Consider the following 55,306-nt stretch of genomic DNA (forward strand, 5'->3'; position numbering starts at 1 on the left):
CCGTCGACGCGGCGGACGGGCTGGCCGGGCTGGCGCGGCCGCTGACGTCGCCGCGGCCGGTCGAGGAGCCGCTGCCGGCCCCGGGACCCGACCCGCTGCCGCACCGGCTGGTCCCGCCGGCCGCGCAGCTCGAGGCGGTGCACGCGCTCGCCCGCCGGTTCGGGCTGACGCCGGAGGACCCGCTGGCCTACACCGCCGCCTTCCCCACCAACCCGGTCCCGGGCACCGCGTGGGCGGTGCTGCGCGGGGCGCTGCCCGGCCTCCCGCCGACGACCCGGCTGGCGCTGCACACCGAGGCGCCGGTGCGGGAGGTGAACACCGGCCGCACCGCGCTGGTGCTGCCCGCCGGCGACGCCGCGCCCACGCCGCGCGGTGGGGTGCGCATCGACTCACCGGGAGCCCCGCTGCGCCTGGCGGTGTACGACGGGCTGTGGACGTTCTCGGTGCTGCGGCACCGGCCGCTGGACCTCGGCGACGTCGACCTGCTGCTGTCGGCGGGCGCGGACCTGGCGCGGCGGACCGGCGCGCTGCCCGCCTGAGCGGGCGCCCCTGCAGGGACCTCCGACCCTCTTCCGGGCCCCGCGCCGGTCCTAGCGTCGGGTCCGGACGCCGGCGCGTCGGCGTCCGGACGCCGGTCTCCGTGGCCGGTCGCTCCGGGGAGTCCCCATGAGCACACCCGTCGACCACCCCACCCCCTCGTCCGAGGGACCGGAGCCGGCCGCCGGCCGGACCGCCCAGCACACCGACGAGGACGACTACGCGAACAAGCGCGGCATCGAGGACCGCAGGTGGCTGCTGGCCATCGTGGTCATCGGCTTCATCGTGCTGGCCTTCGTCGGCATGTTCGTGCTGACCGCCCTGGGCGGCGGCACCGACTACGTGCCCTGGAACGAGTGAGGCCCCTGCCGGCGCGGGCGCGCGCCGGCAGGTACCCGTCACGCAGGCCCGAACCCGATCCGGACGCCCTCGTCACGTCGCCATGACGCGAGGGAGGGCCGGATCCCACGCTTGCCACGCGCGCGCACGCGCGAGGAGGTCACGTCATCGCATCGTCGTCCTGGCGTCTTCAGGAGGAGCCCAGTGACAGGGCTCACACCTGTTCGCTTGGACCAAGGAGAAGACGATGCGCATCCGAACCCTCACTGCTGCAACCGCTCTGGCCGCGGGAGCGACCGTCGGCCTGGCGGCCCCGGCTGCCGCGCAGCCGCCGGACCAGTCGGGCCTGGTCAACGTCAACATCTCCGATCTGGATGTACAGATCCCGATCGGGATCGCCGCGAACATCTGCGACGTCGACGTCGCCGTCCTCGTGCAGGACCTGCTCGACGATGCCGCCCAGTGCGACGCCGTGGCCACTCCCAACGCCGTCATCACGAGGCCGGCGGACGACGGCGCCCCCGGCACCCAGGAGGGGCTCGTGAACGTCAACGTGTCGAACATCGCCATCCAGGCCCCCATCGGCGTCGTCGCCAACGTCTGCGACGTGAACGTCGCCGTGCTGGTCAGCGGACTGGTCGACGACTCAGCGCCCTGCACGGGCAGCGCCGACCCGGACTCGACGATCACCCTGGTCTGACGGGTTCCACCTCCCGGCGGCGACCCCGCCGGGAGGTGGCCCGGTCACTGCTGGGCGGCGAACCGCTCGTCGAGCAGGCGGTTGACGCAGCCCTCGGCCTCGGTGACGGCGGAGGCGTTCTCCCCACTCGGGCACCGGTCGAACGAGCTGCGGGCGACGCCCAGTGCGATGTAGGCGACGGAGATGTCGTAGTCGAGCTGGTCGAAGCTGCTGACGGTCGGGCTCATGACGACCTCCTGGCGTTCGGTGCCTGTGAGCTGCACGTTAAGACGCAGGTGTGACGGTTTTGATGCGCCGATGTCATCGGCAGATGGCGATCCGTTCCGTCCGGCCCTCCCTCCCCCTAGCGTCGGCGCCGACCCACCGGAGGACGACGGAAGGCGGACCCATGACCGGTACGACGACCCTCACGCGCGAGCGGGCCGACCTCGTCGAGTCGCTGCGGAGGCACCGGGCCTTCCTGCGGTTCACCGTCCGCGACCTGACCGACGAGCAGGCGCAGCGGCGGCCGACCGCGAGCGCGCTCAACCTGGCCGGGCTGGTCAAGCACGTGGCGGCCACGGAGGCCGGCTGGGTGCGCTTCGCCGAGGGCGGCGCGGAGGCGATGCACCGCAACTGGGGCCCCGACGCCGCGACCCGGCACTGGCACCTCGCGCCTGGGGAGACGCTGGAGGACGTGCTGACGGAGTACGAGGCGGTCGCCCGGCACACCGACGAGCTCGTCGCCACGCTGCCCGACCTCGACGCCGAGCACGCGCTGCCCGACGCCCCCTGGTTCGAGGCGGGCGCCCGCTGGTCGGTCCGCCGGGTGTTCCTGCACGTCATCGCGGAGACCGCGCAGCACGCCGGCCACGCCGACATCCTGCGCGAGTCGATCGACGGCCAGAAGACGATGGGCTGACCGGCCGTCCTCAGCGGTCGACGTCGCGGTCGGTCCCGACAACGGGTCATCACAGGCAGTGCAGCGCTTGCAGCGCTAAAGTGCATGCATGGCGACCATCCAGATCCGGGACGTGCCCGAGGACATCCACCGGACCTACCGCCGACGCGCCGCGGACGCCGGCAAGAGCCTGCAGGAGTTCCTCCTGGCCGAGCTCATCGCGGGTGCGCGTGCGCAGACCCCGGCCGAGGTGGTGGCGGAGGTCCGGGAGCACCTGGAGCGGAGCGCCGGTGCGGGCTTCAGCCCCATGTCCTCGGCCGACCTCGTCCGCGCCGACCGCGACAGCCGGTGAGGGTCCTCGACGCGTCCGTGGTCATCGACGCCATGGCCGTCGCCGGACCTGCCGGGGACAGCGCCCGGCGCCTCGTCTCGGAGGAGTCATGGCTGCACCTGCCGTCGATGGCCGGTGCGGAGATCACCTCGGCGCTGCGGAGCATGGTCCTCCGCGGCGTGCTGAGCGCCGGTGACGCCCGCGTGGCCGCGGTCCGCGCGTCACGACTCCGAGCTCGGCGCTATCCGTTCGAGCCCTTCCTCGCGAGGGTGTGGGACCTGCGCGACAACGTGACCGTCTACGACGCCTGGTACGTCGCGCTGGCCGAGTCCCTCGATGCACCCCTGGTCACCGCGGACGACCGGCTACGCCGCGCCGACGGTCCACGCTGCGAGGTCCTCAGCCCCGAAGAGGCCCTCGTCGGCAGGTGATCGTGGCAGCACAGTGAGCTGTGAGCCGGCTCAGCGGTCGACGTAGCGGTCGATCTCGACGACGAACTGCCCGGTGGCGGTGTTGGCGTCGACGAACTCCGGCAGCAGCGGGATCCGCACCGTCACGGTGGCGCAGACGGAGAACTCCTCCCCGGGCGCCAGCGTCGGCGCGTACCCGCCCGCCCCGTCGTCGCACGCGACGCCGGCCGGTACGAAGGACAGCCGCACGTCGGTGGCGTCCACCGACTGGTCGGCCACGGCCAGCTGCGCCGCCCGCTCGGCCCGCGCCAGCCCGGAGCCGGCGTCGGGCGCGGTGGCCAGCGCCCGCCCGGCCTCCCGCGCGGCCGCCGTCGCCGCGAACACCCCGCGCTGCACCGCCGAGAACCCGGCGACGACGTAGACCAGCGGCACGAACACCACCAGCGCGACGAACACGAACTCGACGATCGCCGACCCGCGCTCGCCGCCGCGCAGACGCGCCCGCAGCCACCTCACGCGGCCTCCTCCACCGCGCGGCCGGTGACGTCGAGCGGCAGCAGGTCGCCCAGCCCCGCCAGCAGCGTCGGCACCGCGCCGGTGCAGCGCACGCTCACCAGCACCAGGCCGGTGCCGTCGACCCCCTCCGCCGCGGTGCACACCAGTCCCACGGCGGTGCCGGCCGACGTCGCCCGCGCCACCGTGGCCAGCGTCCGCCCGGTGGCGGCGCCGGTGGGCACGTCGGCGTTGGCCGCGTACCGGGCGCCCTCCTGCGCGCTGGCCGTCACCACGTTGCGGACGTGCACGTAGACGGCCACCTGCAGCACCGCCAGCAGCAGCACGACGACGAGCACCGAGACCAGCACGAAGTCGACGACCGCGCTGCCCCGCTCGCGGTCGTCGACCTCAGCCACCGGCCGTGACGGAGGCCAGCGCGTTCTGCACCGCCGACACGATCGCCTCGCGGAACGGCACGAGGATGGCCAGCACGAGCGCCGCCGTCATCACGGTGATCATCACCCAGCCGGGGACGTCGCCCCGCTCGGGATCGTCGTCCCGCAGCCGCGCGGCCACCCCCCTCGTCAGCGTCGCCGTCAGTGTGAGCAGCCAGGCCCAGGCCCGCATGCGTCGTCCTCCTCCGTTGTGCGCCGGCGCTCAGCGCGCCAGCGAGACGATGCTGATCAGCCCCGGGAACAGGGCGAACAGGACGGTGACCGGCAGCACCAGGAAGACGACCGGCACCATCATCTGGATCTCCTTGCGGCCGCCGGCCTCGAGCAGCCGGCGCTTGCCGGCCTCGCGGACGTCGGCGGCCTGCGCGCGCAGCACCTCGGCCAGCGGGGTGCCGCGCTCGATGGCCACGAGCAGGCCGTCGACGAAGCGGGCGAGCGCGTCGACCGACGTCCGGTCGGCCACCTGCTGCAGGGCCGTGACCAGGGGGACGCCGGCCCGCGCGCGGCCGAGCGCGCCGCCGAGCTCGCGGGCCAGCTCGCCCCCCGACAGCCGCGTCACCCGGGCGATCGCCGCCGCAGGCCCCTCCCCCGCGGTCACCGCGAGCGCCAGCAGCTCGGCGACGACCGGGAACTCTGCGAGCAGCAGGTCCTCGCGCCGGCGCACCTGCTGGGTGAGCCACCAGTCGCGGCCGAGGACGCCGCCGAGCAGCCCGGCCAGGCACAGCAGCGCCACCGACAGCACGTTGACGCCGCCGGCCAGCAGCGAGCCGACCGCGGCCACCAGCGCGGCGCCGAGCAGGCCGAGCCCGCCCCACACGACCTGCTCGACGCGGAGGTCCTCGACGGTCTGCTCGGCGCCCAGGGCGTCCAGGCGGCGCCGGACGGCGGCGCGCCCGCCGAGCACGCGGTCGACGAACCGGGCGCCGTCGGCGACCACCGGGCCGAACACGCGGCGCGCGGCGGTGAGCAGGCCCGGCTCGGTCGCCGTCCCGAGCAGCCGCGACGGCGGCGGAGTGTCGTGCACGTAGGGCGCGAGCCGGTCGACCAGCCGCACCGCGCGGAACGGCGGCGCGAAGGAGACGACCAGCAGCACTCCAACTGCGGCGACTCCGCCGAGCAGCATCCCGAAGAGCGTCACTGGAGCACCCGCACGTCCTGCGGCAGCCGCCCGATGCGCATCATCAGCCGGTACGCGACGAGGCAGACGGCGCCGCCGCCGACCAGCAGCGCGGTGCCGAGCGGGGTGTCGTAGGCGGCCAGCGTCGTCGACTGGGTCGCGAGCAGCAGGAGCACCACCCACGGCGCGCCGACGGCGAGCCGCGCGGCCTGCACCACCCAGCCCTGCCGGGTCTCCAGCTCGGCGCGGGCGCGGGCGTCCTCGCGGAGGAAGCCGGCCAGCGTCCGCAGCACCCGGCCGAGATCGGAGCCGCCGACCTCCCGGGCCACCCGCAGCGTCTCGACGATGCGGTCGCCCACCGGGTCGGCGAGGTCGGCCTTGAGCCGGTCGAGGCCCTCGCCGAAGCGCCCGCTGGAGCGGTGGTCGGCGGCGAAGCGGGCGAACGGCGGGCGCAGCACCTCGGGGCCGCGGGTGGCCAGCGCCGCCAGCGACTCGGGCAGCGACAGCCCGGCGCGCACGGCCGAGGCCAGGTTGTCGACCACCTCGGGCCACACCTCGCGCAGGTCGGCCCGCCGGCGCGCGGCCAGCCGCCGCACCTGCGCGTGCGGCAGCGCGGCGGCGAAGACGCCGAAGGCGAGGCTGACGGTGACCGTGCCGGTGGTGAGCAGGACGACGACGAGCGCCAGCACCCCGAGCGCGACCTGCAGCGCGACCAGCTGGGCGGGGTTGATGCCGGTCAGCCCGGCCTCGGCCAGCAGCCGCGCCCGGCGTCCCGGCCCCCGCGGGGTCGTGCTGCGCCGCGGCGCGCGGGGCCCACTGCGCCAGACGAGCAGCAGACCCACGCCGAGCAGAAGCCCGAGCAACGCGCCGGTCAGCTCCACGACGACGTCCCGAGCAGCGCGGCGAGGTCGAACCCGGCGGCGGCGAACCGCTCGGGGTGGGGCGGGAAGCCGTCGGCGCGGACCAGCCGGCCCTCCCGGGTGGTGAAGACGTCGGCCAGCTCGATCACGCCGTCCTCGGCCCGCCCGGGCACCGCCACGACCTCGCGCACCCGGCGCTGCCCCGAGGCCTCCGTGGCCACGTGCACGACCAGGTCGACGCTGGCCGCGACCGTGGGGACGACGAAGGCGTGGCCGATGTTGTCGCCGGCCAGCAGCGGCAGCGTGCACATCTTCACCACGGCCTCGCGGGCACTGTTGGCGTGCAGCGTGCACATTCCCGGCAGCCCGCTGTTGAGCGCGATCAGCAGGTCCAGGCACTCCTCCTGCCGCACCTCGCCGACGACGATCCGCGAGGGCCGCATCCGCAGCGCCTCCTTGACCAGCCGCCGCAGCGGGATCTCGCCGGCACCCTCGAGGTTGGGCTGGCGGGTCTGCATCGCGACGACGTCGGGCAGCGGCACCCGCAGCTCGAAGACCTCCTCGCAGGTGATCACCCGTTCGCGGGCCGGGATCGCCGAGCAGAGGCAGTTGAGCAGCGTCGTCTTGCCCGCCTGGGTGCCGCCGGAGACGAGCACGTTGAGGCCGGCGGCGACGGCGGCCTCGAGGAAGCGCGCCGCCTGAGGGGTCAGCGTGCCGGTGGCGACCAGCTCGTCGAGGCCGTGCGCGCGCAGCACGAACTTGCGGATGTTGACGGCCATGTGCCGACGGGTGATGTCGGGGATGACCACGTGCAGCCGAGAGCCGTCGGGCAGCATCGCGTCGACGAAGGGCTGGCTCATGTCGATGCGCCGCCCCGAGCTGCGCAGCATGCGCTCGACCAGGTCGGCCAGCTCGCCGGCGCCGAGGATCGTCGTCGTCAGCTCGCTGCGGCCGCGGCGGGCCACGAACACCCGGCCCGGCTCGTTGACCCAGATCTCCTCGACCTCGGGGGCGTCGAGGTGGCGCTGCAGGGGCCCGAAGCCGGCCACCCGGTCGAGCACGTCGCGCACCACCGACTCGGCGTCGCCGATGGGCGGCAGCGCCGAGGTCAGCGACCGCTCGGAGTAGTCGGCGACGACGTCGCGCACCAGCACGCGGACCGGCGCGGGATCGCTGAACGGGTCGAGCCCGCGGCGCCGGATGAGCTCGCGCACCTCGCCGTCGACGACCTCGAGAGCGCTCGTCGCAGTCGGCACCGCACCCCCGTCTCGCCTGCCCGACCCCGTTCGGGACGACGGGACGATAGGGAGACGCGGCCGTTCCGCGGGAGGCTCGTCAGCCGATCTGTGGACAGCGCGTGCGCGGCCGGGGACCGGCGCCACCCGGTCGGGTGTCCCCCGTCAGCGGAGCAGGGCGAGTACGCGGCCGGCGGACTGGTTGGCCTGCGCCAGCATGGCGGTGCCGGCCTGCGCGAGGACCTGGCCGCGGGTGAGCGCGGTGACCTCCTCGGCCACGTCGACGTCGCGGATCCGCGACTCCGCCGCCGTCGCGTTCTCGATCGAGACGTTCAGGCGCTGCACCCCCGAGGTGAACCGGTTGTCCATCGCGCCGATCTCGGCCCGCAGGTCCGACACCCAGCCGATCGCCCGATCGAGCGCGCGCAGCGTGCCGGCGGTCCCGGCGTCCCCGGTGTAGTACGGCGTCATCGCGTGCGCGTCGGCGGCCGTCGACGTCGGGCCGGGCGTCGGCGCGGTGAAGACCAGCCCGGTCGCGGTCGCGACGAAGGGGCTGAAGGTCGTGCCGAGGGCGGCGATCGCCGCGGCGTCGAGCCGGTCGATGCGGTCCTGCACCGAGACGGCGCCGGTGTAGTCCACCGAGCTGAGGTCGAAGGTGCGCCCGCCGTAGGTAAGCGTGCCGACGAGCGCGTCGTAGCTGGTGGCGTACGCGTCGGCGGAGACGTAGTCGCCGGCCAGGAGGAGCCGCCCGGCCGACGGGGTGTTGCGGGCGGCGGGGACGGCGGCGTCCACCGTGGCGGCGGTCCCGCCGGTGTAGTGCGGGGTGAGGGCGGCGGCGTCGGCAGGGAGCGACGTCGGGCCGGGCGTCGCGCCGGTGAGCACCAGGCCCGAGCCCGACGCGGTGAAGGAGCCGGCGCCCAGCGCGGCGCCGAGCCGGTCGAGGTGGTCCTGCGCCGTGACGGCGCCCGTCCAGTCGACCGTCCCGAGGTCGAGGGTCCGGCCGTCGTACGTGACCGTCCCGGTCAGCGCGCGGAAGGCGGCGCCGGACGTGTAGTCGCCGGCCAGCGTAAGCCGGCCGGGTGCCGGGGTGCTCGGCTCCACGGCGACGGCCCGGCTCAGCGTGTGCTGCAGGCCGAGCCCGCCGGTCAGGTCGACGTCGGAGAGCCCGAGCCCGGCGACGTCGACCGCCCGGCCGGAGACGGCGAGGACGACGCGCACGGTGTCGCCGGCGTCGGCGCCGGCCTGGACCAGCCGGTCGTAGGTGCCGTCGAGCAGGGCGATGCCGTTGAACGACGTGCGGCCGGCGACGTCGTCGATCTCGGCCTTGAGCTGCTCGAACTCCGCGCGGACGGCGGCCGTCGCCTGCGCGTCGAGGAGCCCGGCGTTGCCGCCCTGCACGGCGAGGTCGCGCATCCGCCGCAGCATCGACTGGACGCCGTCGAGGGCGGCGTCGGCGGTCCGCAGCAGGCCGATGCCGTCCTGGGTGTTGCGCACGGCCTGGGTCATCCCGCGGACCTGGGCGCGCAGGCCCTCGGAGACGCCGAGCCCCGTCGCGTCGTCGGCAGCGGTGGCGATCCGCAGCCCGGAGGCCAGCCGCCGCAGCGACGTCGCCACGGACTGGTCCGTCCGCCCCAGCGCGCGGGAGGTCCCGAGCGCCGCCACGTGCGTGGCGATACCCAGACCCATCCCCCGCGCCTCCGTGCTCTCGGGGCCCGCCGCGTCCGTGCGGCAGGGACCTCCTGTCACAACGGCACCACGCGACCCGTCCTCGACCCGAACCGGTCAGTCCACTGCGCGGACGCTCGTGCTCTGCCCCCGGACAGTGGGCAGAGCACGAGCGAGCGCGGGGTCCGTCAGGCGGGGCGGGTCAGCGCGCGGGGCGCCGAGCGCAGCGGCACGATCGCCGGCATCGCGCCGCGGGCCGCGGCCTCCTCGAGCAGCAGCGCCTCGGCGTCGCACGCCTCGAGGGGGCGGGCGAACAGGTAGCCCTGCGCGCTGTCGCACCGGCCCTCAGCCAGCAGCCGCGCCTGGTGCTCGTGCTCCACACCCTCGGCGAGCACCTCCAGGCCCAGCGTGCGGCCCAGGTCGATGGTGCCGCGCACGATCGCCGGCAGCGGCTCGCCCTCGGCCATCGCGCTGACGAACGACCGGTCGATCTTGAGCACGTCCACGGTGAACTGCCGCAGGTGCGCCAGCGAGGAGTAGCCGGTGCCGAAGTCGTCCAGCGCCAGCCGCACGCCGAGCGCCCGCAGGGCCGCCAGGCACGCGGCCGCCCGCTCGGGGTCGCCCACCAGCGCCGTCTCGGTCACCTCGAGCACCAGCGCACCGGCCGGCAGCCCGCTCTCGGCCAGCGCGGCGGCGATGGAGCCGACGAGGTCCGGCGAGGTCAGCTGGGTGGCCGACACGTTCACCGCCATCGAGAACCGCCCGGCACCCGGGTGGCGGTGCCGCCAGGCCGCCGCGGTGGCGCACGCCTCGCGCAGCACCCACGCGCCGATCTCGTCCATCAGACCCGCGGCCTCGGCCACCGGCACGAACCGGTCGGGGGTCACCGGGCCCAGCCGCGGGCTGTCCCAGCGCAGCAGCGCCTCGAAGCCGGTCACCCGGCGGTCGGCCAGGCCGATCACCGGCTGGTAGGCCAGCCGGAACTCGCCGCGGGCTCCCGCGCCGCGCAGCTCCTGCTCCAGCTCGCGGGCGGCCAGCGCCGCCGCGCGCATGCCGGGCTCGAAGCGCTGCACCCGGGCGCGGCCGCCGAGCTTGGCCGCGTACAGCGCGAGGTCGGCGTCGCCGATCAGCGACGCGCCGGCGACGTCCCCGCGGCCGACGGCCACGCCGACACTGGCCGACACGGTCACCGGACCGCCGGACAGCGCCACCGGGCGGGCCAGCACCTCCAGCACGCGGGCGGCGGTGAGCAGCGCCTCGTCGTCGCCGTCGCCGGCCTGCTCGACCAGCACGGCGAACTCGTCGCCGCCCAGGCGGGCCACCGTGTCGTCGGCGCGGACCGCGGCGCGCAGCCGGGTCGCCACCTCGCGCAGCAGCGCGTCGCCGGCGGCGTGGCCGAGGGAGTCGTTGACGGCCTTGAAGCCGTCGAGGTCGAGGGAGAGCACGGCCACCGAGCCGCCGCCGCGCACCGTCCGGCGCAGCGCCTGCCCGACGCGGTCGGTGAACAGCGCGCGGTTGGCCAGCCCGGTGAGCCCGTCGTGCAGCACCGAGTGCGCGAGCGCCTCCTCGGCGCGGCGGCGGCCGGTCACGTCGGTCACGTGGACGACGACGCCGCCGACGTCGGGGTCACCGCTCAGGTCGACCAGGCGCGCGCCGATCCAGCGGTCCTCGCCGCGGTGGCGGGCGGGCAGCTCGGCGTCGACGACCCGGCCGCCGGCCTCGAGTGCGCGGGTGAACAGCGCGGTGGCCATCGCGGGGTCCACCCCGGAGAGCGCGACGGCATCCGCGGTGGTGGCGACGTCGGCCGGCGGGACGCCGAGCAGCGCGGACAGCGGCGCGGGGTCGCTGAGCAGCCGGCCGTCGCGGGCGACGACCACGACCGCGTCGGAGGAGTGCGCGGAGAGCTTGGCGGCGAACCGCTCCCGCGAGCGCACCAGCGCCCGGGCGGCCGCCTCGCCGCGCACCAGCAGCGCCGCGCGGACGAACACCAGGACGGTCAGCGTGACCATCGCGGTGAACACCGCGCCCGAGGCGTCCTCGCCGCCGGTCAGGTCGATGACCAGCTCCGTCGTCGGGGGGACCAGCAGCGCGCCCAGGCAGACGGCCAGGCGGGCCAGGCCCGACACCGGGTGCCGGAGATCGCTCGCGGGCGAGGTACGGGAGGTGCCGGGCCAGGCGGCGACGGCGAGCAGCACGCTGCCGAGCAGCCAGCCGGCGTCGAGCAGCGAGCCGAGGTCGTCGGCGTCGACGTCGAGCAGGTAGACGACGTCGGAGAAGAGCCAGCAGGCGCAGGCGACCGCCACGGCCAGCGAGGCCCGCTCCCCGTGCCGGCGGGTGGCCAGCAGCCGCACGACCAGGCCGATGAGGGCCGCGTCGAGGGCCGGGTACAGGGAGAGGACGACGCGGTCGAGGCCCCCGAGCGTCGGGTCCTGGACGGTGGCCGCGATGGACAGCTCCCAGACCACGAGCAGCGCGGCGACGAACACGACGAGGGCGTCGATCCAGCCCGACGCCCGCTGGTCACGGTCGGCCTGGCGGGTGCGGGCCATGAGCGCCAGCGCGGTGACCAGGGCGACGTAGCTGCCCAGGTACGCGACGTCGGCGATCCCGACGTCCGCGCCGGACCCGGTCAAGGACGTCTGGACCTGCCAGATCACGTCACCGGCGCAGGTCAGGGTGACGCCGAGGGCGACGAGGACGGCGGGGAGCCGGCGTCCCCCGCGGGACACGCCCGCCCAGGCGGTGACGACGGCCAGCCCGAGGACCGCGAAGTACAGCGTCGTGCCGGTGACCGTCCCGTACGTCACCCCCTCGGCGACGAGCAGCGCGGCGACGAGGGCGATGACCAGCGCGGGCGCACGCCGCAGGGCCAGCCGGCTCCTGCCGGCCGTCCAGCTGGGTCCATCGAGGGTCCACGACACGCGACGGGAATCGGCCCGGAACGGATCGGTCTGGAACGGATCCGGCCGGTGTTCCCCCGAGGGGGTGAGGAGGAGTTTCAGCCGGCCGGTCGCAGCACCGCCTGCACCAGGTGCGGACCGGGCTCGCGCAGCGCGGTGCCCAGCTGCTCGGCCAATTCCTCGGCGGTCTCCGCGCGGGTGGCGGGCACCCCCATGCCGGTGGCCAGCGCGACGAAGTCCAGCGCGGGGCCGCCCAGGTCGAGCAGCTGCCCGGCCCGCTCCCCGCCGCCGGCGGCGCCCACCCGGGACAGCTCGCCCTGCAGGATCGCGTAGGACGCGTTGTCGTACAGCAGGACGGTGACGTCGAGCTGCTCGCGGGCCATCGTCCACAGCGCCTGCAGCGTGTACATCGCGCTGCCGTCGGCCTGCAGGACGAGCACCGGCCGGTCGGGGCAGGCCACCGCCGCGCCGACCGCCATGGGCAGGCCGTCGCCGATCGCCCCGCCGGTGAGGGACAGCCAGTCGTGCCGTGGCGCGCCCGAGGTCAGCTCCACGATCCCGACGCCGGAGGTGATCGCCTCGTCCACCACGATCGCCCGCTCGGGCAGCAGGGCGCCGACCACGGCCGACACCCCGCGCGGCGTGAGGCGCCCGCTCGGCAGCTCCGGGCGGGAGGCCTCCAGCGGCTGCGGCGTCGCGCCGGGGGCGGCCATCTCCCCGAGCGCGCGCAGCGCGGCGACGCCGTCCTCCCCGGGCTCGGACAGGACGTGCACGGTGCAGTCCTCGGGCACCGGCGTGCCCGGCACGCCCGGGTAGGCGAAGAAGTGCACCGGCGACAGCGCCCCGGCCAGCACCACGTGCCGCGTGCCGGCCAGCGCCTTGATCGCCACCTCCGGCGGATACGGCAGCTTCCCGATGTCGGGCAGCCCCGCGCCGCGCACCATCCGCGCCGGGAAGGTCTCGGCGAGCAGCCGGGCACCGGTGGCGCCGGCGATCGCGGACGCCACGAGCTGCCCGTCCTCGCTGGCCAGGACGTCACCGCCGAGCAGGACGACGGTCGGCTCCCCCGACTGCAGCACGGAGGCGACCTCGCCCAGCCGGGCCTCGGTCGGCCCCGGCGGGGTCCAGGGCGGCGGCGGGTCGGCCACGGCGGCGCCCTCGGACCAGGAGACGTCGGCGGGCAGCACCAGCGTGGCGATCTGCCCGCGTGCCGCCGCGGCGACGGCGTCCGCGGCGTCGGCGGCGACGTCCTCCGGGGCCAGCGACCGGCGCACCCAGCCCGACACGGTGCCGGCCACGGCGTCGATGTCGGACTCCAGCGGCGCGTCCAGCCGCTTGTGCGAGCGGCCGTGGTCGCCGACGACGTTGACCATCGGCGTGCGGCCGCGCCGGGCGTTGTGCAGGTTGGCCAGCCCGTTGCCCATGCCCGGGCCGAGGTGCAGCAGCGTGGCGGCGGGCCGGCCGGTCATGCGCGCCCAGCCGTCGGCGGCGCCGGTGGCCACCCCCTCGAACAGGGTGAGGACGCCGCGCATCTCCGGGACGTCGTCGAGCGCGGCGACGAAGTGCATCTCCGACGTGCCGGGGTTGGCGAAGCAGACGTCGACGCCGGCGTCGACGAGCGTGCGGATGAGGGCCTGGGCGCCGTTCACCGGGAGACGTGCACCTCGTTCACCTCGTAGTGCGTCATGACCGCGCCCCCGCTGGCGAACTTCGGCACGTCCCGCGCCGTCGCCTTGCCCTCGTCGGAGGCGAACGCGGCGCCCATCGCCTCCTCGGAGTCGAAGTCGAGCTGCGCGACCAGGTAGGGGGCGGGGTGCGAGGGGTCCATCGACTGCGGCTTCCCCGTGGTCAGCCGGACCAGCCCGGGCATCTGCACGGCGAGCGGGGTGTGCGTGTCGCGGTAGTACGCGTCGAACGCCGCCGGGTCGTCGGGCTGTCCGTAGCTGACCACCAGCCTGTGCACCATCTACCGCACCTCCGCGCTCGCGCCCGGGCACCGCTGCCCGGGGTCTCCCCCACCCTGGCAGGGACCCGCCGGTCCCCGCGACCTCAGAAGGTGATCACCAGGCGGCCGCGCACCCCGCCGGCGGCCAGCACGCGGTGGGCCTCGGGCGCGTCCTCCGGCGTGAAGGTGCGGGCCACCCGCACCGTCAACGCGCCGGAGTCCACCTGGTCGCGCAGCCGGTCGAGCGCGGCGGCGTTCTCGGCGTAGCGGCGCACCAGCGTCGGCAGCACCTCGACCCGGCCGGACCCGTCGCCGCGGTAGCCGCGGACGGTGGTCACCTTCCCGCCGTCGCGGACCGCGGGCAGCACCAGCGCGTCCTGCACCGACCCGTCGGACAGCCCGTCGACGCCGTCGGGGAACTCCGCGCGGATCCGGTCGGCCACGTCGTCGCCGCGCCGCACCACGACGTCGGCGCCGAGGTCGCGGACCAGCTGCTCGTCGGCCTCGGAGGCGTCGGCGACGACGGTGTGCCCGTCGGCCTTGGCCAGCTGGACGACGTAGCCGCCGAAGGCACCCGCCGCGCCGGTCACCGCGACCACCGACCCGGCCGGCAGCGCCATCTGGTCGAGCGCCAGGCGGGCGGTGAGCGCGTTCATGGGCAGCGTGCAGGCGGCGACGGCGTCGGCACCGGCGGGCACGCGGGCCACCGAGCCGGCCGGCAGCACGAGGTCCTCGCGGTAGCCGCCGTGCGCGCCGGTGGGGACGACGATCCCCATGACCGCGTCGCCGACGGCCACCCGGTCGACGTCGCCGGCCACCTCGACCACCTCACCGGCGGCGTCCATCCCGGGCACCCACGGCGGTGTCTTCACCGTGTCGCGCCCCGCGTAGGCACCGCTGCGCAGGTGGGTGTCGGTCGGGCTGACCGCCGCGGCCCGCACCCGCAACCGCACCTGCCCGGGCCCGAGCGGCTCGTCGGGCACGTCGACGACGGTGAGGGCCTCGGGCCCGCCGAACTCGGTCACTCCCACGGCTCGCACGCCCCGACCCTAGGGCGGCCGCTCAGCCGGGGCGGCGGGTGGTCGTCCGCTCCACGACCCGCCACGCGTCCCGTCCCGGCACGTCGCCGGGGCGGCCGAGCGCGACGAGGGCGCAGGCGGCGCCCTGCGCGCGCAGCGACTGCGCCACGGTGGTCAGGCCGGCCGGCTCCGCGGCGTCGCTGTCGTCCCAGCCGGTGACGGCCACGGCGCCGGGGACGGCGAGGCCGGCGTCCGCCACGGCCCGCAGGGCGCCGAGGGCGAGCTCGTCGCTCATCGCGGCGATCGCGTCGGGCCGGTCCGCGCCGGCGAGCAGCTCGGCGGTGAGCGCCTCGCCCTGGTCGGCGTCGTTGACCGGGCAGACGGCGAGCCGCAGCTCCGCCGCCGGTCGGCCGGCACCCGTCCAGGCGTCCCGGAGGCCCTCCCAGCGGTGCCGGGTCACCGGGAACCGGACCGGTCCCACGGCGTCGCCGTCGAGCAGCTGCCGGTCGCGCGCCCGGTCGAGCGGGAAGCCGAGCACGACCGGCCGCCGCGCGCCGGTGAACGCCACCCGGCCGACCGCCTCGGCGGCGGCGCGGTCGTCGATGCCGACCACCGGCAGGCCCCGGTGGTGCGGACCGGCGTGGACGACGGCGGGCAGGCCGGTGTCGGCCACGGCGTCGAGCACCGGGTCGTCGTCGCTGGTGGTCCAGACGACGAGGCCGTCCACGACCGCCCGGGCCACGCGCTCGACGTCGCTCGGGGCACCGGTGATCGGCACGAGGGTCAGCCCGACGCCCTCGGCGGCGCAGACGTCCGCGACCCCGGCCAGGAACCGCGCGGCCTGCGGGTCGTCGAAGGCGTAGCCGAGCCGCTCGCCGAGGACGACGCCGAGCGTGCCGACCCGCCCCTGCCGCAGCGAGCGGGCGGCCGGGTGCGGCCCGGGGTAGCCGAGCTCGTGCGCGGCCGCGCGCACCCGCGCGGCCGCCTCGTCCGAGACCCGCCCGGGCTGCGAGTAGACGTAGGACACCGTCATCGCCGAGACGCCGGCGGTGCGGGCGACGTCGCGCATCGTCGGACGGCGCGACGGGTGGTCGCCGGGACTGGCCACTCGTAGAGTCTAGGTGTGTATCGATACACAAGGACACGGGCCGACGCCGCCGACGTCCCCCTGTCGAGCGGTCCACGGCCGGACGGGTTCACCCGGGACGCGCCCACCGTGCTCGCCTACGCGACCCTCGGGTGCTTCACGTTCTGGCTGTACGCGTTCGGCCCGGCGCTGGCGCTGCTGCGGGCGGAGCTGCACTTCTCCTACACGTTGCTGGGCGTCTACTCCGTCCTGTGGTCGGGTGGCGCCGCCCTCGCCGGTGCCGGGTTCGCGCCGGTGTCCCGCCGCCTGTCGCGCTCGGTGCTGCTGTGGTCCTCGGCCGCCGCCACGGCCGCCGGCGCCGGGCTGTTCGCCCTCGACTCCGGGCTCGTCCCGACCCTGCTCGGGGCCGGCGTGCTCGGGGTGGCCGGCACGACGCTGCTCACGGCGACCCAGGCGGTCCTCTCCGACCGGCACGGCGCGCGGCGGGACCGGGCGCTGACGGAGGCCAACGTGGTCGCCGGGGCGTGCGCGGTGGTCGCTCCCCTGGTGCTCGGCGCGCTCGCCGTCGGCGCGGCCGGCTGGCGGATCGCCTTCGCGGTCCCGGCCGTCGTCCTCGCCGTCCTGTTCCTGCGGTACCGCGGCCGGCCGCTGCCGCCGCCGGCCGGGCGTCCGGCCGCCGGCCGGTCCGGGCGGCTGCCACTGGCCTGCTGGCTGTTCGCCGCCCTGACCGCGGTCGCCACCGCCATCGAGTTCTGCCTCGTCTACTTCGGCACCGAGGTGCTCGTGGGCACCGGGCTGTCCACCGCCACGGCCGCCACGGCCCTGGGCAGCAACTACCTCGGCCTCCTGGTCGGCCGGATCGGCGGCGCGGCGCTCACCCGCCGCCCCGGGCGGTCGGTCCCGCTGCTGTACGCCTCACTGGCGGTCACGGCCGCCGGGTTCGCGCTGTTCTGGCTCACCGCCGGCCCCGCGGTCGCCGTCCTCGGCCTGTTCGTCTGCGGAACCGGAATCGCCAACCTGTACCCGCTGGCCCTGGCGCTGGCCCTCGGCGCCGCCGGCGGGCAGGAGGACCGGGCCAACGCCCGCACCCAGCTGCTCGGCGGCCTGGTCACCGCGACCGCACCCTTCCTGCTCGGCCGCCTGGCCGACGGCCACGGGCTGACCGCCGCCTTCGCGCTCGAGCCCGTCCTCATAGGCACCGCACTCCTCCTCCTGCTCGGCGGACTGCGGGCCCGCAACGCGTGACACCACGAGGGGTTGCGTGTGACGCCACAGTGGTGTCATGGTGACGTCATGGACCTCGCGCCGTTCGTCGACCAGCTCCGCCGGGACCTCCTCGCCGCCGCCGCACCCGGCGGCGAGGAGGCCCGCGAGCTGGCCGAGCGCCTCACCGCACCGCTGGAAGCGTCGGTGCGCCTGGCCCTGCTCAGCGCGCTGTCGGCCGCGGCCGAGGAGCTGACCAGCCAGCTCGCCCCGGGCGCCGTCGACGTGCGGCTGCGCGGCAGCGACATCGGGTTCGTCGTCACCCCGCCCCCGGCGGCAGCCGAGGCGCACGAGGCCCCGGCGCCCGAGCCGGGAGTCGCCGACGCCGACGACGGCACCACCATCCGCATCACCCTGCGGCTGCCCGAGCAGCTGAAGGTCCGCGTCGAGGAGGCCGCCGCCCGCCTCGGCTCGTCGGTCAACACCTGGCTGGTCCGGGCCGTCACCGACGCGGTGGCCCGCACCGAGCGGCCGCCGACGGTGACCGACGGCCGCCGCTCCCGCTGGTCGGGCGGCTCCCAGTACACGGGCTGGGCGCGCTAGCGCGTCCCGCCCGCACCGGAACACGCACCGCGCCTGAACACGCACCGCGACCCCGGCCGACCGGCCCGGGGGCGATCTCCCCTGCCCCGAGGAGGGCGCAGCCATGCCCACGTTCGACACCCCGCAACCCGTCTCCGCGCGCATCGAGGTCGCCGCCGGCAGCGTCCGGGTCCGCGCCTCCGACCGGCGCGACACGGTGGTCACCGTCCGGCCGCGCAACGAGCGCAGCGCCGCCGACGTCACCGCCGCCGAGGGCACCGTCGTCGAGCACACCGACGGCGAGCTGCTGGTCCGCTCGGCCGGCCGCCCCCGGCTGCTGTTCCTGGGCTCGGGCGGCCAGGTCGACGTCGACGTCGCCCTCCCCGAGGGGTCCTCGGTGGAGGTGCACACCTCGGCCGGCGACGTCTCCTGCTCCGGCCGGCTGGGCACCGCCGTGCTCGACAGCCGGTACGGCGACATCCGGCTCGACTCGGCCGAGCGGCTCCGGGCGAGCACCAGCAGCGGCGGCATCACCGCCGGCGCCGTCGACGGGGACACCGTCATGCGGACCTCCTACGGCGACGTGCGGCTCGGCCGCACCGACGGCGACGCGCGGCTGGAGACCGCGTGCGGCGACGTCACCGTCGACCGGTCACGCGGGTCGCTGCGGGGCAGCACGAAGTACGGGAAGGTGCGGGTCGGCGAGGCGGTGCGCGGGTCGCTGGTGCTCGAGACCGCCTACGGCGAGGTCGAGGCCGGCATCGCGGCCGGCACCGCGGCGTGGCTGGACCTGCAGTCGGGGTCGGGCAGCGTCCGCAGCGAGCTCACCGCCGCCGAGGGGCCCGAGGACGCCGGCGAGACCGTCGAGCTGCAGGCCCGCACCGCCTACGGCGACATCCTCGTGCGGAGGGCCTGAGCATGGGCACGTCGAGGGACACCGCCGTCTCCGTCACCGGCCTGTGCAAGGCCTTCGGGTCCACCGTCGTCCTCGACGGCCTGGACCTCGCCGTCGCCGAGGGCTCGGTCTACGCGCTCCTGGGGCCCAACGGCGCCGGGAAGACGACCACCGTCGACATCCTGTCCACGCTCACCCCGGCCGACGCCGGACAGGTGAGCGTGGCCGGGCACGACCTCGCCCGCGACCCCGCCGGGGTCCGCTCCGCCATCGCGGTGACCGGGCAGTTCTCCGCCGTCGACGACCTGCTCACCGGCCGGGAGAACCTCCGGCTGATGGCCGACCTGAACCACCTCGGCCGCCGGGAGGGCCGTCGCCGCGCCACCGACCTGCTCGAGCGCTTCGACCTCGTCGAGGCCGCCGACCGCCGGCCGGCCACGTACTCCGGCGGCATGCGTCGCCGGCTGGACCTGGCGATGGGGCTGCTCGGCGACCCGCGCGTGGTCTTCCTCGACGAGCCCACCACCGGCCTGGACCCGCGCAGCCGCCGGGCGATGTGGGACGTCGTCCGCGGGCTGGTCGCCGAGGGCGTCACGATCCTGCTCACCACGCAGTACCTCGAGGAGGCCGACCGGCTCGCCGAACGCATCGGCCTGCTCGACGGCGGCCGGCTGGTCGCCGAGGGGACGTCCGACGAGCTCAAGCGGCTGGTCCCCGGCGGCGCGGTGCGGCTGACCTTCGCCGACGCCGACGCGCTCGAGACGGCCGGACGGGTGCTCGGCGTCCCGCCCGGCGACCCCGCCGCGCTGGTGCTCGAGGTGCCCTCCGACGGCAGCGTCCACGCGCTGCGGTCCCTGCTCGCCCGCCTCGACGACTCCCGCGTCGACGTCGCCGGGCTCACCGTCACCACGCCCGGCCTCGACGACGTCTTCCTGGCGCTGACCGGCCGCCCGACCTCCGAGGAGGTGCCCGCGTGAGCACGACCCACGCGCTGACCGACAGCCGGACGATGCTGCGCCGGAACCTGCAGCACGCCGTCCGCTACCCGTCGCTGACCCTGATCGTGGCGGCCGTCCCGATCGTCTTCCTGCTGCTGTTCGTCTACGTCCTCGGCGGCACGCTCGGCGCCGGTCTGGGCGGGCCGGGCGGCGGGCGCACCGAGTACGTCACCTATGTGGTGCCCGGCGTGCTCATGCTGGCCGTGGCCGGCGCTCCGCAGGGGACGGCGATCGCGGTGGCCATGGACATGACCGAGGGCATCATCGCCCGGTTCCGGACCATGTCGATCGCCCGCGTCTCGGTGCTGACCGGCCACGTCGTCGGCTCGGTGATCCAGACGCTGCTGGGCCTGGCCGTCGTCCTCGCCGTCGCGCTGCTGGTCGGCTTCCGGCCCGACGCGGACGCGCTGGAGTGGCTGGCCGCGACCGGCCTGCTGGCCCTGGTGGCCTTCGCCCTGGCCTGGCTGGCGGTCGCGATGGGCCTGGCCTCCCCCACCGTGGAGGCGGCGAGCAACCTGCCGATGCCGCTGTCGCTGCTGCCCTTCCTCTCCAGCGGGTTCGTGCCGGTGGAGTCGATGCCGGCCGGGCTGCGGTGGTTCGCCGAGCACCAGCCGTTCACGCCGATGATCGAGACACTGCGCGGGCTGCTGACCGGCACCGCGATCGGGTCCAGCGCCTGGGTCTCGCTGGCGTGGTGCGCGGTCATCGCGCTGGCCGGGTACCTCTGGGCACGGCGGGGCTACGAGCGCCGTCCGGCCCGCTGAGACGACGAGCGGCCCGGGACCTGGGGGTCCCGGGCCGCTCGTCGTCGCTCAGCGCTTGAGGCCGTACTCCTTGAGCAGGCCGCGGCTGATGATCGTCTTCTGGATCTCGCTGGTGCCCTCGCCGATGAGCAGGAACGGCGCCTCGCGCATGAGCCGCTCGATCTCGTACTCCTTGGAGTAGCCGTAGCCGCCGTGGATGCGGAAGGACTGCGTGGTCACCTCGGCGCAGTACTCGCTGGCGATGAGCTTGGCCATGCCGGCCTCGACGTCGTTGCGCTTGCCGGCGTCCTTGAGGCGGGCGGCGTTGACCATCATCAGGTGGGCGGCCTCGACCTTGGTGGCCATCTCGGCGAGCTGGAAGGCGATCGCCTGGTGCTGGACGATCGGCTTGCCGAAGGTCTCCCGCTGCTGGGCGTACTCGACGGCCAGCTCGAAGGCGCGGATGGAGATGCCGCAGGCCCGGGCGGCGACGTTCACGCGGCCCACCTCGACGCCGTCCATCATCTGCGCGAAGCCGCGGCCGGGCTCTCCGCCGAGGATCGTGTCCGCGCCGATGCGGTAGCCGTCGAACACCAGCTCGGTGGTGTCGACGCCCTTGTAGCCCATCTTGTCGATCTTGCCGGGGATGGTCAGGCCCGGGGCGACGGTGCCGAAGCCGGCCGGCTTCTCCACCAGGAACGTCGTCAGGTTCTGGTGGGCCTTGTCCGCGCCGAGGTCGGTGCGCACCAGCGTGGCCACGAGCGTCGAGGACCCGCCGTTGGTCAGCCACATCTTCTGGCCGTCGATGACGTAGTCGTCGCCGTCCTTCACGGCCTTGGTGCGGATGCCGGCGACGTCGGACCCCAGGCCCGGCTCGGACATCGAGAACGCGCCGCGGACCTCGCCGGTGGCCATGCGCGGGAGGAAGTGCTCCTTCTGCTCCTGCGTGCCGTGCTGGCGGATCATGTAGGCGACGATGAAGTGGGTGTTGATGACACCCGAGACGCTCATCCAGCCGCGGGCGATCTCCTCGACCACCAGCGCGTAGGTCAGCAGCGACTCCCCGAGGCCGCCGTACTCCTCGGGGATCATCAGCCCGAAGATGCCGAGCTCCTTGAGCCCCTCGACGATCTCGGTCGGGTACTCGTCGGCGTGCTCGAGGGCCTGCGCGTGCGGGATGATCTCCTTGTCCACGAAGCTCCTGACCGTCGACAGGATCTCCTGCTGGATGTCGGTCAGGTCGGCGGTCTGCGCCAGTCGGGCCACGCTCACTCCTCGGGACTCCGGTGTCCGGTTGCTACCGGCGAGTATGGGCGAGGCGCTCCGGCCCGTCGCCGTGTCCCCGGTCACGACTCCCGCAGACGACGACGGCCCGCCCGGGGGGTCTCCCGGGCGTGCCGTCCCGGGTCGGCGCGGCTCAGCTCTCCGGCGGGGTGAACGTCGAGGTGCGGCTCATGCCGGCCGCGCGGCCCTTGCCCGCGATGACCAGCGCCATCTTGCGGCTGGCCTCGTCGATCATCTCGTCGCCGAGCATCGCCGAGCCCTTCTTGCCGCCGGCCTCCGACGTGTACCAGTCGTAGGCGTCGAGGATCAGCTCGGCGTGGTCGTAGTCCTCCTGCGACGGCGCGTAGATCTCGTTGGCGGCGTCGATCTGGCCCGGGTGCAGCACCCACTTGCCGTCGAAGCCGAGGACCGCCGAGCGCTTGGCGACCTCGCGGAAGGCGTCGACGTCGCGCACCTGCAGGAACGGCCCGTCGATGGCCTGCACGCCGCGGGCGCGGGCGGCCATGAGGATCTGCATGAGGATGTAGTGGAACGGGTCGCCCGGGTAGTCCGGGTGTAGCGCGCCCACGACCAGCGACTTCATGTTGATGCTGGCCATGAAGTCGGCCGGGCCGAAGATGATCGTCTCGATCCGCGGGCTGGCGAAGGCGATGTCGTTGACGTTGATCAGGCCCTGCGCGGTCTCGATCTGCGCCTCGATGCCGATCCGCCCGACCTCCAGGCCGTTGGCCTTCTCGATCTGGCTGAGCAGGAAGTCCAGCGCCGCCACCTGATGGGCGTCGACGACCTTCGGCAGCATGATGCAGTCGAGGTTGGCACCGGCGCCCTCGACCACCTCGATGACGTCGCGGTAGGTCCACTCCGTCGTCCAGTCGTTGACCCGGACCGTGCGGATCTTCTCGCCCCAGCCGCCCTCGTTGAGCGCCGCGACGATGTTCTTGCGCGCGCCCGGCTTGGCCAGCGGCGCGCACGCGTCCTCCAGGTCGAGGAACACCTGGTCGGCGGGCAGGCCCTTGGCCTTCTCGAGGAAGCGCGGGTTGCTGCCCGGCACGGCGAGGTTGGAACGACGGGATCGGAGCTCGGCCACGGTGCCTCCGCTGGTGTGTCGATGATCGGCCACCGGAGGGTAGCCAGGCGGCAGTGATGGCCATTTCTGCCGGGTCAGGTGACCGGCTCGACCGGCGTCGGTGGGCGGCTCGCCCGCACGACCAGTGCCACCCCGGCCACGACGGCGACCATCCCCGGCAGCGCGAGCAGCGGCGGGGTCTGCCCGAGCAGCACGAGCGCCACGAGCAGCGCGCCGGGCACCTCCAGCAGCACCGCGAGCCCCACCACGGTCGGCCCGACGCTGGACAGCACCAGGTTGAGCAGCGTGTGCCCGAGGATCTGCGCGCACACGGTGATCGCCGCGATCAGCCACCAGTCGCGGGCGCTGAACCCGGCGAGCGGGGTGGTGGTCACCAGCGCCGCGACGGCGAGCACGACCGCGCAGGTGGAGTAGCAGACGACGGAGTACGCCGACGTCGCCAGCCGCGTGCGGGCGCGCGCCCCGGCGAGCATGTAGCCGCCCGCGCAGATGGCGCCGAGCAGCGCCAGCCCGTCACCGGCCAGCGCCTCCAGGCTCACCGCGACGTCCACCCCGGCGATCAGGGCGGCCCCGACGACGGCGAGCCCGAGCCCGGCCCACACCTGCCCGGGCAGCCGCACGCCGGAGACGCGCGCGGCCAGCGCCGTCCAGATCGGGGTGGTGGTGACCAGCGCCGTCGACGCCGCGACGGTCGTCATCGACAGGCTGGGCAGCCACGCGGCGAAGTGCGCCGCGAGGAACAGCCCGGCGACCACGGAGCTGCCCAGGTCCCGGGCCCGCAGCCCGGTCAGCGTCGAGCGCTCGCGGCCGAACAGCACGGGGAGCAGCAGCGCCGCGCCGGCCGCGTTGCGCCAGAAGGCGATGGCGAGGAAGGAGGTGGTCACCAGCGCGGTCAGCGGGCCGGAGAACGACACCCCGACGACGGCGACCGCCATCAGCCCGACCTCGCGGGCGCCCGGGCGGTGGACCGCCCACGGGGACGGCGCGGTCGTCGTCTGGCTCATGGACGGCGGATGCGGCCGGCGGCCACCGGCACCACCGCGCCGGCCACCGTGGCCGCCGTCGCGCGGCCGGCCTCGGCGGTGACGGTGCAGGACAGCACCGACGGCCGCCCCATCGCCTCGCCCTGCCGCACGGTGTAGGACGACGTCCCCTCCGGCGCCACCAGCCCGGAGGCGACCAGCCACACGCCGGTGCCCAGCGCCGCGGAGCCGGTGGCCGGGTCCTCGCCCCAGTGCAGGTCGTTCGCGAAGACGCGCGCGTACGCGGTCGAGCCGTCCCAGGAGAGCACCGAGACGCCCTCCCCCACCCCGAAGGCGGCCAGCGCGGCGGGGTCCGGGGTCGCGCGGTCGACGACGCCCGGGTGCACGGCGAGGACGGCGAAGGGCAGGCCGCAGCCGGCGACGGACGCGGGCAGCCCGACGACGTCGGCCGCCGACAGTCCGAGCGCCCGGGCGAGGGCCGCCGGGTCGGGGCCGTCCTCGAGCGTCGGACGCCCGCCGGTCAGGGTGGCGCCGTCCTCGGTGACCTCGATCGGCAGCACGCCGGCGCCGCACTCCTGGTGCAGCGTCCCGGCGGGCAGCCGGCCGGTGCGCACCAGCGTGTGCGCGGCGCCGACGCTCGGGTGCCCGGCGAAGGGCAGCTCGGCGTAGGGCGTGAAGATCCGCACCCGGTAGGAGGCGCCGGGCTCGGTGGGCGCGCAGAGGAACGACGTCTCCGACAGCGCGAACTCGTTGGCCAGCGCCTGGCACTGCGCGGTGGTCAGGGAGTCGGCGTCGAAGACGACGGCCAGCGGGTTGCCGGCGAAGGCCCGCGACGCGAACACGTCGACGACCTCGTACTCCACGGACTCGAACTGGCCGGACCCCGGGTTCGCCACGGCCCCGACGGTAGCCTCGCGACCGTGAGCACGGTGACCAGGGCATACGTCTCCCGGCTCGCCGGACTCCCCGTCTTCGACCCCAACGGGGACCGCGTCGGGCGGCTGCGCGACGTCGTCGTGGCGCTGCGGGTGGGCACCGCCTGCCCGCGGGCGCTGGGCCTGGTCGTGGAGGTCGTGGCCCGCCGCCGGATCTTCGTGCCGATGGGCCGGGTGACCAGCATCGACCCGGGCGCGGTGGTGCTCGGCTCGGGCACGCTGAACCTCAAGCGCTTCGAGCAGCGGCGCGGCGAGACGCTGGTGCTCGGCGAGCTGCTCGACCGCTCGGTGACCATCCGCGAGTCGGGCCGGCCGGCCACCGTCGTCGACGCGGGGCTCGAGCAGCTGCGCACCGGCGACTGGGAGATCACCCGCCTCGCCGTCCAGGAGCCCGGCCGCATCGGCCGCCGCGGGCAGCTGCACCAGCTGACCTGGGCCGAGGTGTCGGGCCTCGCGCTGCCGGAGACCGGCCAGGGCACCGAGACGCTGCTGGCCACCTACCGCGAGCTCAACGCCGCCGACCTCGCGCACGCGCTGCAGGACCTGCCGATCAAGCGGCGGCACGAGGTGGCCGAGGCGCTCAGCGACCAGCGGCTGGCCGACGTGCTCGGCGAGCTGCCGGAGACCGAGCAGATCACCATCCTCGGGACCCTCGAGGAGGCCCGCGCCGCCGACGTCCTCGAGGAGATGGACCCCGACGACGCCGCCGACCTGCTCGCCGAGCTGTCCAACGTCGACCGCAACCGGCTGCTCGAGCTCATGGAGCCCGGCGAGGCCGAGCCGGTGCGCCAGCTGCTCAAGTACTCCGAGGACACCGCCGGCGGGATCATGACCAGCGAGCCGGTGATCCTCACGCCCGACGCGACGATCGCCGAGGCGCTGGCCCGCGTCCGGGAGCCCGAGCTGACCCCGGCGCTGGCCAGCCAGGTCTACGTGTGCCGGCCGCCGTCGGCCACCCCCACCGGGCGCTACCTCGGGCTGGCGCACATCCAGCGGCTGCTGCGCGAGCCGCCCTCGACGCTGGTCAGCGGTGTGCTCGACGACCTCGAGCCGCTGCGGCCGGAGGCGCCTCTGACCGAGGTCACCCGCTACTTCGCCACCTACAACCTGGTGGCCGCGCCGGTCGTCGACGAGCAGGGCCGGCTGGTGGGCGCGGTCAGCGTCGACGACGTCCTCGACCACCTGCTGCCCGAGGACTGGCGCGAGCGGGCCCGACGTGGCTGAGGGCCGGCGGCTCGACGTCCCCCGCGGCTCGGCGCGCAGCCTCACCAGCTATCTGCGGCTCGATCCCGACGCGGTCGGCCGCTTCGCCGAGGGCATCGCGCGCTTCCTCGGCACCGGCCGCTTCCTCGCCGTCCAGACGTTCATCGTGATCGTCTGGATCGCCCTGAACGTGTTCGCCGTGCGGCTGCGCTGGGACCCCTATCCCTTCATCCTGCTCAACCTGGCCTTCTCCACCCAGGCCGCCTACGCCGCGCCGCTGATCCTGCTGGCACAGAACCGGCAGGCCGACCGCGACCGCGTGCAGGCCGAGGAGGACCGGGCCCGGGCCGCGCAGACCCGCGCCGACACCGAGTACCTGGCCCGCGAGCTGGCCGCGCTGCGGGTCGCCATCGGCGAGCTGGCCACCCGCGACTTCATCCGCGGCGAGCTGACCCGGCTGGCCCCCGAGGCCTCCGACGAGGCCGACCGGCGGGAGCGCAAGGCGCGCAAGAAGGCCGAGCGGGAGCGGCACGAGTCGCTCGGCTGAGGCTCAGCCGAGCAGCGCCTGCAGCAGGTCGAGGCCGCGGGCGGCCAGCCAGGTGGCCGGCGCGAGGAACGCGAGCGCCCACAGCCGGGTGCGGGCCCGCCGCGGCAGGACGGCGACGAGCACCGCGGCGACGAGCACGTCGGCGCCCGCCTGGACCGGGTGGGCGGCGGCGTCGCCGAGCACCGCTCCCCCGCCCAGCACGATGCCCGCGGCGCCCGCCAGCAGCGCGCCGGGCAGCGGCCCGTCCCGCCGGGTGGCCCGGTGCACCGCGACGGCGACGGCCGGGACGGCGGTGAGCGAGAGCACCAGCCAGGCGCCGAGCAGCCGGCTCCAGCCGAAGCCGAGGACGAGGGCCGCCCACGCGTAGTAGGCCACGCTCATGACCGCGAAGAAGACAGCCGACCGGGTCGCCGCCGCCCGCGCCGACGGCGCCGCCCGGCCGAGCACGGCGACGGCGAGGACCCACAGCGCCGGGTAGCTGCCGAGGTCCGCGGCCCACGCCAGGCCCGACTCGTCGGCCGCCTTGGCCGCGACCCCGGCCAGCAGCCCGGCCAGTGCGGCGGCGAGCAGACGGGGCGGCTCAGCCGGAGAGGTCCTTGGCGAGGTGGACGAGCTCGAGGCCGGCGCTGACCCGTTCACGGCGTTCCTCCCGGTAGCCCGCCCGCCGGTACAGGCGGAGGTCGTCGGCGCCGGTGGAGAGCACCGCCCGGCGGGCGCCCGGCGTCCGCTCCACGGCGGCGAGCAGCGCGCTGCCGACGCCCCGGCCCCGGTGGTCGGGCGCCACGACCAGGTGGCCCACGGTGAGCACCCCGCCGTCGAGCGCGCCGCGCACCGCGCCCACCACCCGCGGTCCCACCGTGGCGGTCAGGACGGTACCGGCGGCGACGGCCGCGGCAACCTCCTCGAGCGTCTCGGCGAGGGGCCGGGTCTGCAGCTGCGCCTCCGAGCCGTGAGCGGCGAGCTGCAGGGTCAGCACCTCCCCCGCGCTGCCCGGCGCGGCCGGCCCGACGACGACGCCGTCGGACACCGCCGCGGTCGCGAGCTCGAGGTCGACGAAGGCGCCGATCATCGCCCGGTACACCCGCTCGACCACCTGCGGGCTGGCGCCGTGGGAGACCGCCCGCTCCCGCGCGCGGGCGACCACCTGCTCGACCCGGCCGGGCGCCCGCACGGCGGCGCCGTCCGCCTTCAGCCGGCCGGCCGCGCGCACCAGCTCCTCGCGGCGGGCCAGCAGCGCGACGACGTCGTCGTCGAGGCGGTCGATGGCGGCGCGGACGGCGGCGAGGTCCCCCGGCTCGGCCACGTCAGCCCCAGACCACGTGCACGAGGGCCCCGGTGGCGCCGGCCAGCACCAGGACGACGATGAACGGCGCGCGCAGCGCCAGCGCCACCGCCGCGACCGCGAGCCCGGCCAGGCGCCCGTCGACGACGAGGTCCTGCCCCGAGGCCACCGCCTGCACCGCCACCAGCGCGGCCAGCAGCGCGGCCGGCACGAAGGTGATCAGCCGGGTGATCCACGGCCGCTCCACCCACGCCGCCGGCACCGAGAGCCCCGCGAGCTTGAGCAGGTAGCAGCCCACCGACCCGACGAGCACCACCGTCCAGAGCGTGCCGCTGCTCACGCCGCCTCCCGTGGCCGCCCGGCGAGCGCCACCGCGACGACGGCGGTCACCACCTGCACGCCCGCGGGCACGAACGGCGTGAGCGCCAGCGCCACCACCGCCCCGCCGAGCGCCACCCGCCGGGCGACGGCCGGCTCCTCGGCGCCGGCGCGCAGCCGCGGCCACAGCAGGGCGAGGAAGGCCGCGGGGACGACGGCGTCCAGCGCCGCCTGCGCGGTCTCCCCCAGCGCGCCGGCCCCGAGCGCGCCGACCAGCGTGGTGGCGTTCCACACCGCGTAGATGGTGGCGCCGCCGGCGAGGAAGCCCAGACGGGCCAGACCGCGGTCGGGCGCGGCCACGGCCAGTGCCGTCGTCTCGTCGATGACCCAGTGCGCCAGCCCGAGCCGGCGCAGCAGCCCGCGCGGCGCGAGCAGGGGCGCCAGGCGGACGCCGTAGACGGTGTTGCGGGTGCCCAGCAGCAGGGCGCTGCCGATGGCCGCCGCCCCGCCGCCGCCGGCGCCCAGGACACCGACCAGCGCGAACTGCGAGGCGCCGGTGAACATCAGCAGCGACATGGCCAGCGCCTGCCAGGGGTCCAGGCCCGCGGCGTCGGCGGCCGCGCCGAAGGCGACGCCGTAGAGGCCGACGGCCACGCCCAGCCCGATCGCGTCGCGCAGGACGGCGGTCCGGGCGGGGGCGGGCACGGGTCCCGAGGCTAGTGACCCGCCCGGCGCCGGGAAGGGAGGCACCCGCCGGGGCGTTGACCTGCGAGGTGGTCGCGCCGGGTGCGCAGCACATCACCACCGCACCGGGGCGGCACCCGGTGCCCGCCGCCGTACAGTGGCAGGTGGCCCGGAGTGCAGGACGCCGCCGTGCGCGGCGAGTCGCGAGCCCGGGTCCCCCCGTCGAAGGAGACACATCCCCCCATGTCCGACACGCTGACCGGCTCGCCGGCGCTCGACGCCGTCAATGCCGCTCTGGCCACCGTCCAGGACCCGGAGATCAACCGTCCGCTGACCGACCTCGGGATGGTCAAGGACGTGCAGATCGGCGTCGGCGGCGACCCGGGCGCCGTGCGCGTCGAGGTCTACCTCACCGTGGCCGGCTGCCCCATGCGCGAGACCATCACCAACCGGGTGACCACCGCCGTGTCCGCCGTCCCCGGCGTGACGTCGGTGCAGGTCGGCCTGGACGTCATGAGCGACGAGCAGCGCGCCGAGCTGCGGAGGACCGTCCGCGGCAGCGACACGGCCGAGCCGGTCATCCCCTTCGCCCAGCCGGGCTCGCTGACCCGCGTCTACGCCGTCGCCTCCGGCAAGGGCGGCGTCGGCAAGTCCAGCGTCACGGTCAACCTGGCCGCCTCGCTGGCCAAGCGGGGCCTGTCGGTCGGCGTCGTGGACGCCGACATCTACGGCCACTCGGTGCCGCGCATGCTCGGCGTCGAGGACAAGCCGACCCAGGTCGACAACATGATCATGCCGCCGCAGTCGATGGGCGTGAAGGTCATCTCGATCGGCATGTTCACCCCGGGCAACACCCCGGTCGTGTGGCGTGGCCCGATGCTGCACCGCGCGCTGCAGCAGTTCCTCGCCGACGTGTGGTGGGGCGACCTCGACGTCCTGCTGCTCGACCTGCCCCCCGGCACCGGCGACGTCGCGATCTCCATCGCCCAACTGCTGCCCAACGCCGAGATCCTCGTGGTGACCACGCCGCAGCAGGCCGCCGCCGAGGTGGCCGAGCGGGCCGGCGCGATCGCCACGCAGACCCACCAGCAGGTGGTCGGCGTCATCGAGAACATGTCGTGGCTCGAGCTGCCCGACGGCACCCGCATGGAGGTCTTCGGCTCCGGCGGTGGCCAGGCGGTCTCCGACGCGCTGACCCGCACCCTCGGTGCCCGGGTCCCGCTGCTCGGCCAGATCCCGCTCGACACCCGGCTGCGGGAGGCCGGCGACGCCGGTGCGCCGATCGTGCTCGCCGACCCCGACACCCCCGCCGCGCAGGCGCTGACGAAGGTCGCCGACTCCCTCGCCGTCCGCCAGCGCGGGTTGTCCGGCATGTCGCTGGGGCTCACCCCCGTCCGCCGCTGACGCGCTGAACGAGAACGGCCCGGCTCCTCAGGGAGCCGGGCCGTTCCGCGTCTAAGGGGCTTTCTGCGGGTGTTGCTCGCGCTCCAGGGGTCCTACAGCACCCATAGAGCGCGAGGAACACCCCCAGAGCCGACAGATCACGTCGCGTCGACGTCGAAGGGCGGCGGGGCGCTCCGGTCGCGGTCGACGACGGCCGGCCGGGTCGCGGGCTTGACCAGGCTCGCCGCGGTCGCGCCCGCCGCCCGGGCCGGCGTCCCGGCGTCACCGCGGCGCACCGGCGGGGCCTCGTCGTCGTCGAACAGCTGCGCACGGATGAACGTCTTCGGGTGGTACTTGCGCAGGTCGAGGTCGCGCAGGCCGGCGAGGTCGTCACCGAGGGACTCGTCCACCTGCGCGCGCACCCCGGTGATCGCCTCGCGCACCTTCTTCAGCCCGGCAGCGGCGTCCCGCGCCAGGTGGGGCAACCGCTCGGGCCCGAAGATGAACAACGCGGCCAGCGCCAGGACGACGATCTCGCCCCAGCCGATCGAGTCGAACACGCGTCGCTCCCTCCTCCGCCGGTCCCAGGGTATTCGGCGCGCGATGACGGTCAGGCCTGGGCGAGGGTCGCCTCGACCGTCGTGGACGAGCCGCCGCGCACCAGCTCCACGGTCACCACGTCCCCGGGGGCGTGCGCGTCGACGGCCACGGCGAGCTCCTCGGAGCTGCCCACGGGCTGGTCGTCGACGCCGATGACGACGTCCTGCTCCTGGATGCCGGCGTCGGCCGCGGGGCTGCCCGGCTCCACGTTGAGGACCAGCGCGCCGTCGCGGGTGCCGTCGGTCACCGACCGGGTGTTGACCCCGAGGGTGGCGTGCACCGCGCTGCCGGTGGCGATGAGCTGCTCGGCGATGGTGCGGGCGGTGTCGATCGGGATGGCGAAGCCCAGGCCCACGCTGCCGCCGCCGAGCGAGGCGATCGCGGTGTTGATGCCGATGACCGCGCCGGTGGCGTCGACCAGCGCGCCGCCGGAGTTGCCCGGGTTGATCGGGGCGTCGGTCTGCACCGCGCTGATGACGGCGTTGGTGTCGCTGCCCTCACCCGCCAGCCGCACCGGCCGGTCGAGGGCGCTGACGATGCCGCTGGTCACCGTGCCGGCGAGGCCCAGCGGCGAGCCGATGGCCACCACCGGGTCGCCGACGACGACGTCGTCGGAGTCGCCGAGCGAGGCGGTGACCAGGCCGGGCTTCTCCACCTTGACGACGGCGATGTCGCTGGCCGGGTCGCGGCCGACGATGCGCGCCGCCGAACCGCTGCCGTCACTGAACACCGCCCGGATCTCCGCGCCCTCGACGCCGTCGGCGCCGGAGATGACGTGGTTGTTGGTGACGATGTAGCCGTTCTCGCCGTCGACGACGACGCCGGAGCCGGTGGCGCCGGCGTCGCCGATGCGCACCTCGATGGACACGACGGCCGGCGTCACGGTCTCGGCGATGTCGGACACCGAGCCCGGCTCGCGGGTGATGCCGTCGTCGGTCTCGGTCAGCGTGGTGCCCGGCGCCAGCAGCGGCGTCTCGCTCGCCTCGCGGGTGAGCAGGTAGCCCACGCCGCCGCCGAGCGCGCCGGCGAGCAGGACGGCCAGCACGACGAGCACGGCCACGCGCACCGACAGGTCGCGCAGCCGCAGCTTCCTGCGGCCCTTCCGGTCGACGACGACCGGGCCCTCCTGCTCGGACTCCTCCTCGAACACCGCGGGGCCGGTGAGACCGGCCGGGGCGTGCGGGTCGCGCCAGGGGTCGCTCTTCGCGTCGGGCTTCCACCACGGACCGGCCGACGTGCGGCGGCGTCCGGGACGGCCGCCGGGCGGCTCCTGCAGCCCGGCCTGTCCGGCCGGCGCGCGGAAGGCGCGCAGCACGGCCTCCGGCGGCGGCGGGGGTACCGGCCGCGGCGGCAGGCCGGGGCGGTCGCCGGAGAAGCTGCCGGGCACCGCGGCCGGGCGGCCGAAGGCGGCGGCCTGCGCGGGGCTGGGCTGCTGCTGCGCCGGCGCCGTCGCGGGCCGCGGCTGCTCCGGCGGGTCGAACGGGCCGGTGGCCCCGGCGGGCCGGGCGAAGACCGCGTCCTGGGCACGCTCGCTCTCGCGGGCGGCGACCGGCGGGCGGACGACGGCCTCGACGGTGCGGTCGCCGTCGCGGGGCTCGGAGGGACCGGTCTCGCGGGCGTCGTCGGGTGCGGTCACGGGTACAGGGTCCTCCCCGGACCTGTCAGCGGACGGGACTGGCGGTGCAGCGCGACGGTACCCGCCGGCGGACCGCGGATCCCCGGATCGCCGACCGCGGGCTCAGGGAGTGGCGCCGCCGGCGGGCGGCTGCCCGGCCAGGGTGCGCACGACCGGCGGCACGACCTCGGTGCGCTCGTCGGGCGCGGAGGGCCCCGCCACCGACGGCGGGGTCCCGGTCCGGTCCTCGGCGGGGTCGGGCAGGTTCACCGCGAGGACCGCGACGCCGAGGCCCAGCCCGGCGAGGGTGCCGGCGACGCTGCGGCGCAGCCAGCGCGCCTGGTGCGGTGAGGAGGGCCGCGTCGGCGGGTCGTCGAGCGAGACGGTCCAGCGTCCGGAGGACCCGGAGACGGTGAGCTGGCCGGGGCCGGCGGTCACCGTGCCGAGCCCGCCGCCGCCGGGGACGTCGGCGGTGAAGGGGATGGCGCACAACCGCGACAGCAGGTCACCGGGGACGGTGACGTCGGAGGCGGCGTGCAGCGCGTCCTTGGCCTCGCGCTGCGCCTGCACGAGCATCCGGCACTCCAGGCAGCCGGCCAGGTGCCGGGCGGCGCGGGCGGCCGGGCCGCTGGCCAGCTCGCCGTCGACCAGCGCGGCGATGGCCTCCTGGGCCAGGTGGCTCTCCGGCAGGCTCATGCGGGAGCTCCCGGTGCCGCCATCCCGCGCGGCGCGAGGTGGGCCAGGGCGGCGCGCAACTGCACCCGGCCGCGGTGGATGCGGCTGCGGACGGTGCCGAGCTTGATGCCGAGGGTCGCCGCGATCTCCTCGTAGGTGAGGCCCTCGATGTCGCAGAGGACCACGGCCACGCGGAACTCCGGCGACAGCGCGTCGAGCGCCGCCTGGATCTGCGGGTCGAGGTGGGTGTCGGCGTAGACCTGCTCGGGGCTGGGCGAGGTGCCCGGGAGCCGCTCGGTGTCCTCCGGCAGCGCGTCGAAGCGGATCCGCTGACGGCGCCGGACCATGTCGAGGAACAGGTTCGTGGTGATGCGGTGCAGCCAGCCCTCGAAGGTGCCGGGCGAGAAGTCGGCGAGGGAGCGGAAGACCCGGACGAACGTCTCCTGCGTGAGGTCCTCGGCGTCCTGGGCGTTGCCCGAGAGCCGGTACGCGAGGCGGTACACCCGCGCCGAGTGGTCCCGCACGACCTGCTCCCAGGTCGGGGCCACCCACACCTCGCCGGCGCCGGACGCGGCCGACTGCTGGTCGGCGGCAGGGGGGACGGCGGCCTCGGTCACGTCCTCAGTATCGCGGACGCGCACGCTGCCGACCTCCCCCGTGGGATGGACGGGGACGGCGGCACGCTCGGGTGTCACGTCGGCATCAACGGGCGGCGCCGTGTTCCGTGTTCCCGCCTGCCGGTCTTGCCAGGTTCCTCACAGGTTCGCCTCCCCGGCCACACCCCGTGGTCGCACTACCCTCGCCCGGTGATGAGCGCCCGGGGACCGTCGCACGCCGGCGGGACCGGGGGCGCCGCCTGGGCCGACCGCTACGCCGCGGAGGACCCCGTGCTCGCCGCGGCGCGCACCCGGGCCGCGGCCCTCGGCGGACCGCCCCCGCCCGAGCCGTCGGCGGGCGCCACCCTCGCCGTCCTGGCCGCCGGGGCCGGCGCCCGGGCGGTCGTGTCCGTGGGCAGCGGTGGCGGCGTCGTCGGCCTGTGGCTGCTGCGCGGCATGCGTCCCGACGGCGTCCTCACCGCCCTCGACGGCGACCCCGAGCAGCTGCGCGGCGCACGGCGGGCCTTCACCGAGGCCGGCGTCCCCGCGGGCCGGACCCGGCTGATCTTCGGCACCCCCGCCGAGGTGCTGCCCCGGCTGTCCCCGGGCGCCTACGACCTCGTCGTCTGCGCCGGTCCGCCCACCGAGTACGCCGCGCACCTCGCGGCGCTGCTCGGGCTGCTGCGCACCGGCGGGACGCTGGCCTGCCACGGCCTGCTCGCCGGGGACCGCATCGGTGAGCGCGCGGCCCGCGACCCCGAGACCGTCACCTGGCGCGACCTGGCCCGCAGCGTCCGCGAGGACGAGCAGCTGACCTCCGCCGTCCTGCCCATCGGGGCCGGCCTGCTGGTGGCCACCCGGCGCGCCTAGCCGGCGAACGGGTGCTCGGCGAGCGGCTCCCACGGGCCGCCGAGGTAGCGCCACAGCCCCAGCCCGCGGGCGGGGACCTCGGCGGGGACGAACTCCGCGGCCAGCCGGTCGCGCAGCGCCCGGGCCACCGCCGGCTCCACCTTGTTCTGCACGGTCACGTGCGCCGACAGCCGCTGGCGGTCCTGCGGGGTCAGCCACGGGTCGAACTCCGCCGACAGCCCTGCGTGCAGGGCCGAGAGCTCCGGCGCGGCCAGCCGGTAGGCCACCCCGCGGCCGAGCAGCTGCACGCCGGTCACGGCGACGGCGAACGGCGGCCGGGTGGCCACCCCGGCGAGCGAGGCGTCGACGGCGGCGCGCTGCTCGCCGGGCAGGGCGTGGAAGAGCGTCACGTGCGCCGCCAGGTGGTTGCGCCCGGCCGGGAAGTGCTCGGCCCGCAGCCGGTCGAACCGCGCCTGCGCCTCCGCCTCCAGCAGGAGAGTGACTATCAGAGGTGACGTGCTGGAACGGCCCTCGTGCAGGGGCCCGCTCCGAGCGGAGCGAGGGGTGGGGGGCACGGGGGTCCTTCGTCAGACGTGGGCCCGGGCTCCCTTGCCGAGGACGGTCACGCCGCCCGCACTGACGTGGTAGTGGGCGCGGTCGCCCTCGGTGTCGACGCCGATGCGCGCCCACGGCGGCACGACGACGTTCTTGTCGAGGATCGCCCGCCGGACGTAGGCGCCCTCGCCGATCTGGACGCCGTCCATGAGCACGCTGTCCTCGACCCGGGCGCCGCGGTCGACGCGCACGCCGGGCGAGACCACGGAGTTGTGCACCGACCCGCCGCCGATGATCGCGCCGGCGCTGACCATCGACTCCTCGGCCCGCCCGCCCAGCACGAACTTCGCCGGCGGCTGCTGCGGCGGCAGGGTGAGGATCGGCCAGCGGTCGTTGTAGAGGTTGAACACCGGCGTCACCGACACCAGGTCCATGTGCGCGTCGAAGTAGGAGTCGATCGTCCCGACGTCGCGCCAGTAGCCGTGGTCGCGGTCGCTGGCGCCCGGGACGATGTTGGTGGAGAAGTCGTAGACGTAGGCCTCACCGGCGTCGGCCAGCATCGGCATGATCGAGCCGCCCATGTCGTGCGCGGAGTCGGCGTCCTCGGCGTCGGCGCGCAGGGCCTCCAGCAGCGCGTCGGTGGTGAAGACGTAGTTGCCCATGGAGGCGAAGGACTCCTCCGGGCTGTCCGGCAGTCCCGGCGGGTCGGCCGGCTTCTCGAGGAAGCCGCGGACCCTGCCGTCGGCGGCCGCGTCGATGACGCCGAACTCGGTGGCCTCGTGCCGCGGCACCCGCAGCCCGGCGATGGTCACGCCCGCCCCGGTCTGCACGTGCTGGTCGATCATCTGACCCGGGTCCATCCGGTAGACGTGGTCGGCGCCGAAGACGACGACGATGTCGGGCCGCGCGTCGTAGATGAGGTTCAGGCTCTGCAGGATCGCGTCGGCGCTGCCGGTGTACCAGCGCGGGCCGAGCCGCTGCTGCGCCGGCACCGGGGTGATGAAGTTGCCCAGCAGGTTCGACATCCGCCACGTGGTGGTGATGTGCCGGTCGAGGCTGTGGCTCTTGTACTGCGTGAGGACGGCGATCTGCCGGATCTCGGCGTTGACCAGGTTGGACAGCACGAAGTCGATGAGCCGGTAGTTGCCGCCGAAGGGCACCGCCGGCTTGGCGCGGTCCTGGGTCAGGGGCGCCAGGCGCTTGCCCTCACCACCGGCCAGGACGATGCCGAGCACTCGAGGACCGCCACGCATGTCAGGAACGTAGCCGCTGGGCGGGGTCCGCGTCCCCCCACCTCCACCCGCCCTGCCCCCTAGGGTGACCGGCGTGCGCATCGGCATCGTCACCCGCGAGTGGCCACCGGACGTCTACGGCGGTGCCGGCGTGCACGTCGAGCACCTCGTCGCTGCCCTCCGCTCGCTGCCGGCGGGGCCCGACCTGGAGGTGCACGCCTTCGGCGGTCCGCGCACCGACGCCCGCGGCTGGGCCGTCCCGCCAGGCCTCGCCGAGGCCAACGGCGCGCTGCAGGCGCTCGGCACCGACGTCGAGATCGCCGCGGCGCTCGGCGGGGTCGACCTCGTGCACAGCCACACCTGGTACGCCAACGGCGCGGGCCTGCTGGCCGCCCTCGTGCACGGCGTTCCGCACGTGGTGACCGCGCACTCGCTGGAGCCGCGCCGGCCCTGGAAGGCCGACCAGCTCGGCGGCGGCTACCGGCTCTCCTCCTGGGTGGAGCGCACGGCCTACCTCGCCGCCGACGCGGTGGTCGCGGTCAGCAACGGCATGCGTGCCGACGTCCTCGACGCCTATCCCGACCTCGACCCGGCCCGCGTGCACGTCGTCGGCAACGGGGTCGACGCCGAGGCCTACCGGCCCACGCCGGCGCCCGACGTCGTCCGCTCGCTCGGGGTGGACCCCGACCGGCCGTACGCGCTGTTCGTCGGCCGGATCACGCGGCAGAAGGGCGTCGTCCACCTGCTCCGGGCCGCCGAGCAGCTGCCGCCCGACGCCGGGCTGGTGCTGTGCGCCGGCGCCGCCGACACCCCGGCCGAGCGCCAGCAGGTCGCCGACGCGGTGGCCGAGCTGCAGGCCCGCCGGCCGGGCGTCGTCTGGATCGAGGCGATGCTGCCGCGCGAGCAGCTCGTGCCGCTGATCACCGGCGCGACGGTGTTCGTCGTCCCGTCGGTCTACGAGCCGCTGGGCATCGTCAACCTCGAGGCCGCCGCCTGCGGCACCGCGGTGGTCGCGAGCGCCGTCGGCGGGATCCCGGAGGTCGTCGCCGACGGCGAGACCGGCCTGCTGGTCCCCTACGACCCCGACGACGTCGCCGCGTTCGAGGCCGGTCTCGCCGCGCGCGTCACCGAGCTGCTGCACGACCCCGCGCGCGCCGCGCGGATGGGCGCCGCCGGCCGCGAGCGGGTGCTGTCGGAGTTCGGCTGGCCGGCGATCGCCCAGCAGACCGTGCAGGTGTACTCGGCCGTGCTGGAGGCCCGCGGCTGAACCCGCCGGGCGCCGGATGGGAAGCTGTCCCGTCGTGACCGCCGCCCGACCGTCGCCCGCCGGACCGTCTTCCGCCGGAGCGGACGCCGCACCGGCCGACGTCGTCGTCGGGCTCGTGGCCGCGCCCGGCGCCCCGGCCGAGCTGGCCGGCGAGCTGGCCGCCGACCTGACCGGCGCGCTGCGCGAGCGCCACCCCGACGTCGCGTGGGACCTGCGGGTGGTCGAGGACGGCCTGGTCCGGCCCCCGGCCGACGACGCGGAGATCGTCGGCGCCGCTCGCGACCGGCTGCTGGCCGAGGAGTGGGACCTCGCCGTCGTCGTCACCGACCTGCCGCTGTCGGTGGACCGGCGGACGGTCGTGGCCCACGCCAGCCCGGTGCACGGCGTCGCAGTGCTGTCACTGCCGGCCCTGGGTGCGGTGGGCCGGCGCCGGCGCGCGCTGCAGACGACGCTCGGGCTGGTCCGCACCCTGCTCGGTGACGACGCCGACGGCGAGGGCGACCCGGCCGCGCTGCGCCGCCGGGTGCGCGAACTGGCCGCCGACCCCGCCGACACCGCCGAGGGCGTGCGGTTCACCGCCCGGGTCCTCACGGGCAACCTGCGGCTGCTCGTCGGCATGGTGCGCGCCAACCGGCCGTGGCGGCTGACCATCCAGCTGTCCCGCGCGCTGACGGCGGCGGTCGCGGCCGGCGTGTTCGCCCTGGTGACCGCCGACATCTGGCGGCTGGCCGACCGGTTCGGCCTGCTGCGCCTGTCGGCGGTCGGGCTCGGCTCGGTGGTGGCGATCTGCGCGACCCTCGTGGTCGGCGCGGAGCTGTGGGAGCGGACCCGCTCGCGGCGGGTGCGCAAGCAGGTGGCGCTGTTCAACCTGGCCACCACCGCGACCGTGGTCATCGGGGTGCTGACGTTCTACGCCGCGCTGTTCGCCCTCGCTCTGGCCGGGTCCCTGCTGCTGGTGCCCGCGGGCCTGTTCGCCGAGGGCCTGGGGCACCCGGCGCGGATCGGCGACTACCTGGAGCTGGCCTGGCTGACCAGCTCGCTGGCGACCGTCGGCGGCGCGCTGGGCGCGGGCCTGGAGTCCGACGAGGCGGTCCGCGGGGCCGCCTACACGCACCGGCCCGACGCGGCAGGGTGACCGACGTGGTCCGGGGGGCCGACACGGGCGAGGATGACGTGTGACCATCGCCACACGGTTCGCCGCCGCGCTCGACGCGGAGACCTCCCGTGGCCCCGGACCGTCCGAGCTGCTCCCCGTCCGGCTGGCCCGGGCGTGCGTCACCACGCTGGGCGTCGACGGCGCGGGACTGTCGGTGGTCGACGCCTCCGGCACCCGCATCCCGCTCGGGTCGAGCACCACCCACGCCGCGTGCGCCGAACGGCTGCAGTTCACCGTCGGCGCGGGGCCGTGCTGGGAGGCCTCGGCGACCCGGCAGCCGGTCTTCGCCCTGCACGAGGACCTGCGGCGCCGCTGGGCGGCCTTCGCCGACCTGCTCACCACCGAGACGCCGTTCCGCGCGATCGTGGCCCTCCCGCTGCGCGAGGACCTCGCCGGGGCCGGGGCGCTGGACCTCTACTTCACCGACGACGCGCGGGTGCCCGGCCTCGACGTCTTCGCGGCCATGGCCGTCGGCGAGCTCGTCACCGCCGCCCTGAGCGAGGCCGCCGTCTGGTCGGAGTGGCCGGCCGACCGCGGACCCGACTGGCTGCACGGTCCCGATGCCCGCCGCCGGGCCGCCGTGCTGCGGGCCGCCGGCCGGGCGGCGATGGCGCTGGAGACCGACCCGGCCACCGCGCTGGACCTCCTGCGCGCCGCCGCCTACGCCGAGGGGCGCAGCCTCGAGGACGTCGCCGAGGACCTCGAGCACGGCCGGCTCGACGTCGCCCGGCTCGCGCCCGGCCGCGGCCCCTGACGCCGGCCGTGTGACCGTTCCCGCAGGTCAGCCGCGGAATCCGGGCCTCCGGGCGGGTGCTGTACCTGCCGTGACCGCCGCGCCCTCGACGTCTCCCGTGTCCGCGCCCCCGCCGCCGGCCCCGGCCCCCGTCCCCTCCCCCACGCGCCTGCTCGACGTCCGCACCGTCTACGCCGAGCCGGCCGCGATCGACTCCGCCCGCGGCCGCGAGGTGCTCGCCCGCTTCCCCGGTGCCGAGGTCGTCGAGGTGCCCTCGCACTGGCAGATCCCCGAGCTCCACGGCAACGAGGGCAACGTCGAGCGGTGGGTGCGGGTCAAGACCGAGACGCTGGTGCTCGGGGTGAAGAAGTCCCTGTCGGCCCGGCCCAACAGCCGCTCGTCGAACTGGATCGCCCCCTCGACGGCGAACGGTTGCGCCATGGCCTGCGCATACTGCTACGTCCCGCGGCGCAAGGGCTTCGCCAACCCCATCACGGTGTTCACCAACATCGAGCAGATCACCGGCTACCTGCGCCGGCACGTCGCGCGGCAGGGCCCCAAGACCGAGCCCGACCAGTGCGACCCGGTCAGCTGGGTCTACGACATCGGCGAGAACAGCGACTGCTCGGTCGACGCGCTGGTGAGCGACAACGTCGCCGACCTGGTGGCCACCTTCCGCGGGCTGCCGACCGCCAAGGCCTCCTTCGCCACCAAGTACGTCAACCGCGAGCTGCTCGACCTGGACCCGCAGGGCCGCACCCGCATCCGGTTCTCCCTCATGCCCGACGCCGACTCCCGGGTGATCGACGTGCGCACCAGCCGCATCGCCGAGCGCGTCGCCGCCGTCGACGACTTCGTCGAGGCCGGCTACGAGGTGCACCTCAACCTCTCGCCGGTGGTGCTGCGCGACGGGTGGGAGGCCGACTGGGCGCAGCTGCTGCGGCAGCTCGACGACACCCTCTCCCCCGCGGCCAAGGCCCAGGCGGCGGCCGAGGTGATCATGCTGACCCACAACCGGGACCTGCACGAGGTCAACCTCGGCTGGCACCCGAAGGCCGAGGACCTGCTGTGGCGGCCGGACCTGCAGCAGCCCAAGCGCAGCCAGAACGGGCAGTGGAACGTGCGCTACCGCAACGACGTCAAGCGGGCCGGTGTCGAGCGGCTGCAGGAGCTCGTCGCCCACCACGCGCCCTGGCTGCGCATCCGCTACGCGTTCTGATGCGCCTCTCGCTGCTCGACCGTTCCCGCACCCGCGCCGGTGAGCCGGACGCGGCGGCGCTGCGCGGCACCGTCGAGCGGACCGTGTCCGCGGAGCGGCTGGGCTACCGGCGGTTCTGGGTGGCCGAGCACCACGGCGTCCCCGGGATCGCCGGGGCCGCACCCGCGGTCCTGCTGGCCGCGGTCGCCGCACGCACGTCGGCGATCCGGCTGGGCTCGGCCGGCGTCATGCTGCCGCACCACCAGCCGCTGGTCGTGGCCGAGCAGTTCGCCGTCCTGACGGCGTTCGCGCCCGGCCGGGTCGACCTCGGACTGGGCCGCTCCCCCGGCTTCACCGCGCCGGTGCGCCGGGCGCTGCGGGAGACCGAGCGGGACTTCGCCGCCGACCTCGCCGAGCTGCGCGCCCACCTCACCGGGACGGCGGAGATCACCATGCACCCGCGCCCCCACGGGGACGTGCGGATGGTCGTCCTGGCCACCGGCGCCGGCCTCGACGTCGCCGCGCGGCTGGGCCTGCCGGTGGTCGTGGGCGGGCCGCTGCTCGGGGTGGCCGGCGACCCGGAGCCGGGGCGCGAGGCGCTGGCCCGCTACCGCCGCACCTACCGGCCCTCGCCGCAGGCGCCCGAGCCGGAGGTCGCGATCAGCCTCGACGTGCTGGTCGCCGACACCGCGGCCGAGGCCGCCGACCTGCTGCTGCCCGAGGCGTGGGCGATGGCGCAGGCGCGCACCACCGGCGTCTTCCCGCCGTTGGAGCCGGTCGCGGCGGTGCGCGCGGCCCGGATGACCGCGGTGCAGCGGCGGCACGCCGAGCGCACCGCGGCGATGGCGGTGGCCGGCACGGCCGCGCAGGTGGGTGCCCGGCTGGCGGAGCTGGCCGAGCGCACCGGCGCGGCGGAGCTGGTGGCGGCGGGCAGCACGCACGACCGCGCGGCGCTGGCCGCCTCCGACGAGGCGCTGGCCCGGTTGTTCGGCGCCGGCTGAGGGGTCAGCCGGTGGCGCCGGTGTCGTGGTGCGAGGCGCCCACCGGCTTGGACTCCGGCGAGCCGCGCTGGCGCAGGTAGACGGCGAACACCGCCATCGAGCCGACGGCGAGCATCTCCGACTGCCAGTTCTGGAAGGTGCGGTTCCAGAAGTCGGCCTCGCCGAGGTAGGCGACCCAGCTCACCGGGTCGGCGTGCGACTGCAGCTGCTCGACGTTGTACGCCGCCCAGCCGGCGACCGAGCTGGCCGCCCACGTGAGCAGGAAGAGCCCGCCGAAGAGCAGGCCGAGCGAGCGGGAGAACAGCGTCGTCCGCCACCCGCCGGCGCGCACCCACGGCGGTGAGTCCTCGCGGGCGTGCGAGCCCACGCGCTGCTCCTCGTCGCTCTCGGTCCCGACCGCGTGCAGCTCCTTGGACTCCGGCGACCCGCGCTGCACCAGCCACACGGTGGCGAACACGTAGAGGGCGAACTGCAGGTACTCCGACTGCCAGTTCTCCATGACGTCCACGGCGAACGACGACGACGTCAGGTACTGCACGAGGCTCACCGGCTCGAGCCCCTCGGCCTGCCGGTCCTCGTTCATCTGGGCCGCCCCGGCCAGCGCCTGGCCGGCCAGGCTGAGCAGGAACAGCAGGCCGAAGCCCAGGCTGAGCGAGTTCTCCCGGACGAAGCGCCGCACGCCGCTCACCGCCCGAGCAGCGCCAGGACGACGCAGTAGGCCACGCCGCCGAACACGGTCAGCAGGTAGGCGACGAAGACGACCCGGACGTGTCTCACGAGCCCTCCACCAGGCAGTCGTAGCGCCCCTGGCCGGAGGCCTCGCAGCCGGCCGCGGCCACCCGCCAGCCGTCGGCCGTCCGGCTCAGGAACAGCGTGTCGTCGGTGAGCTGCACCTGCGCCTCCTGGCCCCACACCTGCGCGGAGACGACGCCGCCCGCGCCGAGCGGGAGCTCCTCGAGCGCCACCGGGCAGCCGGTGGGCTCCTCGTGCTCCACGGCCCGCACCGCGGCCTCGGTGAGCAGGTCGCAGCGGGTCACCGGGTCACCGGCCGCGAAGTCCGAGGCCACCTGCTGGGCCTCGGGGAGGTGCACGTCCGAGCACCCGGCCAGCACAACCAGCACCGCTGCCCAACGCACCGCGGTCCGCACGGGTCGTCGCCCTCCGTCGCAGTCCCCGCGTGGGCTCAGCAGGTGCTCACATCCTGTGCCGGGACCCCGCCCGCCGCCACCGGGGGTGATCACCCGTTCGGGGTGTGAGCTGCGCACTACGGTGACGGAGTGGCACGGGTGGTGGTCGTCGGCGCGGGGCTCGGCGGCCTCGCCGCCGCCGCGCGGCTGGGCGCGCTGGGGCACCGGGTGACGGTGCTGGAACAGTCCGGCGACGTCGGCGGCAAGCTCGGCTGGTACGCCCGCGACGGCCACGCCTTCGACACCGGTCCCAGCCTGGTGACGCTGCCCCAGGTGCTGCGCGACCTGTTCGACGCCACCGGCGGCCCGCTCGAGGAGGCCGTCGACCTCGTCCGGCTGGATCCCGCCGTCGACTACCGGTTCGCCGACGGCACCCGGCTGGCGGTGCCCGGGCACCTCGACGCGGTGCCCGGCGCGCTCGACGACGCCCTGGGCGAGGGCAGCGGCGCGCAGTGGACCGCGCTGCTCGCGCGCGCCGAGGCGATGTGGGCGATCACCGAGCAGCCCTTCCTGCGCTCACCGCTGCGCGGGGCGGCCACCCTCGCCCGGCTGGCCCGCGACCCCGCCGACGTCGCCGCCGTCGCGCCCTGGCAGACGCTGCGCGGCCTCGGCGCGCGCTACCTGCGCGACCCGCGGCTGCGGGTGCTGCTCGACCGCTACGCCACCTACTCCGGCTCCGACCCGCGGCGCGCGCCCGCGGTGCTCGCCACCGTCCCCTACGTCGAGCAGGCGTTCGGCTCCTGGTACGTCCGCGGCGGGCTGCACCGGCTGGCCGAGGCGGTGGCCGACCGGGCCCGCGGGCACGGCGCCGACGTCCGCACCGGCACCCCGGTCCGGCGGGTGCTGCGCGACGGCGGCCGGGTGTCCGGGGTGGAGCTGGTCGAGGGCGGCGAGATGACCGCCGACGTCGTCGTCTCCGGCGCCGACGCCACCGCCCTCTACGCCGGGCTGCTGCCGCCGGACCGGCGCACCCGCGCGGTGCGCCGCGGGCTGACCCGGGCGACACCGTCGCTGTCGGGATTCGTGCTGCTGCTGGCGCTTCGCGGCCGCACGCCGGGCCTGGCGCACCACACCGTCGCCTTCCCGGCCGACTACGACGCCGAGTTCGACGCGGTCTTCGGCACCGGCCGGCACCGCGGCCTGCCCTGCCCGGTGCCCGACCCGACCGTCTACGTCAGCGCCCCCGACGACCCCGCGACCCGGCCCGACGACGACAGCGAGTCGTGGTTCGTGCTGGTCAACGCGCCGCGGCACGACCCCGACGGCGGCGTCGACTGGGACACCCCCGGGCTGGCCGACCGCTACGCCACCCGGGTGCTGGAGGTGATGGCCGCGCGCGGGCTCGACGTCCGCTCCCGCGTGCGCTGGTGCGTGGCGCGCACGCCGGCCGACCTCGCGCGCGAGACCGGCAGCGTCGGCGGCTCGATCTACGGCACGTCGAGCAACGGCGCCCGCGCCGCGTTCCTCCGCCCGGGCAACGCCGCGCCGGTGCGGGGGCTGTACCTGGTGGGCGGCTCCTCGCACCCCGGCGGCGGGCTGCCGCTGGTCACCCTGTCGGCCGAGATCGTCGCGGGGCTGGTCGGCCCCGCCTGATCAGGCGACGCCGGTGCCGTGCCGGCCCTCGCCGGCGGCGAAGCGGGCGGCGCCGGGCAGCGCGTCGACGGCGAGCGAGGTCAGCCCGTGGCGGAACTCGTTGGCCAGCGCCGCCGCCTCGTCCAGGCCCTCCTGCTCCAGCAGCGAGGCGCGGTCCTCCCGCATGCAGGTCTGCGGGAAGGCCGCCAGCCGGCGGGCCAGCTCCTGCGCGGTGGCCAGCGCCTGCCCGGCCGGGACGACCTGCGTGACCAGGCCGATCCGCAGCGCCTCGTCGGCGTCGACCGACCGGCCGGTGAGCACCAGGTCCATCGCACGGCCGGCACCGACGATCCGGGGCAGGCGGACGGTCCCGCCGTCGATCAGCGGCACCCCCCAGCGGCGGCAGTAGACGCCGAACACCGCGGTCTCGTCGGCGACCCGCAGGTCGCACCACAGCGCCAGCTCCAGGCCGCCCGCGACGGCGTGCCCGGCGACCGCGGCCACGACCGGCTTGGACAGCCGCATCCGGGAGGGGCCCATCGGCCCGTCGCCGTCCACCTCGGTCCGGTTGCCGGTCGGCGTGCCCACCGCGCGCAGGTCGGCGCCGGCGCAGAAGGTGCCGCCCTCCCCGTGCAGCACCGCGACGGCGGCGTCCGGGTCGGCATCGAACGCGCGGAAGGCGTCGGCGAGCGCGGCGGCGGTGGGCCCGTCGACGGCGTTGCGCGCGTGCGGCCGGGACAGCCGGACGGTCGTCACCGGCCCGTCCCGCTCGACGGTGACGGCGTCGGCGCCCGTCGGCCTCACCGGGACACCCCCGCCCACAGCGGCTCGCGCAGCGCCCGGCGCAGCACCTTGCCCACCGGGGACAGCGGCAGCGCGTCGACGACGTGCACCGCCTTGGGCACCTTGTAGCCGGCCACCGCGGAGCGGACGGCGTCGCGCAGTTCCTCCTCGGACACCCGCGCGCCGGGGCGCAGCGTGACGAACGCGGTGACCGCCTCCACCCAGGTCGGGTCGGGCGCGGCCACCACCGCGGCCCCGGACACCGCCGGGTGGGCCATGAGGACGTCCTCGACCTCGCGCGGGTACACGTTGTAGCCGCCGGTGATGATCATGTCGCTGGTGCGGTCGACGAGGATCAGGTAGCCGCGGTCGTCGGAGCGGGCGAGGTCGCGGGTGCGGATCCAGCCGTCGGAGGTGACCGTCTCGGCGGTCAGGTCCGGGGCGCCGTCGTAGCGCGCCATCCCGAACGGGGCGCGCACCCGCAGCTCGCCGACCTCACCGGCCGGCACGGGCGCGCCGTCGGCGTCGGTCAGCAGCACCTCCGCGTCCACGGACGGCTGGCCGCAGGAGCCGGCCAGCGAGGGGTCCGTGTGGTCCTGCGCGCCGAGCACGGTGATCGCCAGCGGCGCCTCGGTCTGCCCGTAGTACTGGACCAGCCGCGGCCCCCAGAGCTCCATCGTCTCGGCGAGGACCGGCCCGGGCATCGGGCTCGCCCCGTAGACGGCGGTCCGCAGGCTCGAGACGTCGGCCCGCTCCGCCGCGCCGGAGGTGAGCAGCATGCCGAGCATCGTCGGCACGAGGTTGATCTCCGTGGCCCGGTGGCGGGCCAGCGCGTCGAGGTAGCTGCCGGGGTCGAAGCCGGGCAGCACCGCCGCCGCTCCCCCGCGGATCCAGTACGGCAGCACGAACGTGCCGCTCGCGTGGATGAGCGAGGCCGCGTGCAGCATCACCGAGTCGCGGCCGGGCGAGACCAGGTTGGCCAGGATGTTCGCGCAGACGGCGGCGTAGCTGGCCTGGGTGTGCACGACCGCCTTGAGGGCGCCGGTGGTGCCCGACGTGTAGAGCACGAGCACCGGGTCCTCCGGCGCGGCCGGCAGCATCGGGTCGGCGCTGCTGGCCTCCCCGGCCGCGGCCAGCAGGTCCAGCGCCTCGACGTCGGCCACCGGCCCCAGCGCCACCAGGCGCAGGCCCTCCACCCGGCCGGCGAGGTCGGCGGCGCGCTCGGCGAGGGCCGGCCCGAAGACCAGGACGCCGACGCCGGTGGCCCGCAGCATCCGGGCCTGCTCGTCGGCGGAGAGCCGGGCATTCAGCGGCACCCGCGCGGCGGCGGCCTTGAGGCAGGCGAAGTCGACGGGCACCGACCACAGGCCGTTGTCGACCAGCAGCCCCACCCGCGACCCCGGCGTCACCCCGGTGCCGGCCAGCACGTGGGCCATGCGGTTGGCCCACTCGTCCACCTCGCGGAACGTCAGCGACCGGTCCCCGCTGAGCACCGCCGTCCGGCCGGCGTGCTGCCGTGCGCCACGCCGCACCAACTCCGTCGTCAGCACCGCGGACCACCTCCTCCGAGTAGGCCTGCGAAGTTACAGTCCGTCCAGACGGTATGTCGACGGCTACCGTCCCCGGCATGCCGACGCAGCAGGAGCGCCGGGCCGACACCCGCGCCCGGCTGCTGGCGGCCACGCTCGACTGCCTCGTCGGGCACGGCTACGCCGGGACGACGACGCAGCGGGTGCAGGACCGCGCGGGCCTGTCCCGCGGCGCGCTGCTGCACCACTTCGCCACCAAGGACGATCTGCTCGTGGCCGCCGTCTCGGAGGTCGCCGACCGGCAGGTCGCCCGGCTGCGCGCGCAGGCCGGCGCCGGGACCGACCCGGTGGAGCTGCTGCGCGGGGTCATGTCCGGCCCGCTGTTCCTCGCCGGTCTCGAGCTGTGGCAGGCGGCGCGCACCGAGCCGGTGCTGCGCGCCGCCCTGCTTCCGGCTGAGCGCCGGGTGGGCGCCGCCGTCCGGGACGTCCTGACCGACCTCTTCCCCGCCGCGCACGCCGGGCGCGCCGACGTCGAGGGGCTGCTCGCGCTGCACCGCGGGCTGGCACTGACCAGCGTCCTGCGCAGCGACCCGGAGCTCGAGCGGCAGGTGGTGCGGCTGTGGGTGGACCGGGTGATGGGCGGCCGCTGACCGGACCGGTCCCCGCTACTCCCGGTGGCACCGTGCGGCCGGTGTCAGCCGGGCGTGCGAGGGTCCCCGTCGTGCGCACCGACCCGCCGCAGGCCGGCGACGAGACGACGCTCCTGACCGCCTACCTGGCCTACCAGCGCGAGACGCTGCTGCTGAAGACCGACGGGCTGTCCCGCGACCAGCTGGCACGGGCGCACCCGCCGTCGTCGCTCACCCTGGCCGGCCTGCTGCACCACCTCGCGCTGGTCGAGGAGTCCTGGGCCGTGGAGCGGTTCGCCGGGCAGCCGATGCCGGAGCCGTGGGCGGCGGTCGACTGGGACGCGACCCCCGACTGGGAGTTCGACACCGCCGTCGACCTGGAGCCGGAGGTGCTGCGCGAGCGCTACCGGGAGGCCGGCCGGCGCACCGACGCCGTCGTCGCCGCGACCGGCGACCTCGACGCGCTCTCGGCGCAGCCGCTGCGCGACGGCACCCGGTTCAGCCTGCGCTGGATGCTGCTGCACCTGGTCGAGGAGACCGCGCGCCACGCCGGCCACGCCGACCTGCTGCGCGAGGCGGTCGACGGCGTCGTGGGCGAGTGAGCCCCCGGCTCAGCCCCGCGCCGCCCCGAGCCCGAGCACCGCGGCCAGCCCGAGCGCGCTGCGCGGCGCGTAGGCCGCCCGCCACAGCCCGCCGTGGACGGCGGCGTACGCCTCGTCCTGCCACGGCTGGTCGTGCCGGGGGCCGCCGTCGGTGTGCAGGTCGTGCACCAGCAGCGCGGCCATGAGCACGTTCGACGTCGCCGGCTCGAACACCTCGACGCCGAAGCGGTGCGCCCCGGCGTAGGCGGCGGCCAGTGCCCGGTTCTTCACCACCGAGCGGGTGCGCGTGGGCGGCGCGACGTTCATCGACACCGTCACCCCGGAGGCCCGCGCGACGGTCGCCCGCCACCGCTGCAGCCGCTTGGCCAGCGCGTAGTTCGGGCCCTGCTGGGCGACCAGGCTGTCGCTGATCCCCGGGTCGGCGCCGGGCACGTAGGCGCGCCGCAGCAGCCGGCCGGCCGACAGCGTGCGCAGCGGGCGGCCGAGCAGCTTGCCGGCGCGCGAGCGGCCGGCGTAGGCGCGCACCGACTGCTCGACGGCGTCGCCGGGGACGGCGAACACGTCGGTGGGCGTGGCGAGGAAGGCCAGCGCGAGGTCGGGGCGCTCGCGCTGCAGCCGGAGGGTGAGCGCGTCGACGGCCGCCGAGACGCGCACGTTGGTGGCGCCGTCGGCGTAGACGTAGTCGCCGAGCACCGGGTCGCCGGGCAGCTCCGCCACCCAGTCGGCGACCGCAGGGACCTCGCGCACCAGGTCCGCGCCCGCGGTGGTGGCGAGGTCGCCGTCGCCGGGGCCGGCGGGCACGAGCAGCCGGCCGGCGCCGCGGCGGGCGGTGTCGAGGACCCGCCGCCACAGGTCCGGCCGCGGCAGGTCCACGCCGGCCACGGTGGCGCCCCAGCGCAGCAGCGCGGTCAGCGGCCCCATCTCCGCACCGGCGCCGAGCACGACGACGGTGCGCCCGGGTAGCGCCAGCCACTCCGGGTGCGCGGCCACGGTGCGCACCGCGTCGGCCAGCGTCGGCTCGGCGATCCCGCGCTCGACCCAGGAGTCGACCTGGCGCAACAGGTCGTCGCCGCGCAGCCGCCTGCCGTGGAAGGGCAGGGTGAACTCCCGCTCGGGCTCGGCGGTGCCGGTGACCTCGCGGGTGGCCGGCGTCCGCCCGGCCGGGGCGTCCGGGAGCGTCCGCAGCGGCTGCTCGCCGCCGTCGCCGGCCACCTGCAGCCGGGCGTGCACGGCGCCGAGCCCGGCGCCGGCGACGGTGAGCGCCGCCTGCGGGGAGGCCAGCCCGGCCTCGACGAGGCGGCGGAAGTGCACGAGGTAGCCGGCCCGCCAGTTGGTCTCGCTCTCGGCGGCGCGGGCGCCGGTGGGGTCGACCGGGCGCAGCGCGTCGGCGACCACGGCCCGCCCGACCGCCGCGGTGCTGCGCCGCCCGTCGGGTCCGGCCGGGAAGACGACGCCGGTGTCGTCGGTGCTCACGCGGGGGCTCCTAGTCCGTGGTGGTCGGGGGTGGGTCGACCGGTGCTCCGGCCTCCAGCCAGCGCAGCAGCGTGCGCACGCCGTACCCGGTGCCGCCCTTGACCACCTCGGCGTCGTCGGAGCCGGCCCGTGCGGGACCGGCGACGTCGAGGTGGGCCCAGGGCAGGTCGCCGGCGAACGGGCGCAGGAAGAGTGCGGCGGTGGTCCCGCCGGGGTTGCCGGGGGCGTTGTTGGCGTCGGCGACGTCGCTGTGCAGCTGCTCGGCGTACTCGCCGTCCAGCGGCATGCGCCAGACCCGCTCGCCGGCGTGCAGCGCGGCGGTGGACAGCGCGGTGGCCAGGCCGTCGGTGGTGGCGTAGAGCCCCGCCGTCCGGGCGCCGAGCGCGACCTTCGTCGCGCCGGTCAGCGTGGCGACGTCGACCAGCACCGTGGCGCCCAGGCGCAGGCGGGCGTGGGCCAGGGCGTCGGCGAGGACCACGCGGCCCTCGGCGTCGGTGTTCTGCACCTCGGTGGTCCGCCCGCCGACGTGCCGGACGACGTCGGCCGGCCGGTAGGACGACCCGGACACCGCGTTCTCCGCGACCGGGACGACGACCGTCACCGCGACGGGCAGCCCGAGGCGGGCGGCGGCGTCGAGCGCGGCGAGCACCGCCGCTCCCCCGGCCATGTCGGTCTTCATGTCGCGCATGCCGGGACCGTGCTTGATCTGGATGCCGCCGGTGTCGAAGGTGATGCCCTTGCCGACCAGCACCGGCCGGGCGGGATCCGCGCCGGGCGGCTCGTAGGCGGCGACGACGACCCGCGGCGGGGACGCCGAACCGCCGCCGACGGCGAGCACGCCGCCGAAGCCGCCGGCGGTGAGCTCCTCGGGGCCGAGCACGGTGACGGTCACGTGCGGCAGGCCGGACAGCCGCGCGACGGCCTGCCCGGCCAGCCAGGCGGGGTCGGCGGTGTTCGGCGGGGTGTTGACCAGGTCGCGGGCCCAGGCGACGGCGGCGGCGGCGGCCTGTCCGGCCCGCGCCGCGGCGACGACGGCGGGGTCCTGCGCGTCGGTGGCGACGACGGTGACGGTGGCCAGCCGCGGCGGGGGTGGCCGGCTGCTGTCGCGGAAGCGGTAGCCGGCCAGCAGCGCGGCCTCGACGGCGGCGCGGACCTCGTCGGCCCCGGCGGGTGCGACGGCACCGTCGAGGGGCAGGACGAGGCGGGTGGCGCCGTGCTCGGCGAGGGTCTGCGCGCGGCGCACCGCGGTGGCGACGTAGCCGCGCAGGTGCGGCAGCGTCTCGTCACCCGTCCCGACGGCGACGACGCTGCGCGGGCGGCGGCCGGGGACCGGCAGGTGGGTGATGGCGCCGGCCCTGCCGGTGTTGCCGGTGTCGGCCAGCGCGCCGGTCAGCAGCCGCGCGGGGACGGGCGGGAGGGTGCCGAAGGCCGGTGCGGTCAGCCAGGGCGGCAGCGTGCCGCCCGTCCCGACCGGGACCGCGAGCACGTCGTCCTCGCCCAGGCGGGGCAGCGCGGCGAGCAGCTCCACCCGTGGCAAGGACGCGGCCCCGGTCGCCGGCGTGCTGCCGGCGGCCGGGGCCGCGTCGTCCCGCGCGGGGCTGCCCGGGGGCAGGCTCGCGGAGACGTTCAGCTGGTCGCGCCCTTCAGGGCCTCCGAGAGCGCCGCGGCCTCGTCGGGCGACAGCTCGACGACGAGGCGACCGCCGCCCTCGAGCGGCACCCGCATGACCAGGCCGCGCCCCTCCTTGGTGACCTCCAGGGGACCTTCACCCGTGCGCGGCTTCATGGCCGCCATGCGTGCCTCCTTCGCCGACCACCCGCAAGCCCTGTGCGGCTGCGGTGTGGCTGTGTCTCGGTGCAGTGAGCTCCGCTACCCATGATCCCGTATCCCCGCTGCGGAACCAACCTGAGCCCCCGGGCGGGTGGCGCGGAAGCAGGTGGCGACGTGGTCGTCGACCATGCCCGTGGCCTGCATGAGCGCGTAGGCGGTGGTGGGTCCGACGAAGACGAAGCCCCGCCGCTTGAGCTCCTTGGCCATCGCCGTGGACTCAGCGGTGGTGGCCGGGACGTCGGCCATCGTGGCCGGGCGGGGCCGCGGCGCGGCAGGGGCGAAGGACCACAGCAGCGCCGACAACCCCTCCGGGACCTCCTGGGCGGCCCGGGCGTTGCGGACGGCGGCGGCGATCTTGGCTCGGTTGCGGACGATGCCGGCGTCGGCCATCAGCCGCGCCTCGTCGTCGGCGGTGAACGCGGCGACGGCGTCGATGCGGAAGCCGGCGAAGGCGGCGCGGAAGGCGGGCCGCTTGCGCAGGATCGTGATCCAGGACAGGCCCGACTGGAACGCCTCGAGGCACAGCCGCTCGAAGAGCGCGTCGTCGCCGTGCAGCGGGGTGCCCCACTCCTCGTCGTGGTAGGTGACGTACTCGGGGGCGCTGTCCCCCCAGGCGCAGCGCACGCGGTCGTCGGTCGGCACGGGCTCCACGGCGCGCACGCTAGCGCCGTCCACCGACGGGACGGGTCGTCGACCGCTGCGGTGGGCCCGGTTCGTGCACACGCCGCGGCGGACCGGTCCGGGGGACCGCGTCGTGTGCACGCAGCGCGGCCGGGCCGTCCGCGCGACCCTCACGGCACCGCGGCGCCCTCCGGCTCGGGCGCGGGTGCGTTGCGGCGGGTGGCGAGCACGCAACCGGCGAGCACCAGCGGCAGGCCGACGGCGAGGCCGAGGGTGAAGGGCTCGTCGAGCAGCAGGACGCCGGCGAGCACCGCGACCGCCGGGTTGACGAAGGTGATCACCAGCGCGCGCTGCGGGCCCACCTCGCGGATGAGGGCGAAGAACAGCACCATGGCCAGCGCCGTGCACACCACCCCGAGGGCGGCGAGCGAGGCCAGCGCAGGGGCCGGCGTTGCGGTCACCTCCCCGAGCCGCGGGATCGCGAACGGCGCGTAGACGACCGCGGTGACCACCAGCGCGATCGAGCTGACCGCCACCCCGGGGACGTCGGCGAGGGCCCGGCTGGCCACCAGTGGCGCCGTCCCGTAGCCGATGACGACGAGCACCACCGCGAGCACCGGCAGCAGCGCGACGCCCTCGACGTCGAGGCCGAGCAGCGCGGCGATGCCCACGACGCCGAGCCCCATCCCCGCGAGCCGCACCGTGGTCAGCCGCTCCTCGTCCCCGAGCAGCCGCGCGGCCAGCGCCGCGACGAAGGGCACCGAGGCCACCAGCAGCCCGGTGAGCGAGCTCGACAGCGACGTCTCGGCGTAGGACAGCAGCAGCCACGGCGCGGTCATCTCCAGCACGGTGAACAGCAGCAGCGCCCGCCAGTGCCGCAGCGCCGGGCGGATCTGCCCGCGGGCCAGCGTCCACGGCAGCAGCAGCGCCGCCCCGATCACGCACCGGGCGAAGACGACGACCACCGGCGAGGTCTCCTCGACCGCCACCTTGATCAGCAGGTACGGCACGCCCCAGATGACCGACATCGCCAGGAACAGCACCCATCCGCGACGGCTCACCGCGCCATCCTCCCCGCCCCCGGCACAGGCCCGGACGCGCCCTGCCGTTGCGCATCCCCCGGCACCGGGGTTGGACTGCCTGGCGTGGATCCCGCGCAGCGCTTCGCCCTCCTGGCGGAGACCCTGTCCACCCGGCCCGGCGTCGGCCCGCCCGGCGCGGGCGGACGACGGGGCTTCGGCTCCGCCGCGCTCACCGTGGAGGGGTCGATCTTCGCGATGCTCGTCGGCGGCGCACTGGTGTTCAAGCTGCCGCGGCACCGCGTGGAGGGGCTGGTCACCGCCGGCACCGGCCTGCCGTTCGCCGCGGCCAACGGCACCCCGATGCGCGAGTGGGTGGCCCTCGACCACGGCACGCCGGAGTCCGACCTCGCCCTCGCCGAGGAGGCCATGCGCTTCGTCGCCGGGAGCCGCCGCGCCTGAGTCGTCCGGGCCGCTGGCTACCGTTCCGGCATGGGCTGGTCGGGATACGGGACCTTCGTCGTCCTCGCGGTGGTGCTGGTGCTCGTGCCGGGGCCCGACGTCGCGGTCGTCCTCCGCAACACCCTGGCCGGGGGCCGGGCCCGCGGGTCGTGGAGCGCCGTCGGCATCACCGTCTCCAACGTCCTGCAGGGGACGGCGGCCGCCACCGGTCTCGCCGCGATCGTCGTCCGCGTGGAGCCGCTGTTCCAGGCCATCCGCTGGGCCGGCGTCGCCTACCTGACCTACCTGGCGCTGCAGGCGTTCCGGTCGGCCGTGCGCGGCCGCTACCCCGACCTCGACGCCGGCGGCCCGGCGACCGGGCGGGCCGCGCTGACCGGCCTGCGGCAGGGGTTCCTGAGCAACGTGACCAACCCGAAGGTGCTCGCCTTCTACCTCGCGGTCCTGCCGCAGTTCCTCGCGCCGGGCACCCCCGTCCCGGTCCTGCTGGCCTACGCGCTCACCCACGCGGCGGTGGGCCTGGTCTGGCTGCTGCTGCTCGCGGCCGGCCTGTCCCGGGCGCGGCGCGTGCTGGCCCGCCGCCCCGTCCGCCGGGCGCTCGACGCGTTCACCGGCTGTGCGCTGCTCGCCTTCGGCGCCCGGCTGGCCGTCTCCCGGAGCTGAGTCAGGCCACCGGCCAGGCCACCTCGACGTGCGGGGTGTCCGGGTCGACATCGCGGTCGCCGAGGTAGACCTCCGCCGGGCTGCCGGTCCGCTCGAGGCCCCGCGCGTCGATCCACGCGCCCACGGCGTCGTAGGCGCCGAGGATGCCGGGGAACTCCGCCCGGCCGCGGGACAGGCAGGTCACCGCCTCGCGGCCGGCCTGCTGCAGCCGGATGCGCAGCTCGCCGGCCGGCTCCACCCGGCCGGTGAAGGCCTGCACCACCTCCACCGGTCCGTCACCGTCCTCGGTGACCATGCCGTGGTAGACGACCCGCAGCGGACCGTCGACCACAGCACCCGACCGGGCCAGGTGCGCCGCGATCTCGTCGGCCGCCCCGGCGATGAAGCCGTCCAGCTCCTCGACGGTCAGCCGCCGCTCGGCGGTCAGCACCCTCGCCTCGGGCACCTCGCGCAGGGACACCTCGTACACGTGCTCCTCCTCCTCGGCCGGTTCGGCGGTCAGGGCGTCCACCAGGACGCGGCGCCGGCGGACGTCGGCCTCGACGCCGGCCCACCAGCGCGCCACGGCGGCGCGCCGCCGCGGCGGGTCCAGGTCGACGACGTCGCGCACGCGGGCCAGCGGCATGCCCGCGCGGCGCAGCGCGGCGATGAGCCGGGCCCGCTCGACCTGCCCGGCCGCGTAGCCGCGGTAGCCGCTGGAGGGGTCGACGTCGTCGGGCAGCAGCAGCCCCTGCTCGGCGTAGAGCCGCAGCGCCTTCGCCGACAGCCGGGTGCGCCGCAGGAACTCGCCGGGCCGCAGCAGGGGGTCGCTCACGCGGCCAGCCTGCGCCGTGCCCCAGGGGCACGGTCCAGTCGAGCCGCCCGGTTTCCGCCGGCGGCGGTCCGGGCAGCGCCCGGGGACCTGCGAGGACGGGAGGCCCGGATGGCCGACGCACTCCCCCGGCCCGCGCCCCGGCGCCGGCTGCTGGTCTCCGGCCTGCTGCTCGGGGCGGGCACCGCCGGGGCGGTCGACGAGATCGTGTTCCACCAGCTCCTGCACTGGCACCACTTCTACGACCGGGCCAGCGGCGACGCCGGACTGGTCTCCGACGGCCTGCTGCACGCCGCCACCTTCTCCGCCGCGGTCGCGGGCCTCGCGCTGCTCGCCGACGCCCGCCGCCGGGGACCGTTCCCCGCGGTCCTGTGGTGGGGCGCGGTGCTCACCGGGGCGGGCGCCTTCCAGCTGTGGGACGGCCTGGGCAACCACAAGCTGCTGCGCCTGCACCAGGTCCGCTACGGCGTCGACCCGACCGGCTACGACGTCGCGTGGGTGCTGCCCGGCGCGGCGCTGCTGCTGGCGGGCGTCGCGCTGCTCGTGCGG

General features: G+C 76.1%; 63 protein-coding genes (2 of these 63 cut by a window edge). 26 read left to right on the forward strand and 37 right to left on the reverse strand.

Annotation, left to right across the window (positions count from 1 at the left end):
- The 3 genes from FN207_RS06115 to FN207_RS06125 all read left to right on the forward strand — a co-directional run.
- A protein-coding gene (locus tag FN207_RS06115) for a hypothetical protein (RefSeq protein ID WP_142457453.1) crosses the window boundary here: on the forward strand, window positions 1-539 show its 3' portion. It extends 700 nt beyond the left edge of the window; the window shows 539 of its 1,239 coding nt (coding positions 701-1,239); the start codon falls outside the window, past its left edge; the stop codon is at window positions 537-539.
- Between the two features lie 127 nt (window positions 540-666).
- Window positions 667-897 (forward strand): hypothetical protein, encoded by a 231-nt coding sequence (locus FN207_RS06120; RefSeq protein WP_142457454.1) that lies wholly within the window; start codon window positions 667-669, stop codon window positions 895-897.
- Between the two features lie 226 nt (window positions 898-1,123).
- The gene (locus tag FN207_RS06125; RefSeq protein WP_142457455.1) at window positions 1,124-1,576 is read left to right on the forward strand and encodes a hypothetical protein; all 453 of its coding nucleotides are present in this window, start codon (window positions 1,124-1,126) and stop codon (window positions 1,574-1,576) included.
- A 44-nt stretch (window positions 1,577-1,620) separates the two neighbouring features.
- On the opposite strand, the gene FN207_RS06130 is transcribed toward FN207_RS06125, so the two are convergent.
- Window positions 1,621-1,803 carry a hypothetical protein gene (locus FN207_RS06130; protein WP_110906267.1) on the reverse strand — a complete coding sequence of 61 codons (183 nt, stop codon included), beginning with the start codon at window positions 1,801-1,803 and terminating at the stop codon, window positions 1,621-1,623.
- 161 nt (window positions 1,804-1,964) lie between these two features.
- On the opposite strand from FN207_RS06130, the gene FN207_RS06135 reads away from it, so the two are divergent.
- The 3 genes from FN207_RS06135 (at window position 1,965) to FN207_RS06145 (ending at window position 3,218) form a co-directional block, all read left to right on the forward strand.
- Window positions 1,965-2,477: a DinB family protein gene (locus tag FN207_RS06135; RefSeq protein WP_142457456.1), complete on the forward strand. Its 513-nt coding sequence runs from the start codon at window positions 1,965-1,967 to the stop codon at window positions 2,475-2,477.
- An 88-nt stretch (window positions 2,478-2,565) separates the two neighbouring features.
- Complete coding sequence (locus FN207_RS06140) at window positions 2,566-2,808, forward strand: FitA-like ribbon-helix-helix domain-containing protein (protein ID WP_142457457.1); 243 nt, start codon at window positions 2,566-2,568, stop codon at window positions 2,806-2,808.
- The gene (locus FN207_RS06145; RefSeq protein WP_221888070.1) at window positions 2,805-3,218 is read left to right on the forward strand and encodes a type II toxin-antitoxin system VapC family toxin; all 414 of its coding nucleotides are present in this window, start codon (window positions 2,805-2,807) and stop codon (window positions 3,216-3,218) included. The genes FN207_RS06140 and FN207_RS06145 overlap by 4 nt, the downstream gene beginning before the upstream one ends.
- A 30-nt stretch (window positions 3,219-3,248) precedes the next feature.
- Here the strand turns inward: FN207_RS06145 and FN207_RS06150 are convergent, their stop codons facing one another.
- The 12 genes from FN207_RS06150 to FN207_RS06205 all read right to left on the reverse strand — a co-directional run bounded on the left by FN207_RS06150 (window position 3,249) and on the right by FN207_RS06205 (window position 15,996).
- Window positions 3,249-3,713: a hypothetical protein gene (locus tag FN207_RS06150; protein ID WP_142457458.1), complete on the reverse strand. Its 465-nt coding sequence runs from the start codon at window positions 3,711-3,713 to the stop codon at window positions 3,249-3,251.
- Window positions 3,710-4,108 carry a TadE/TadG family type IV pilus assembly protein gene (locus FN207_RS06155; RefSeq protein WP_142457459.1) on the reverse strand — a complete coding sequence of 133 codons (399 nt, stop codon included), beginning with the start codon at window positions 4,106-4,108 and terminating at the stop codon, window positions 3,710-3,712. Before FN207_RS06155 ends, FN207_RS06150 begins: the two co-directional genes overlap by 4 nt.
- The gene (locus tag FN207_RS06160; protein WP_142457460.1) at window positions 4,101-4,319 is read right to left on the reverse strand and encodes a hypothetical protein; all 219 of its coding nucleotides are present in this window, start codon (window positions 4,317-4,319) and stop codon (window positions 4,101-4,103) included. Before FN207_RS06160 ends, FN207_RS06155 begins: the two co-directional genes overlap by 8 nt.
- A 30-nt stretch (window positions 4,320-4,349) precedes the next feature.
- Window positions 4,350-5,270 carry a type II secretion system F family protein gene (locus FN207_RS06165; protein ID WP_142457461.1) on the reverse strand — a complete coding sequence of 307 codons (921 nt, stop codon included), beginning with the start codon at window positions 5,268-5,270 and terminating at the stop codon, window positions 4,350-4,352.
- A gap of 11 nt (window positions 5,271-5,281) precedes the next feature.
- On the reverse strand, window positions 5,282-6,145 hold the full coding sequence (locus FN207_RS06170) for a type II secretion system F family protein (RefSeq protein WP_246065807.1): 864 nt from the start codon (window positions 6,143-6,145) through the stop codon (window positions 5,282-5,284).
- Window positions 6,136-7,380 (reverse strand): TadA family conjugal transfer-associated ATPase, encoded by a 1,245-nt coding sequence (locus FN207_RS06175; protein ID WP_185938212.1) that lies wholly within the window; start codon window positions 7,378-7,380, stop codon window positions 6,136-6,138. Before FN207_RS06175 ends, FN207_RS06170 begins: the two co-directional genes overlap by 10 nt.
- A 144-nt stretch (window positions 7,381-7,524) precedes the next feature.
- Window positions 7,525-9,045, reverse strand: coding sequence for a flagellin N-terminal helical domain-containing protein (locus tag FN207_RS06180; RefSeq protein ID WP_142457462.1), 1,521 nt, complete (start codon window positions 9,043-9,045; stop codon window positions 7,525-7,527).
- 167 nt (window positions 9,046-9,212) lie between these two features.
- Window positions 9,213-11,945, reverse strand: coding sequence for an EAL domain-containing protein (locus FN207_RS06185; RefSeq protein ID WP_142457463.1), 2,733 nt, complete (start codon window positions 11,943-11,945; stop codon window positions 9,213-9,215).
- Between the two features lie 77 nt (window positions 11,946-12,022).
- The gene (locus FN207_RS06190) at window positions 12,023-13,573 is read right to left on the reverse strand and encodes an acetolactate synthase large subunit (protein WP_142457464.1); all 1,551 of its coding nucleotides are present in this window, start codon (window positions 13,571-13,573) and stop codon (window positions 12,023-12,025) included.
- Window positions 13,570-13,890, reverse strand: a complete 321-nt coding sequence (locus FN207_RS06195) for an EthD family reductase (protein WP_142457465.1) — start codon at window positions 13,888-13,890, stop codon at window positions 13,570-13,572. The genes FN207_RS06190 and FN207_RS06195 overlap by 4 nt, the downstream gene beginning before the upstream one ends.
- 83 nt (window positions 13,891-13,973) lie before the next feature.
- Window positions 13,974-14,909: an NADP-dependent oxidoreductase gene (locus tag FN207_RS06200; protein ID WP_142457466.1), complete on the reverse strand. Its 936-nt coding sequence runs from the start codon at window positions 14,907-14,909 to the stop codon at window positions 13,974-13,976.
- 22 nt (window positions 14,910-14,931) lie between these two features.
- The gene (locus tag FN207_RS06205; RefSeq protein ID WP_221888071.1) at window positions 14,932-15,996 is read right to left on the reverse strand and encodes a LacI family DNA-binding transcriptional regulator; all 1,065 of its coding nucleotides are present in this window, start codon (window positions 15,994-15,996) and stop codon (window positions 14,932-14,934) included.
- A 15-nt stretch (window positions 15,997-16,011) separates the two neighbouring features.
- Here FN207_RS06205 and FN207_RS06210 point away from each other — a divergent pair, with 15 nt between their 5' ends.
- From FN207_RS06210 to FN207_RS06230, 5 genes are all read left to right on the forward strand, one after another.
- Entirely contained in the window at window positions 16,012-17,220 is a 1,209-nt protein-coding gene (locus FN207_RS06210; protein WP_142457467.1) for an MFS transporter, read from the forward strand.
- A gap of 48 nt (window positions 17,221-17,268) precedes the next feature.
- Window positions 17,269-17,781, forward strand: coding sequence for a hypothetical protein (locus FN207_RS06215; protein WP_142457468.1), 513 nt, complete (start codon window positions 17,269-17,271; stop codon window positions 17,779-17,781).
- Window positions 17,782-17,884: 103 nt separating this feature from the next.
- Window positions 17,885-18,676: a DUF4097 family beta strand repeat-containing protein gene (locus FN207_RS06220; protein ID WP_142457469.1), complete on the forward strand. Its 792-nt coding sequence runs from the start codon at window positions 17,885-17,887 to the stop codon at window positions 18,674-18,676.
- Window positions 18,677-18,678: 2 nt separating this feature from the next.
- The gene (locus FN207_RS06225) at window positions 18,679-19,632 is read left to right on the forward strand and encodes an ATP-binding cassette domain-containing protein (protein WP_142457470.1); all 954 of its coding nucleotides are present in this window, start codon (window positions 18,679-18,681) and stop codon (window positions 19,630-19,632) included.
- Complete coding sequence (locus FN207_RS06230; RefSeq protein ID WP_221888072.1) at window positions 19,629-20,417, forward strand: ABC transporter permease; 789 nt, start codon at window positions 19,629-19,631, stop codon at window positions 20,415-20,417. The genes FN207_RS06225 and FN207_RS06230 overlap by 4 nt, the downstream gene beginning before the upstream one ends.
- 48 nt (window positions 20,418-20,465) lie before the next feature.
- On the opposite strand, the gene FN207_RS06235 is transcribed toward FN207_RS06230, so the two are convergent.
- The 4 genes from FN207_RS06235 to FN207_RS06250 form a co-directional block, all read right to left on the reverse strand.
- Complete coding sequence (locus FN207_RS06235; RefSeq protein WP_142457471.1) at window positions 20,466-21,662, reverse strand: acyl-CoA dehydrogenase family protein; 1,197 nt, start codon at window positions 21,660-21,662, stop codon at window positions 20,466-20,468.
- Between the two features lie 151 nt (window positions 21,663-21,813).
- Complete coding sequence (locus tag FN207_RS06240; RefSeq protein ID WP_142457472.1) at window positions 21,814-22,767, reverse strand: HpcH/HpaI aldolase/citrate lyase family protein; 954 nt, start codon at window positions 22,765-22,767, stop codon at window positions 21,814-21,816.
- A gap of 74 nt (window positions 22,768-22,841) precedes the next feature.
- Window positions 22,842-23,771, reverse strand: a complete 930-nt coding sequence (locus FN207_RS06245; protein WP_246065808.1) for a DMT family transporter — start codon at window positions 23,769-23,771, stop codon at window positions 22,842-22,844.
- A complete protein-coding gene (locus FN207_RS06250) occupies window positions 23,768-24,646 on the reverse strand; it encodes a PhzF family phenazine biosynthesis protein (RefSeq protein WP_142457473.1) in 879 nt (292 codons plus the stop codon). The genes FN207_RS06245 and FN207_RS06250 overlap by 4 nt, the downstream gene beginning before the upstream one ends.
- 24 nt (window positions 24,647-24,670) lie before the next feature.
- Between FN207_RS06250 and FN207_RS06255 the strand changes: the two genes are divergently transcribed.
- Both FN207_RS06255 and FN207_RS06260 read left to right on the forward strand, forming a co-directional pair.
- Window positions 24,671-25,909: a magnesium transporter MgtE N-terminal domain-containing protein gene (locus FN207_RS06255; RefSeq protein WP_142457474.1), complete on the forward strand. Its 1,239-nt coding sequence runs from the start codon at window positions 24,671-24,673 to the stop codon at window positions 25,907-25,909.
- Window positions 25,902-26,435: a DUF1003 domain-containing protein gene (locus FN207_RS06260; protein WP_142457475.1), complete on the forward strand. Its 534-nt coding sequence runs from the start codon at window positions 25,902-25,904 to the stop codon at window positions 26,433-26,435. Before FN207_RS06255 ends, FN207_RS06260 begins: the two co-directional genes overlap by 8 nt.
- A 3-nt stretch (window positions 26,436-26,438) precedes the next feature.
- Here FN207_RS06260 and FN207_RS06265 read toward each other — a convergent pair whose 3' ends face one another.
- Genes FN207_RS06265 through FN207_RS06280 form a run of 4 tightly spaced genes read right to left on the reverse strand, consistent with a single transcriptional unit; the run spans window position 26,439 to window position 28,740 of the window.
- Window positions 26,439-27,074, reverse strand: a complete 636-nt coding sequence (locus FN207_RS06265) for a DUF6518 family protein (RefSeq protein WP_142457476.1) — start codon at window positions 27,072-27,074, stop codon at window positions 26,439-26,441.
- Window positions 27,016-27,738, reverse strand: a complete 723-nt coding sequence (locus FN207_RS06270) for a GNAT family N-acetyltransferase (RefSeq protein WP_221888073.1) — start codon at window positions 27,736-27,738, stop codon at window positions 27,016-27,018. Before FN207_RS06270 ends, FN207_RS06265 begins: the two co-directional genes overlap by 59 nt.
- Before the next feature lies 1 nt (window position 27,739).
- Window positions 27,740-28,057 (reverse strand): AzlD domain-containing protein, encoded by a 318-nt coding sequence (locus FN207_RS06275; protein WP_142457477.1) that lies wholly within the window; start codon window positions 28,055-28,057, stop codon window positions 27,740-27,742.
- Entirely contained in the window at window positions 28,054-28,740 is a 687-nt protein-coding gene (locus FN207_RS06280) for an AzlC family ABC transporter permease (protein WP_142457478.1), read from the reverse strand. The genes FN207_RS06275 and FN207_RS06280 overlap by 4 nt, the downstream gene beginning before the upstream one ends.
- Before the next feature lie 222 nt (window positions 28,741-28,962).
- Here FN207_RS06280 and FN207_RS06285 point away from each other — a divergent pair, with 222 nt between their 5' ends.
- Window positions 28,963-30,123, forward strand: coding sequence for an Mrp/NBP35 family ATP-binding protein (locus FN207_RS06285; RefSeq protein WP_142457479.1), 1,161 nt, complete (start codon window positions 28,963-28,965; stop codon window positions 30,121-30,123).
- Between the two features lie 137 nt (window positions 30,124-30,260).
- Here FN207_RS06285 and FN207_RS06290 read toward each other — a convergent pair whose 3' ends face one another.
- From FN207_RS06290 to sigE, 4 genes are all read right to left on the reverse strand, one after another.
- Entirely contained in the window at window positions 30,261-30,662 is a 402-nt protein-coding gene (locus FN207_RS06290; protein ID WP_142457480.1) for a twin-arginine translocase TatA/TatE family subunit, read from the reverse strand.
- A gap of 50 nt (window positions 30,663-30,712) precedes the next feature.
- Window positions 30,713-32,338, reverse strand: a complete 1,626-nt coding sequence (locus tag FN207_RS06295; protein ID WP_142457481.1) for a S1C family serine protease — start codon at window positions 32,336-32,338, stop codon at window positions 30,713-30,715.
- Between the two features lie 102 nt (window positions 32,339-32,440).
- Window positions 32,441-33,013: an anti-sigma factor family protein gene (locus FN207_RS06300; RefSeq protein WP_142457482.1), complete on the reverse strand. Its 573-nt coding sequence runs from the start codon at window positions 33,011-33,013 to the stop codon at window positions 32,441-32,443.
- A complete protein-coding gene (gene sigE, locus FN207_RS06305; protein ID WP_246065809.1) occupies window positions 33,010-33,609 on the reverse strand; it encodes an RNA polymerase sigma factor SigE in 600 nt (199 codons plus the stop codon). Before sigE ends, FN207_RS06300 begins: the two co-directional genes overlap by 4 nt.
- A 192-nt stretch (window positions 33,610-33,801) precedes the next feature.
- Between sigE and FN207_RS06310 the strand changes: the two genes are divergently transcribed.
- Entirely contained in the window at window positions 33,802-34,458 is a 657-nt protein-coding gene (locus FN207_RS06310; protein WP_142457484.1) for an O-methyltransferase, read from the forward strand.
- On the opposite strand, the gene FN207_RS06315 is transcribed toward FN207_RS06310, so the two are convergent.
- Both FN207_RS06315 and glgC read right to left on the reverse strand, forming a co-directional pair.
- Window positions 34,455-35,012 carry a 2'-5' RNA ligase family protein gene (locus tag FN207_RS06315; protein ID WP_142457485.1) on the reverse strand — a complete coding sequence of 186 codons (558 nt, stop codon included), beginning with the start codon at window positions 35,010-35,012 and terminating at the stop codon, window positions 34,455-34,457. The genes FN207_RS06310 and FN207_RS06315 overlap by 4 nt on opposite strands.
- Before the next feature lie 12 nt (window positions 35,013-35,024).
- Entirely contained in the window at window positions 35,025-36,245 is a 1,221-nt protein-coding gene (gene glgC, locus FN207_RS06320; RefSeq protein WP_142457486.1) for a glucose-1-phosphate adenylyltransferase, read from the reverse strand.
- Window positions 36,246-36,318: 73 nt separating this feature from the next.
- Here glgC and glgA point away from each other — a divergent pair, with 73 nt between their 5' ends.
- From glgA to FN207_RS06345, 5 genes are all read left to right on the forward strand, one after another.
- On the forward strand, window positions 36,319-37,491 hold the full coding sequence (gene glgA, locus FN207_RS06325; RefSeq protein ID WP_142457487.1) for a glycogen synthase: 1,173 nt from the start codon (window positions 36,319-36,321) through the stop codon (window positions 37,489-37,491).
- Between the two features lie 34 nt (window positions 37,492-37,525).
- Window positions 37,526-38,626: a hypothetical protein gene (locus tag FN207_RS06330; protein ID WP_221888074.1), complete on the forward strand. Its 1,101-nt coding sequence runs from the start codon at window positions 37,526-37,528 to the stop codon at window positions 38,624-38,626.
- 40 nt (window positions 38,627-38,666) lie between these two features.
- Window positions 38,667-39,401 carry a GAF domain-containing protein gene (locus FN207_RS06335; protein ID WP_246065810.1) on the forward strand — a complete coding sequence of 245 codons (735 nt, stop codon included), beginning with the start codon at window positions 38,667-38,669 and terminating at the stop codon, window positions 39,399-39,401.
- 70 nt (window positions 39,402-39,471) lie between these two features.
- Window positions 39,472-40,599, forward strand: a complete 1,128-nt coding sequence (locus FN207_RS06340) for a spore photoproduct lyase family protein (RefSeq protein ID WP_142457489.1) — start codon at window positions 39,472-39,474, stop codon at window positions 40,597-40,599.
- Window positions 40,599-41,579, forward strand: coding sequence for an MsnO8 family LLM class oxidoreductase (locus FN207_RS06345; RefSeq protein ID WP_142457490.1), 981 nt, complete (start codon window positions 40,599-40,601; stop codon window positions 41,577-41,579). The genes FN207_RS06340 and FN207_RS06345 overlap by 1 nt, the downstream gene beginning before the upstream one ends.
- Before the next feature lie 4 nt (window positions 41,580-41,583).
- Here FN207_RS06345 and FN207_RS06350 read toward each other — a convergent pair whose 3' ends face one another.
- The gene (locus tag FN207_RS06350; protein ID WP_142457491.1) at window positions 41,584-42,258 is read right to left on the reverse strand and encodes a DUF6766 family protein; all 675 of its coding nucleotides are present in this window, start codon (window positions 42,256-42,258) and stop codon (window positions 41,584-41,586) included.
- Window positions 42,259-42,352: 94 nt separating this feature from the next.
- Complete coding sequence (locus tag FN207_RS06355) at window positions 42,353-42,670, reverse strand: hypothetical protein (RefSeq protein WP_142457492.1); 318 nt, start codon at window positions 42,668-42,670, stop codon at window positions 42,353-42,355.
- Window positions 42,671-42,856: 186 nt separating this feature from the next.
- On the opposite strand from FN207_RS06355, the gene FN207_RS06360 reads away from it, so the two are divergent.
- A complete protein-coding gene (locus FN207_RS06360; protein ID WP_142457493.1) occupies window positions 42,857-44,359 on the forward strand; it encodes a phytoene desaturase family protein in 1,503 nt (500 codons plus the stop codon).
- On the opposite strand, the gene FN207_RS06365 is transcribed toward FN207_RS06360, so the two are convergent.
- Window positions 44,360-45,142, reverse strand: coding sequence for a crotonase/enoyl-CoA hydratase family protein (locus FN207_RS06365; protein ID WP_142457494.1), 783 nt, complete (start codon window positions 45,140-45,142; stop codon window positions 44,360-44,362).
- Window positions 45,139-46,671, reverse strand: coding sequence for an AMP-binding protein (locus tag FN207_RS06370; protein WP_142457495.1), 1,533 nt, complete (start codon window positions 46,669-46,671; stop codon window positions 45,139-45,141). The genes FN207_RS06365 and FN207_RS06370 overlap by 4 nt, the downstream gene beginning before the upstream one ends.
- 77 nt (window positions 46,672-46,748) lie before the next feature.
- On the opposite strand from FN207_RS06370, the gene FN207_RS06375 reads away from it, so the two are divergent.
- The gene (locus FN207_RS06375) at window positions 46,749-47,300 is read left to right on the forward strand and encodes a TetR/AcrR family transcriptional regulator (RefSeq protein WP_142457496.1); all 552 of its coding nucleotides are present in this window, start codon (window positions 46,749-46,751) and stop codon (window positions 47,298-47,300) included.
- Between the two features lie 71 nt (window positions 47,301-47,371).
- A complete protein-coding gene (locus tag FN207_RS06380; RefSeq protein WP_142457497.1) occupies window positions 47,372-47,881 on the forward strand; it encodes a DinB family protein in 510 nt (169 codons plus the stop codon).
- Window positions 47,882-47,890: 9 nt separating this feature from the next.
- Here the strand turns inward: FN207_RS06380 and FN207_RS06385 are convergent, their stop codons facing one another.
- The 5 genes from FN207_RS06385 to FN207_RS06405 all read right to left on the reverse strand — a co-directional run bounded on the left by FN207_RS06385 (window position 47,891) and on the right by FN207_RS06405 (window position 52,866).
- On the reverse strand, window positions 47,891-49,354 hold the full coding sequence (locus tag FN207_RS06385) for a hypothetical protein (protein WP_142457498.1): 1,464 nt from the start codon (window positions 49,352-49,354) through the stop codon (window positions 47,891-47,893).
- A 10-nt stretch (window positions 49,355-49,364) separates the two neighbouring features.
- Window positions 49,365-50,882 carry a leucyl aminopeptidase family protein gene (locus FN207_RS06390; protein WP_246065811.1) on the reverse strand — a complete coding sequence of 506 codons (1,518 nt, stop codon included), beginning with the start codon at window positions 50,880-50,882 and terminating at the stop codon, window positions 49,365-49,367.
- Window positions 50,883-50,980: 98 nt separating this feature from the next.
- Window positions 50,981-51,148: a DUF3117 domain-containing protein gene (locus FN207_RS06395; protein WP_012947303.1), complete on the reverse strand. Its 168-nt coding sequence runs from the start codon at window positions 51,146-51,148 to the stop codon at window positions 50,981-50,983.
- Between the two features lie 75 nt (window positions 51,149-51,223).
- On the reverse strand, window positions 51,224-51,835 hold the full coding sequence (locus FN207_RS06400; RefSeq protein WP_185938213.1) for a DNA-3-methyladenine glycosylase I: 612 nt from the start codon (window positions 51,833-51,835) through the stop codon (window positions 51,224-51,226).
- A gap of 140 nt (window positions 51,836-51,975) precedes the next feature.
- Window positions 51,976-52,866 carry a DMT family transporter gene (locus tag FN207_RS06405; protein WP_142457500.1) on the reverse strand — a complete coding sequence of 297 codons (891 nt, stop codon included), beginning with the start codon at window positions 52,864-52,866 and terminating at the stop codon, window positions 51,976-51,978.
- A gap of 84 nt (window positions 52,867-52,950) precedes the next feature.
- On the opposite strand from FN207_RS06405, the gene FN207_RS06410 reads away from it, so the two are divergent.
- Window positions 52,951-53,286, forward strand: a complete 336-nt coding sequence (locus FN207_RS06410; RefSeq protein WP_142457501.1) for a hypothetical protein — start codon at window positions 52,951-52,953, stop codon at window positions 53,284-53,286.
- Window positions 53,287-53,316: 30 nt separating this feature from the next.
- On the forward strand, window positions 53,317-53,946 hold the full coding sequence (locus tag FN207_RS06415) for a LysE family translocator (protein WP_142457502.1): 630 nt from the start codon (window positions 53,317-53,319) through the stop codon (window positions 53,944-53,946).
- A 1-nt stretch (window position 53,947) separates the two neighbouring features.
- Here the strand turns inward: FN207_RS06415 and FN207_RS06420 are convergent, their stop codons facing one another.
- Window positions 53,948-54,760, reverse strand: coding sequence for a MerR family transcriptional regulator (locus tag FN207_RS06420; protein ID WP_185938214.1), 813 nt, complete (start codon window positions 54,758-54,760; stop codon window positions 53,948-53,950).
- A gap of 108 nt (window positions 54,761-54,868) precedes the next feature.
- Here FN207_RS06420 and FN207_RS06425 point away from each other — a divergent pair, with 108 nt between their 5' ends.
- Window positions 54,869-55,306, forward strand: partial view of a DUF2243 domain-containing protein gene (locus tag FN207_RS06425; protein WP_142457504.1) — the 5' portion only. The gene runs 30 nt beyond the window's last position; 438 of the gene's 468 nt are visible here — the first part of the coding sequence; it begins with the start codon at window positions 54,869-54,871; its stop codon lies beyond the right edge, outside the window.

This window comes from Geodermatophilus aquaeductus, from assembly GCF_900182545.1.
Taxonomy (GTDB): Bacteria; Actinomycetota; Actinomycetes; order Mycobacteriales; family Geodermatophilaceae; genus Geodermatophilus; species Geodermatophilus aquaeductus.

Coding starts and splice junctions, on each gene's coding strand:
- FN207_RS06120 (WP_142457454.1), top strand. CDS start 667: ATGAGCACACCCGTCGACCACCCCACCCCCTCGTCCGAGGGACCGGAG.
- FN207_RS06125 (WP_142457455.1), top strand. CDS start 1,124: ATGCGCATCCGAACCCTCACTGCTGCAACCGCTCTGGCCGCGGGAGCG.
- FN207_RS06130 (WP_110906267.1), bottom strand. CDS start 1,803: ATGAGCCCGACCGTCAGCAGCTTCGACCAGCTCGACTACGACATCTCC.
- FN207_RS06135 (WP_142457456.1), top strand. CDS start 1,965: ATGACCGGTACGACGACCCTCACGCGCGAGCGGGCCGACCTCGTCGAG.
- FN207_RS06140 (WP_142457457.1), top strand. CDS start 2,566: ATGGCGACCATCCAGATCCGGGACGTGCCCGAGGACATCCACCGGACC.
- FN207_RS06160 (WP_142457460.1), bottom strand. CDS start 4,319: ATGCGGGCCTGGGCCTGGCTGCTCACACTGACGGCGACGCTGACGAGG.
- FN207_RS06165 (WP_142457461.1), bottom strand. CDS start 5,270: ATGCTGCTCGGCGGAGTCGCCGCAGTTGGAGTGCTGCTGGTCGTCTCC.
- FN207_RS06180 (WP_142457462.1), bottom strand. CDS start 9,045: ATGGGTCTGGGTATCGCCACGCACGTGGCGGCGCTCGGGACCTCCCGC.
- FN207_RS06195 (WP_142457465.1), bottom strand. CDS start 13,890: ATGGTGCACAGGCTGGTGGTCAGCTACGGACAGCCCGACGACCCGGCG.
- FN207_RS06215 (WP_142457468.1), top strand. CDS start 17,269: ATGGACCTCGCGCCGTTCGTCGACCAGCTCCGCCGGGACCTCCTCGCC.
- FN207_RS06220 (WP_142457469.1), top strand. CDS start 17,885: ATGCCCACGTTCGACACCCCGCAACCCGTCTCCGCGCGCATCGAGGTC.
- FN207_RS06225 (WP_142457470.1), top strand. CDS start 18,679: ATGGGCACGTCGAGGGACACCGCCGTCTCCGTCACCGGCCTGTGCAAG.
- FN207_RS06245 (WP_246065808.1), bottom strand. CDS start 23,771: ATGAGCCAGACGACGACCGCGCCGTCCCCGTGGGCGGTCCACCGCCCG.
- FN207_RS06285 (WP_142457479.1), top strand. CDS start 28,963: ATGTCCGACACGCTGACCGGCTCGCCGGCGCTCGACGCCGTCAATGCC.
- FN207_RS06300 (WP_142457482.1), bottom strand. CDS start 33,013: ATGAGCCTGCCGGAGAGCCACCTGGCCCAGGAGGCCATCGCCGCGCTG.
- FN207_RS06310 (WP_142457484.1), top strand. CDS start 33,802: ATGAGCGCCCGGGGACCGTCGCACGCCGGCGGGACCGGGGGCGCCGCC.
- glgC (WP_142457486.1), bottom strand. CDS start 36,245: ATGCGTGGCGGTCCTCGAGTGCTCGGCATCGTCCTGGCCGGTGGTGAG.
- FN207_RS06345 (WP_142457490.1), top strand. CDS start 40,599: ATGCGCCTCTCGCTGCTCGACCGTTCCCGCACCCGCGCCGGTGAGCCG.
- FN207_RS06375 (WP_142457496.1), top strand. CDS start 46,749: ATGCCGACGCAGCAGGAGCGCCGGGCCGACACCCGCGCCCGGCTGCTG.
- FN207_RS06395 (WP_012947303.1), bottom strand. CDS start 51,148: ATGGCGGCCATGAAGCCGCGCACGGGTGAAGGTCCCCTGGAGGTCACC.
- FN207_RS06415 (WP_142457502.1), top strand. CDS start 53,317: ATGGGCTGGTCGGGATACGGGACCTTCGTCGTCCTCGCGGTGGTGCTG.